The organism is Morganella sp. EGD-HP17 (assembly GCF_000512315.2).
Lineage (GTDB): Bacteria > Pseudomonadota > Gammaproteobacteria > Enterobacterales > Enterobacteriaceae > Morganella > Morganella morganii.
Window position 1 is genome coordinate 57672 of sequence record NZ_AZRH01000010.1, and the last position, 57671, is coordinate 115342.

53 protein-coding genes and 3 tRNA genes (2 of these 56 cut by a window edge) are annotated in these 57671 nt (G+C 51.9%); 18 read left to right on the top strand and 38 right to left on the bottom strand.

The window, feature by feature from the left end:
- Positions 1-1211, bottom strand: the 5' portion of a protein-coding gene (ftsH, locus tag X965_RS11830) for an ATP-dependent zinc metalloprotease FtsH (RefSeq protein ID WP_004234548.1). 739 nt of this gene lie to the left of the window's left edge; 1211 of the gene's 1950 nt are visible here — the first part of the coding sequence; the start codon lies at positions 1209-1211; its stop codon lies beyond the left edge, outside the window.
- 48 nt (positions 1212-1259) lie between these two features.
- The gene (rlmE, locus tag X965_RS11835) at positions 1260-1889 is read right to left on the bottom strand and encodes a 23S rRNA (uridine(2552)-2'-O)-methyltransferase RlmE (protein ID WP_004234546.1); all 630 of its coding nucleotides are present in this window, start codon (positions 1887-1889) and stop codon (positions 1260-1262) included.
- 159 nt (positions 1890-2048) lie between these two features.
- Between rlmE and yhbY the strand changes: the two genes are divergently transcribed.
- Positions 2049-2342, top strand: coding sequence for a ribosome assembly RNA-binding protein YhbY (gene yhbY / locus X965_RS11840; RefSeq protein WP_004234544.1), 294 nt, complete (start codon positions 2049-2051; stop codon positions 2340-2342).
- 199 nt (positions 2343-2541) lie between these two features.
- Here the strand turns inward: yhbY and greA are convergent, their stop codons facing one another.
- On the bottom strand, positions 2542-3018 hold the full coding sequence (gene greA, locus X965_RS11845; protein ID WP_015422313.1) for a transcription elongation factor GreA: 477 nt from the start codon (positions 3016-3018) through the stop codon (positions 2542-2544).
- Between the two features lie 328 nt (positions 3019-3346).
- Between greA and dacB the strand changes: the two genes are divergently transcribed.
- Positions 3347-4759, top strand: a complete 1413-nt coding sequence (gene dacB, locus X965_RS11850) for a serine-type D-Ala-D-Ala carboxypeptidase (protein ID WP_172794093.1) — start codon at positions 3347-3349, stop codon at positions 4757-4759.
- Between the two features lie 73 nt (positions 4760-4832).
- On the opposite strand, the gene cgtA is transcribed toward dacB, so the two are convergent.
- From cgtA to rplU, 3 genes are all read right to left on the bottom strand, one after another.
- Positions 4833-6002: an Obg family GTPase CgtA gene (cgtA, locus tag X965_RS11855; protein WP_004234535.1), complete on the bottom strand. Its 1170-nt coding sequence runs from the start codon at positions 6000-6002 to the stop codon at positions 4833-4835.
- Between the two features lie 128 nt (positions 6003-6130).
- The gene (gene rpmA / locus X965_RS11860) at positions 6131-6388 is read right to left on the bottom strand and encodes a 50S ribosomal protein L27 (RefSeq protein WP_036418201.1); all 258 of its coding nucleotides are present in this window, start codon (positions 6386-6388) and stop codon (positions 6131-6133) included.
- Between the two features lie 20 nt (positions 6389-6408).
- On the bottom strand, positions 6409-6717 hold the full coding sequence (gene rplU / locus X965_RS11865) for a 50S ribosomal protein L21 (protein WP_004241383.1): 309 nt from the start codon (positions 6715-6717) through the stop codon (positions 6409-6411).
- Positions 6718-6979: 262 nt separating this feature from the next.
- On the opposite strand from rplU, the gene ispB reads away from it, so the two are divergent.
- On the top strand, positions 6980-7951 hold the full coding sequence (ispB, locus tag X965_RS11870) for an octaprenyl diphosphate synthase (protein WP_004234531.1): 972 nt from the start codon (positions 6980-6982) through the stop codon (positions 7949-7951).
- A 41-nt stretch (positions 7952-7992) separates the two neighbouring features.
- On the opposite strand, the gene X965_RS11875 is transcribed toward ispB, so the two are convergent.
- Entirely contained in the window at positions 7993-8379 is a 387-nt protein-coding gene (locus tag X965_RS11875; protein WP_004241382.1) for a DNA-binding protein, read from the bottom strand.
- Positions 8380-8961: 582 nt separating this feature from the next.
- Here X965_RS11875 and X965_RS11880 point away from each other — a divergent pair.
- Positions 8962-9228 (top strand): helix-turn-helix transcriptional regulator, encoded by a 267-nt coding sequence (locus X965_RS11880; protein WP_015422314.1) that lies wholly within the window; start codon positions 8962-8964, stop codon positions 9226-9228.
- 93 nt (positions 9229-9321) lie between these two features.
- Here the strand turns inward: X965_RS11880 and mdh are convergent, their stop codons facing one another.
- Entirely contained in the window at positions 9322-10260 is a 939-nt protein-coding gene (mdh, locus tag X965_RS11885) for a malate dehydrogenase (RefSeq protein ID WP_004234526.1), read from the bottom strand.
- Between the two features lie 448 nt (positions 10261-10708).
- Between mdh and argR the strand changes: the two genes are divergently transcribed.
- Entirely contained in the window at positions 10709-11179 is a 471-nt protein-coding gene (gene argR / locus X965_RS11890; RefSeq protein WP_004234524.1) for a transcriptional regulator ArgR, read from the top strand.
- A gap of 67 nt (positions 11180-11246) precedes the next feature.
- On the opposite strand, the gene mpl is transcribed toward argR, so the two are convergent.
- Positions 11247-12599: a UDP-N-acetylmuramate:L-alanyl-gamma-D-glutamyl-meso-diaminopimelate ligase gene (mpl, locus tag X965_RS11895; RefSeq protein ID WP_004241380.1), complete on the bottom strand. Its 1353-nt coding sequence runs from the start codon at positions 12597-12599 to the stop codon at positions 11247-11249.
- A gap of 167 nt (positions 12600-12766) precedes the next feature.
- Here mpl and fbp point away from each other — a divergent pair, with 167 nt between their 5' ends.
- Positions 12767-13780 carry a class 1 fructose-bisphosphatase gene (gene fbp / locus X965_RS11900; protein WP_036418202.1) on the top strand — a complete coding sequence of 338 codons (1014 nt, stop codon included), beginning with the start codon at positions 12767-12769 and terminating at the stop codon, positions 13778-13780.
- 95 nt (positions 13781-13875) lie between these two features.
- Complete coding sequence (ppa, locus tag X965_RS11905) at positions 13876-14406, top strand: inorganic diphosphatase (protein WP_004234518.1); 531 nt, start codon at positions 13876-13878, stop codon at positions 14404-14406.
- Between the two features lie 67 nt (positions 14407-14473).
- On the opposite strand, the gene X965_RS11910 is transcribed toward ppa, so the two are convergent.
- The 3 genes from X965_RS11910 to X965_RS11920 are packed head-to-tail and all read right to left on the bottom strand — an operon-like array spanning position 14474 to position 20352.
- Positions 14474-14836, bottom strand: a complete 363-nt coding sequence (locus X965_RS11910; RefSeq protein WP_036418203.1) for a gamma-glutamylcyclotransferase — start codon at positions 14834-14836, stop codon at positions 14474-14476.
- Positions 14837-14839: 3 nt separating this feature from the next.
- Positions 14840-18610 carry a translocation/assembly module TamB domain-containing protein gene (locus tag X965_RS11915; protein ID WP_036418204.1) on the bottom strand — a complete coding sequence of 1257 codons (3771 nt, stop codon included), beginning with the start codon at positions 18608-18610 and terminating at the stop codon, positions 14840-14842.
- Complete coding sequence (locus tag X965_RS11920) at positions 18610-20352, bottom strand: autotransporter assembly complex family protein (protein WP_036418207.1); 1743 nt, start codon at positions 20350-20352, stop codon at positions 18610-18612. Before X965_RS11920 ends, X965_RS11915 begins: the two co-directional genes overlap by 1 nt.
- A gap of 192 nt (positions 20353-20544) precedes the next feature.
- On the opposite strand from X965_RS11920, the gene msrA reads away from it, so the two are divergent.
- Positions 20545-21210: a peptide-methionine (S)-S-oxide reductase MsrA gene (msrA, locus tag X965_RS11925; RefSeq protein ID WP_004241375.1), complete on the top strand. Its 666-nt coding sequence runs from the start codon at positions 20545-20547 to the stop codon at positions 21208-21210.
- A 178-nt stretch (positions 21211-21388) separates the two neighbouring features.
- A complete protein-coding gene (locus X965_RS11930) occupies positions 21389-22759 on the top strand; it encodes a hemolysin family protein (protein ID WP_004234510.1) in 1371 nt (456 codons plus the stop codon).
- A gap of 33 nt (positions 22760-22792) precedes the next feature.
- Here X965_RS11930 and X965_RS11935 read toward each other — a convergent pair whose 3' ends face one another.
- From X965_RS11935 to X965_RS11945, 3 genes are all read right to left on the bottom strand, one after another.
- The gene (locus tag X965_RS11935) at positions 22793-22999 is read right to left on the bottom strand and encodes a DUF1107 domain-containing protein (RefSeq protein ID WP_004234508.1); all 207 of its coding nucleotides are present in this window, start codon (positions 22997-22999) and stop codon (positions 22793-22795) included.
- A gap of 331 nt (positions 23000-23330) precedes the next feature.
- The gene (gene cysQ / locus X965_RS11940) at positions 23331-24071 is read right to left on the bottom strand and encodes a 3'(2'),5'-bisphosphate nucleotidase CysQ (RefSeq protein WP_036418209.1); all 741 of its coding nucleotides are present in this window, start codon (positions 24069-24071) and stop codon (positions 23331-23333) included.
- Positions 24072-24205: 134 nt separating this feature from the next.
- Entirely contained in the window at positions 24206-24826 is a 621-nt protein-coding gene (locus X965_RS11945) for a peptidylprolyl isomerase (RefSeq protein WP_036418210.1), read from the bottom strand.
- A 220-nt stretch (positions 24827-25046) separates the two neighbouring features.
- Between X965_RS11945 and X965_RS11950 the strand changes: the two genes are divergently transcribed.
- A complete protein-coding gene (locus X965_RS11950; RefSeq protein WP_253280775.1) occupies positions 25047-25634 on the top strand; it encodes a LysM-like peptidoglycan-binding domain-containing protein in 588 nt (195 codons plus the stop codon).
- Positions 25635-25709: 75 nt separating this feature from the next.
- Here the strand turns inward: X965_RS11950 and rplI are convergent, their stop codons facing one another.
- The 16 genes from rplI to tsaE form a co-directional block, all read right to left on the bottom strand.
- On the bottom strand, positions 25710-26159 hold the full coding sequence (gene rplI / locus X965_RS11955; RefSeq protein WP_004234503.1) for a 50S ribosomal protein L9: 450 nt from the start codon (positions 26157-26159) through the stop codon (positions 25710-25712).
- Between the two features lie 38 nt (positions 26160-26197).
- The gene (gene rpsR, locus X965_RS11960) at positions 26198-26425 is read right to left on the bottom strand and encodes a 30S ribosomal protein S18 (RefSeq protein WP_004234502.1); all 228 of its coding nucleotides are present in this window, start codon (positions 26423-26425) and stop codon (positions 26198-26200) included.
- 4 nt (positions 26426-26429) lie between these two features.
- Complete coding sequence (gene priB, locus X965_RS19000; RefSeq protein ID WP_045139169.1) at positions 26430-26747, bottom strand: primosomal replication protein N; 318 nt, start codon at positions 26745-26747, stop codon at positions 26430-26432.
- A 5-nt stretch (positions 26748-26752) separates the two neighbouring features.
- The gene (gene rpsF, locus X965_RS11965; protein ID WP_004241366.1) at positions 26753-27142 is read right to left on the bottom strand and encodes a 30S ribosomal protein S6; all 390 of its coding nucleotides are present in this window, start codon (positions 27140-27142) and stop codon (positions 26753-26755) included.
- Between the two features lie 151 nt (positions 27143-27293).
- The gene (gene rlmB / locus X965_RS11970; protein WP_004234494.1) at positions 27294-28028 is read right to left on the bottom strand and encodes a 23S rRNA (guanosine(2251)-2'-O)-methyltransferase RlmB; all 735 of its coding nucleotides are present in this window, start codon (positions 28026-28028) and stop codon (positions 27294-27296) included.
- A 78-nt stretch (positions 28029-28106) separates the two neighbouring features.
- Complete coding sequence (rnr, locus tag X965_RS11975; RefSeq protein ID WP_004234492.1) at positions 28107-30545, bottom strand: ribonuclease R; 2439 nt, start codon at positions 30543-30545, stop codon at positions 28107-28109.
- 27 nt (positions 30546-30572) lie between these two features.
- The gene (nsrR, locus tag X965_RS11980) at positions 30573-31001 is read right to left on the bottom strand and encodes a nitric oxide-sensing transcriptional repressor NsrR (RefSeq protein ID WP_004241364.1); all 429 of its coding nucleotides are present in this window, start codon (positions 30999-31001) and stop codon (positions 30573-30575) included.
- A 205-nt stretch (positions 31002-31206) separates the two neighbouring features.
- On the bottom strand, positions 31207-32505 hold the full coding sequence (locus X965_RS11985) for an adenylosuccinate synthase (RefSeq protein ID WP_004241362.1): 1299 nt from the start codon (positions 32503-32505) through the stop codon (positions 31207-31209).
- A 191-nt stretch (positions 32506-32696) separates the two neighbouring features.
- Complete coding sequence (gene hflC, locus X965_RS11990) at positions 32697-33710, bottom strand: protease modulator HflC (protein ID WP_004234484.1); 1014 nt, start codon at positions 33708-33710, stop codon at positions 32697-32699.
- Between the two features lie 2 nt (positions 33711-33712).
- Positions 33713-34990: an FtsH protease activity modulator HflK gene (gene hflK, locus X965_RS11995; RefSeq protein WP_004234483.1), complete on the bottom strand. Its 1278-nt coding sequence runs from the start codon at positions 34988-34990 to the stop codon at positions 33713-33715.
- A gap of 86 nt (positions 34991-35076) precedes the next feature.
- Positions 35077-36357 (bottom strand): ribosome rescue GTPase HflX, encoded by a 1281-nt coding sequence (gene hflX / locus X965_RS12000; RefSeq protein WP_004234480.1) that lies wholly within the window; start codon positions 36355-36357, stop codon positions 35077-35079.
- Positions 36358-36455: 98 nt separating this feature from the next.
- Positions 36456-36761 carry an RNA chaperone Hfq gene (hfq, locus tag X965_RS12005; protein ID WP_004241361.1) on the bottom strand — a complete coding sequence of 102 codons (306 nt, stop codon included), beginning with the start codon at positions 36759-36761 and terminating at the stop codon, positions 36456-36458.
- A 107-nt stretch (positions 36762-36868) separates the two neighbouring features.
- Complete coding sequence (gene miaA, locus X965_RS12010) at positions 36869-37807, bottom strand: tRNA (adenosine(37)-N6)-dimethylallyltransferase MiaA (protein ID WP_004234478.1); 939 nt, start codon at positions 37805-37807, stop codon at positions 36869-36871.
- The gene (mutL, locus tag X965_RS12015) at positions 37800-39698 is read right to left on the bottom strand and encodes a DNA mismatch repair endonuclease MutL (RefSeq protein ID WP_036418211.1); all 1899 of its coding nucleotides are present in this window, start codon (positions 39696-39698) and stop codon (positions 37800-37802) included. Before mutL ends, miaA begins: the two co-directional genes overlap by 8 nt.
- A 19-nt stretch (positions 39699-39717) precedes the next feature.
- Positions 39718-41025, bottom strand: a complete 1308-nt coding sequence (locus X965_RS12020) for an N-acetylmuramoyl-L-alanine amidase (protein WP_081119696.1) — start codon at positions 41023-41025, stop codon at positions 39718-39720.
- A 13-nt stretch (positions 41026-41038) separates the two neighbouring features.
- The gene (tsaE, locus tag X965_RS12025; RefSeq protein ID WP_004234473.1) at positions 41039-41503 is read right to left on the bottom strand and encodes a tRNA (adenosine(37)-N6)-threonylcarbamoyltransferase complex ATPase subunit type 1 TsaE; all 465 of its coding nucleotides are present in this window, start codon (positions 41501-41503) and stop codon (positions 41039-41041) included.
- A gap of 193 nt (positions 41504-41696) precedes the next feature.
- On the opposite strand from tsaE, the gene queG reads away from it, so the two are divergent.
- Positions 41697-42854 (top strand): tRNA epoxyqueuosine(34) reductase QueG, encoded by a 1158-nt coding sequence (gene queG / locus X965_RS12030; RefSeq protein WP_036418214.1) that lies wholly within the window; start codon positions 41697-41699, stop codon positions 42852-42854.
- A 694-nt stretch (positions 42855-43548) separates the two neighbouring features.
- Here queG and X965_RS12035 read toward each other — a convergent pair.
- The 4 genes from X965_RS12035 to orn all read right to left on the bottom strand — a co-directional run bounded on the left by X965_RS12035 (position 43549) and on the right by orn (position 44605).
- Positions 43549-43624: transfer RNA gene (locus tag X965_RS12035), tRNA-Gly, on the bottom strand.
- Positions 43625-43657: 33 nt separating this feature from the next.
- Positions 43658-43733: transfer RNA gene (locus X965_RS12040), tRNA-Gly, on the bottom strand.
- A gap of 36 nt (positions 43734-43769) precedes the next feature.
- Positions 43770-43845, bottom strand: a tRNA-Gly gene (locus tag X965_RS12045).
- Between the two features lie 214 nt (positions 43846-44059).
- On the bottom strand, positions 44060-44605 hold the full coding sequence (gene orn, locus X965_RS12050) for an oligoribonuclease (protein WP_004234467.1): 546 nt from the start codon (positions 44603-44605) through the stop codon (positions 44060-44062).
- 164 nt (positions 44606-44769) lie between these two features.
- Between orn and rsgA the strand changes: the two genes are divergently transcribed.
- From rsgA to X965_RS12080, 6 genes are all read left to right on the top strand, one after another.
- Complete coding sequence (gene rsgA / locus X965_RS12055) at positions 44770-45819, top strand: small ribosomal subunit biogenesis GTPase RsgA (protein ID WP_004234465.1); 1050 nt, start codon at positions 44770-44772, stop codon at positions 45817-45819.
- A gap of 89 nt (positions 45820-45908) precedes the next feature.
- Positions 45909-46844 (top strand): archaetidylserine decarboxylase, encoded by a 936-nt coding sequence (gene asd, locus X965_RS12060; protein ID WP_015422318.1) that lies wholly within the window; start codon positions 45909-45911, stop codon positions 46842-46844.
- Positions 46845-46856: 12 nt separating this feature from the next.
- A complete protein-coding gene (mscM, locus tag X965_RS12065; protein ID WP_036418216.1) occupies positions 46857-50219 on the top strand; it encodes a miniconductance mechanosensitive channel MscM in 3363 nt (1120 codons plus the stop codon).
- Between the two features lie 114 nt (positions 50220-50333).
- A complete protein-coding gene (locus X965_RS12070) occupies positions 50334-51206 on the top strand; it encodes an endonuclease/exonuclease/phosphatase family protein (protein WP_246829299.1) in 873 nt (290 codons plus the stop codon).
- Complete coding sequence (locus X965_RS12075; protein WP_036418217.1) at positions 51199-51636, top strand: hypothetical protein; 438 nt, start codon at positions 51199-51201, stop codon at positions 51634-51636. Before X965_RS12070 ends, X965_RS12075 begins: the two co-directional genes overlap by 8 nt.
- A 556-nt stretch (positions 51637-52192) precedes the next feature.
- Positions 52193-53503: an amino acid permease gene (locus tag X965_RS12080; protein ID WP_004234458.1), complete on the top strand. Its 1311-nt coding sequence runs from the start codon at positions 52193-52195 to the stop codon at positions 53501-53503.
- A 72-nt stretch (positions 53504-53575) separates the two neighbouring features.
- Here X965_RS12080 and yigL read toward each other — a convergent pair whose 3' ends face one another.
- The 3 genes from yigL to recQ are packed head-to-tail and all read right to left on the bottom strand — an operon-like array spanning position 53576 to position 57240.
- Positions 53576-54379, bottom strand: a complete 804-nt coding sequence (gene yigL, locus X965_RS12085) for a sugar/pyridoxal phosphate phosphatase YigL (RefSeq protein ID WP_004241342.1) — start codon at positions 54377-54379, stop codon at positions 53576-53578.
- Positions 54380-54400: 21 nt separating this feature from the next.
- The gene (gene pldB, locus X965_RS12090; RefSeq protein ID WP_004234454.1) at positions 54401-55402 is read right to left on the bottom strand and encodes a lysophospholipase L2; all 1002 of its coding nucleotides are present in this window, start codon (positions 55400-55402) and stop codon (positions 54401-54403) included.
- An 11-nt stretch (positions 55403-55413) separates the two neighbouring features.
- Complete coding sequence (gene recQ, locus X965_RS12095) at positions 55414-57240, bottom strand: ATP-dependent DNA helicase RecQ (RefSeq protein WP_015422321.1); 1827 nt, start codon at positions 57238-57240, stop codon at positions 55414-55416.
- 351 nt (positions 57241-57591) lie between these two features.
- Here recQ and rarD point away from each other — a divergent pair, with 351 nt between their 5' ends.
- On the top strand, positions 57592-57671 hold the start of the coding sequence (gene rarD, locus X965_RS12100; RefSeq protein WP_004234449.1) for an EamA family transporter RarD. It continues 817 nt past the right edge of the window; only the first 80 of its 897 coding nucleotides appear in the window; the start codon lies at positions 57592-57594; its stop codon lies off the right edge, out of view.

Genomic DNA, 57671 nt, shown 5'->3' on the forward strand with positions numbered 1-57671 from the left:
ATAGAGCGGCGTTCCGCACCCATCATGATTTTATCTTTTGCTTTTTCGAACTCGACCATGGTCACAACGCGTTTATTACCGCGTGCCGCAAACAGCGCAGCTTCGTTCACCAGGTTGGCGAGATCCGCACCGGAGAAGCCCGGTGTACCACGTGCCAGCACAGACGGTTCAACGTCCGGCGATAACGGCACACGGCGCATATGCACTTTCAGGATTTGCTCACGTCCGCGCACATCCGGCAGACCGACCACGACCTGACGGTCGAAACGGCCCGGACGCAGTAACGCAGGGTCAAGCACATCCGGACGGTTGGTTGCCGCGATAACGATAATACCTTCGTTACCTTCGAAACCATCCATCTCAACCAGCATCTGGTTCAGTGTCTGCTCACGTTCATCGTGACCACCGCCCAGACCCGCACCACGCTGACGGCCGACGGCGTCGATTTCATCGATAAAGATGATACATGGCGCTGCTTTCTTCGCCTGTTCGAACATATCACGGACACGGGACGCACCCACACCCACGAACATTTCGACGAAGTCAGAACCGGAAATGGTGAAGAACGGTACTTTCGCCTCACCGGCAATCGCTTTTGCCAGCAACGTTTTACCGGTACCCGGAGGCCCCACCATCAGAATACCTTTCGGAATTTTACCGCCGAGTTTCTGGAAGCGGCTCGGCTCACGCAGATACTCCACCAGCTCACCAACTTCTTCTTTGGCCTCATCACAACCGGCCACATCCGCAAAGGTGGTTTTGATCTGATCTTCGGTCAGCATGCGTGCCTTACTTTTACCGAAGGACATCGCACCTTTACCGCCGCCGCCCTGCATCTGGCGCATGAAGAAGATCCAGACGCCGATTAACAGCAGCATCGGGAACCAGGAAATGAAAATGGTTGTCAGGATACCCGGCTCTTCCGGTGGTTCACCGACCACAGTGACGTTTTTGTTCAGCATGGTGTTAAGCAGCTGATTGTCCTGCATCGGCAGGTACGTCGTGTATTTGGAGCCGTCTTTTTTACTGACGTTAAGATCACGATTGGAAATACGGACTTCGCGCACCTGATCCTGTGCTAACTCAGTGATGAAGGTAGAGTAGTCCACCTTACGACTGTTTGAATCGCCTGGGCCAAAACTCTGGAACAACGACATCAGCACTACCGCGATGACCAGCCAGAGAATTAGGTTTTTCGCCATGTCACTCAAGGGATTAACCTCTTATTACATCTGTGTTAACAAATAACGCACAGGGTACTACACTTTCCACCCTGTCGCTACAATGTATACTTCACGCGATCGGGCCCGCGAAGCATCGGGTTTACGGATTTTCACTTTCGTGAACAGGGAACGAACCTCCCGGAGGTACTCGTCAAAGCCATCTCCCTGAAAGACTTTAACAATAAAACTGCCCCCCGGTGCCAGAACAGAACGGCACATATCAAGTGCCAGCTCAACCAGATACATCGCGCGCGGAATATCAACAGCCGGAGTTCCGCTCATATTTGGTGCCATGTCTGACATAACAACCTGGACTTTTTTATCTCCCACGCGCCCCAGCAGAGCTTTCAGCACGTTTTCGTCACGGAAATCGCCCTGAAGGAAATCCACGCCGACGATGGGATCCATCGGTAACAGGTCACAGGCAATAACGCGCCCGGACTGACCGATGTGATTAACAGCATATTGTGACCAGCCGCCGGGTGCAGCACCCAGATCCACAATAGTCATGCCCGGTCTGAAAATATTATCGCCCTGCTGAATTTCTTCGAGCTTAAACCAGGCACGAGAGCGAAGCCCCTTTTTTTGCGCCATCTGAACATATTTATCACTAAAATGTTCCTGTAACCAGCGCCCGGAGCTTGCTGAACGTTTTTTATTGGCCATTGTGTTTTCCGACTAACCTGTTATTTCTGACTCAGTTTTTTCGCATAACCGGACGAAAAGTCCCGTTACCGCAGACAGTACTCCTCACCTAATGATGGTGATAAGCATGATATGGCGGTAGAATACACCGTTTTCAATAGTTATTAAGCAAAAAAAACGATGAACCTCACTAAAAAACAAGTCCAGCACCTGAAAGCACTCGCTCATCATCTGAACCCGGTTGTCATGATTGGCAACAACGGTCTGACTGAAGGCGTACTCGCAGAAACTGAAGTGGCTCTTACACATCATGAGCTTATCAAAGTTAAAATCGCGGGCGAAGACCGTGAAATGAAAACCTTGATTGCAGATGCGATTGTGCGTGAAACCGGTGCTTACAATGTGCAGATTATCGGTAAAATTCTGGTGCTCTACCGTCCGTCGGAAGCCCGGAAGATCATTTTACCTAAATGATAATTGCATATTTATAAAAAAATGCCACCGGCAGATGATTTCTGATGATATCGTCCGGCCGGTGGCATTCCTTTCAGATTTTCTTCATATCCGGGCCGCCTCAGTGCTCTGCCACCCGGATGTAAAGTTCAGTAAAAACGCCTTTCACTGCATTTTTCTGATGAAATATCCGTATTGTGCTGTTTTTTTACGACGCAGCTTACAGGTATTCCACATTGATTACTTCATACTCAACTTCACCGCCCGGTGTCTGGATGACAACCACGTCGTCAACCTCTTTACCGATAAGGCCGCGGGCAATCGGGGAGTTCACTGACAGCAGGTTTGATTTGATATCAGCCTCATCATCACCCACGATGCGGTAAGTCTGCTCTTCATCCGTTGCGACGTTAAAAACGGTAACGGTCGCACCGAAAATAATCCGGCCATTGTTGGTCATTTTGGTGACATCAATCACCTGCGCATTGGAGAGCTTGGCTTCGATCTCCTGAATACGGCCTTCACAGAAACCCTGCTGCTCACGGGCGGCGTGATATTCTGCGTTTTCTTTCAGATCGCCGTGCTCGCGGGCTTCCGCGATATCAGCGATAATTTTCGGACGGCGCTCATTTTTGAGAAATTCTAATTCTTCACGCAGTTGGTCTGCGCCGCGTACCGTCATAGGGATTTGTTTCATTCTCTACCTCTGAATCATTCCTAAGTAATAGTCATATCATCCTGATTAAACGATAACAGTACCTTATGCGCCATGTGTGGCACACTACTATTAAGTAAAACCGTGTAAATCTGCGCTGATACGGCCATCGCACTGCGGATACTGTCAGCGCGGTTGACGCGTTATCCGCGCGGGCTGAACTGAGATCCTGTCCCGGTATTCTATCCCGGAGCGCAATGCGGGTCATCGTTTACTTTTACCGGTCCGTGGCTTTAGTATAACGGGCTCTCACCCCCGATTGTGATGGATAGGTCGCTCAATGAATGTTTTTACCCGGCTCGCATATGCGATGGGATTGTCAGTATTACTGGCTGCAGGTGCAGCAGCCACCCCGGTCGAACAATATACCCAATATCTGCCCGCCGGTACAAACCTGGCGATGATTGCACAGCGGGTGGGCGATTCTCAGCCAATCGTGGAATATCAGGGGCAGCAGATGGCGCTGCCCGCCAGTACCCAGAAAGTGGTGACGGCACTTGCCGCCCTGTTACAGCTGGGGCCGGATTTCCGTTTTACCACCAGTCTGGAAACCAAAGGACATGTTGAGGGCACTACCCTGAAAGGGGATTTAATCACCCGTTTTACCGGTGATCCGACCCTCACCCGCCAGCAGATCCGCAATATGGTCAATGAACTGCGTAAAGCCGGGGTACAGGCCATCGACGGTGATCTGGTGATCGATATCTCTGCCTTTGCCAGTCATGACAAAGCGCCGGGCTGGGTGTGGAATGATTTAACCCAGTGCTTCAGTGCTCCGCCGGGCGCTGCGATCATCGACCGTAACTGCTTTTCAGTGACGCTGTACCCGGGGGAAAAACCCGGCGATACCGCCTATATCCGCACCTCGGAGTATTATCCGGTCAATATGTTCAGTGAGGTCAGAACCCTCGAACGCGGCTCTGCCGAAGGGCGTTTCTGTGAGCTGGATGTGGTGCCGGGTGAACTGAACCGCTATACCATCACCGGCTGTATGAATCAGCGCAGCGAACCGCTGCCGCTGGCATTCGGTGTCCAGAACGGCGCAAGCTACGCCGGGGCGATCGTCAAAAATGAACTGATCCATGCAGGGATCACCCTGAGCGGCAATGTCCGCCGTCAGACCCACCCGGAACAGCCGGGCACCGTACTGATACAAACACAATCCGCTCCGCTGCATGCTCTGCTGACCAAAATGCTGAAAAAATCCGACAATATGATTGCCGATGAAGTTTTCCGCACCATCGGCCGCAGCTATTACGGCGTGCCGGGCACCTGGCGTTCCGGCCAGCAGGCCGTCCGTCAGGTACTGAAAGAGAAAGCCGGTATTGATATGGGCAATACCGTGATGGTGGATGGCTCCGGATTATCCCGTCACAACCTGATCACCCCGGCGACCATGATGGAAGTGCTGCAATTTATAGCCAAGCATGATGATCAGCTGCAATTTATCAAAATGCTGCCGCTCTCCGGCTATGACGGCACACTGCAATACCGCGGCGGTCTGACAGAAGCGGGCGTTAACGGTAAGCTCTCCGCCAAAACCGGTTCATTACAGGGCGTGTATAACCTGGCCGGATTCCTCACCACCGCCAGCGGACAGCGCATTGCGTTCGTCCAGTTTATTTCCGCTTATGCCGTCCCGCCTGCCGAGCAGCGCAGCCGCCGTGTGCCGCTGGTCCGCTTTGAAGGGCATTTGTATAAAGATTTATACCGTAATTACTGAGTTGCTGAAAAACTAACGGCAATAAAAAACCCGGCGTATTCACCGGGTTTTTCTTTGCTCAGGATTCTGACGATTATTTCTGCCAGATGAACTCGACACCTTCTTCGTCGTCTTCATCCCAGTCGTCGTCCCAGTCATCATCGTCTTCTGCCTGCTCAAGCTGTTCTTTGTGGTAATCGTCCCACATAAAGTCCACTTTCGCGTCCGCAGCCGGTACTTCGGCCACTGCTTCGCGGGCATGGGTGTTGAGGAATTCCATCAGATCCCAGCACAGTGCTTTCACGCCTTCGTGATTAACCGCAGAGATCATATAGAATTTATCTTCCCAGCCGAGTGCATCCGCGATCGCCTGAGAACGGGCTTTCGCTTCTTCAGGATCAATCAGATCGACTTTGTTGAAGACCAGCCAGCGCGGCTTCTCTGCCAGCTTCTCACTGTATTTTTCCAGTTCGCCGACAATGATCTTCGCATTTTCCACCGGATCACTTTCATCCACCGGGCAGATGTCGATCAGGTGCAGCAGCACGCGGCAGCGTTCCAGATGTTTCAGGAAACGGATCCCCAGACCGGCACCGTCAGATGCGCCTTCGATCAGTCCCGGGATATCCGCGACTACGAAGCTCTGTGAATTATCCATCCGCACCACACCCAGGCTCGGTACCAGTGTGGTGAACGGATAGTCCGCCACTTTTGGTTTTGCCGCAGAGACAGAACGGATAAAGGTGGATTTACCGGCATTCGGCATCCCCAGCATCCCGACGTCAGCCAGCAGCATCAGTTCCATCATGAGTTCGCGGGTTTCGCCCGGGGTACCCATGGTGCGCTGACGCGGTGCACGGTTAACGGATGATTTAAAGCGTGCGTTACCCAGGCCGTGAAATCCGCCCTTGGCAACCATGTGACGCTGTCCGTGCTGCAACATGTCCGCCAGTACCTCATTGGTGGTCATATCGCGCACACGGGTGCCTACAGGCACGTTAATCGTGATATCGTTGCCCCGTTTACCGGTACAGTCACGACTCTGGCCGTTTTGACCCCGCTCAGCGCGGAATGATTTTTCAAAACGGTAATCAATCAGGGTATTGAGGTTTTCATCGGCCTGGAGGTATACATCACCGCCATCGCCGCCGTCTCCGCCGTCTGGTCCGCCTTTCGGAATATATTTTTCGCGACGGAAGCTCACGCATCCGTTGCCGCCATCTCCTGCCACAACCAGGATTTTAGCTTCATCTACAAATTTCATTACTTTTCTCCGTAACGTTGCCGTGTCCGGACTACCGGTTCAGTATGACCCGGGATGACGTTTTACGCATATAAAAAGCCCTGCAAAAGGTTTGCAGGGCTTTCGGACTCGGTTAAGACGTGAAAAACTTATTCAGCTTCGATGCTGATGAATTTACGGCTTTTCGGGCCTTTAACTTCGAATTTGACTTTTCCGTCAGCTAACGCGAACAGAGTGTGGTCGCGACCGCAACCTACGTTGCTGCCTGCGTGGAATTTAGTACCACGCTGACGAACGATGATGCTGCCTGCTAATACAGCTTCACCACCGAAACGTTTTACACCCAGACGTTTTGCTTCAGAATCGCGACCGTTTCGAGTCGAGCCGCCAGCCTTTTTGTGTGCCATTGATCTGCTCTCCTATTAACTTAAGCGATACCGGTAATTTTAACATCAGTGAACCACTGACGGTGGCCCTGCTGTTTCCGGCTGTGTTTACGACGACGGAACTTAACGATTTTAATTTTATCGCCGCGACCGTGTGTAACCACTTCAGCTTTAATTTTAACACCTTCAACGACTGGAGCGCCGATCTTGATGTCTTCACCATTTGCAACCATCAGAACCTGGTCAAACTCAACAGTTTCACCTGTTGCGATGTCCAGCTTTTCCAAGCGAACGATTTGACCTTCGCTGACCCGGTGTTGTTTACCACCACTTTGGAAAACCGCGTACATATTAACTCCGCTTTCCGCACACCCCATAAAATTTGATTCTCAGAGTGCACTATAAAATTATTCACAATAGGGCGCGGATTTTACGCAAAAACGCTGCAAATGACAAGTGCTGAAAACGATCTAATGGTAAAAAAACGTCACTTTACAGATAGCCGTTTATTTGCAGCTTTTTTACAGTACAATCATAAAATATAAAAAAACGCTGCTATCATAAACCATTACCTTTGATCGGGATGTCAAAAACAAGGTTAAAGCAAGTCATATGAACTCAGAACAAATAATCGCGCTGACTGCGGATGATATGACCGCAGTCAATCAAAAGATTCAAAAACAGCTGACCTCGGACGTATCGCTTATCAACCAGCTGGGTTACTACATTATCAGCGGCGGCGGGAAACGGATCCGCCCGATGATCGCTGTGCTGACCGGCCGGGCTCTGGGCTATGACGGCGACAAACATATTCAGGTGGCGGCTCTGATCGAATTTATTCATACCGCCACCCTGCTGCACGACGATGTGGTGGATGAATCCGACATGCGCCGCGGCAAACAGACAGCCAACGAAGTGTTCGGCAATGCCGCCAGTGTGCTGGTCGGGGATTTTATCTACACACGATCCTTTCAGATGATGACGGATCTGGATTCCATGCGTGTGCTGAAACTGATGTCAGAAGCGACAAACGTGATCGCGGAAGGAGAAGTGCTGCAGCTGATGAACTGCAACGATCCGGATATCAGCGAAGCGGATTACATGCAGGTTATCTACAGCAAAACTGCCCGCCTGTTTGAGGCTGCCTCACAATCTGCGGCAATTCTGGCCGGTGCCACACCGGAACAGGAAAAGGCCCTTCAGGATTACGGCCGCTTTCTCGGTACCGCGTTTCAGCTGATCGATGATGTTCTGGATTATGATGCGGATAACGCGACACTCGGCAAAAATACCGGGGATGATCTCGACGAAGGCAAACCGACGCTCCCGCTGCTCCACGCCATGCACAACGGTAATGCGGAAGAATCCGCGCTGATCCGTCAGGCGATTGAACAGGGTAACGGACGTCACCTGCTGGAGCAGGTTCTTGCAACCATGAAGCGCTGCGGATCTCTGGCTTACACCTATGCCCGCGCCGAAGAAGAAGCGGACAAAGCTATCGCAGCCCTGTCCGCACTGCCGGACTCACAGTACAAAGATGCACTGGCCGGCCTGGCCCATATCGCAGTCCGCCGCTCAGCCTGATCATTGCATGAGAAAACGGGATCTTCACAGATCCCGTTTTTTTATTCCGGTTTTTCGTCCGGCTCCCGGCTGCCCGGAAGCTCCTGTGCATCAAGATGCTGGATCAGTTTAGCCAGCCCTTCCCGCAGAATGAACGTGACAATTTTCTCCCGTTCCTCTCTGGTCAGCTGATAATAGGCTTCCACCCAGATCAGAAACGCATCCTGCCGTTTCGCCTGATAGCTCGCGCTGTTATCACATGCATGCAGGATCGCCTGAACTTCATCCGGCAGACTATCGATACTGTATTCGACTGCTTTTCCCTGCACGCCGCGCTTGCGCCGCTGATGCCAGCCTTCCCGTCTCGCCATCAGGTTGACACCTTGAGGAGATGATGGCAAGCCCGCCAAACCAACCAATTCCTTCGCGGAATACCATTCTTTTTTCATCTTTTCTCCTGCAACCCATTTTCAGCAAAAAATCGGCAATTTCCGTGCTTAAACTGCGTGAATTTGCCGGGCACTTTCCTAAAAATGACAAATGCTTTAGCTACACTGAATTTTTCAACAGCTTCCGGATTCATTCCGATTTTCACGAGAATATTTTACAAATGCAAGGATAAAACATCATCTTTTTGTGAATAATCGGCATATTTTATTACAATAACGGTAAACACTGACTACAATGACCACCGGGCAGAAAATGAGATCCGACTCAGTGCTGCTGCTGGCGTATCACGCCTGATAACAGGTAAAAACCGCTTTTGTTTCATCAACAAACTCCTTATGTTAAGTAAGTAAATATGCTTACTTCATTCATTCCTTTGTGTTACCTGCCCATTTTCATTCTGTTTCTTAATTCTGTAACAGAGTTCAAAAAAGATATTTTTAAGAAAAAATTTAAGAAAATATTTAGAAAAATAATGGTATTTTATTTTCTTAATAACGAATTGGGTTCATCTTTAATGTGATGGCAACCCGTTATTTATACCACTAACACAACATTAATCTAAAATAAAAAGGACTCAATATATGGATTCCGGTAAATCTGACTGGCACCCTGCTGATATAATTGCATCGCTGAAGAAACGGGGGACAACCCTAGCCGCCTTGTCGCGCAGTGCGGGACTCAGCTCCTCAACGCTTGCTAACGCGCTTTCCCGGCCGTGGCCGAAGGGTGAATGGCTCATCGCAGACTTTCTCGCCGTCCATCCGTCAGAGATTTGGCCCAGCCGTTATTTTAATTCTATCACAGGTGAATTATTAGATAGGAAAATAAGAGTGAAGGTAACTAATTAATTTCAATATATACTTATAAAAACAATAAAACCGCTAATCGTAATTAGCGGTTTTATTTACGGCTCAAAAAAATAAATACAACTATTTAATAATTCAGCTGTTAATAAATTTCTCACCAAGCGCAATATCGGCCTTCAGCACATCCAGCATGCCGTTCAGTGCTTTCTCTTCATATGCACTGAGTGAGCCGATATCCAGACGCCTCTCAACACCGTTCTTGCCTAACACGACCGGCTGGGCGAAGAAACGGGCGTATTTGCCGTCACCTTCGGTATAAGTGCATTCCACCACATTGCTTTCACCCTGCATGGCGCGAACCAGTGACAGGCCGAAACGCGCGGCTGCCTGGCCCATAGAGAGCGTTGCGGACCCGCCGCCTGCTTTGGCTTCCACCACTTCAGTACCGGCGTTCTGGATGCGTTTGGTCAGGCTGTCGATTTCCGCGTCGCTGAAGCTGACACCCGGGATCTGAGACAGCAGCGGCAGAATGGTCACACCGGAGTGGCCGCCGATAACCGGCACTTCCAGCTCCTGTGGTTTCTTGCCTTTCAGTTCCGCCACAAAGGTGTTGGAACGGATAATGTCCAGCGTGGTCACGCCGAACAGGCGATTTTTGTCATACACACCGGCTTTTTTCAGCACTTCTGCCGCGATCGCCACTGTGGTGTTCACCGGGTTGGTGATAATGCCGATTAATGCTTTCGGACAGGTTTTGGCAATTTTTTCCACCAGATTGCGGACGATCCCCGCGTTAACATTAAACAGATCAGAACGATCCATGCCGGGTTTACGGGCCACACCGGCAGAAATCAGGACAATATCCGCGCCTTCTAATGCAGGGGTAGGATCCTCTCCCGCGAATCCGGTGATCCGGACATCGGTCGGAATATGGCTGAGATCTTTTGCCACACCCGGTGTGACCGGTGCGATATCATATAAAGTAAGATCTGAACCTGAAGGAAGCTGGGTTTTAAGAAGAAGGGCGAGAGCCTGACCAATACCACCTGCTGCTCCGAGAACTGCAACTTTCATCCTGAGACTCCTTAACTTGGGACGGTTAGCACGATTGCGCATCAGGCGCCAATCCGTGCATGAGGGCTGTGAATACAATATTTTAACAGACTGATTGCATATTCACGCATTTGAATCTGTTTGTCTATTGTTATCCATTCTAAACAAATCGCTTATCTGTTAATGAGATAAGGAACACTATTTTGACAATTATTTTACTTTAAGTGCACTTATAGTCATGCACGTTAATATACCGATGCGTAACTGATAACAACCTCATTTAATTAACAATATATTTACCTCCGGTGATAACCCGGTCAGAGTCATAAGCAATGTCAATTACGTGAGCTGATCACCAGTTTTGACCATTAATGCGGTTTCCCCCGGTCAGACCACAGGGTTTAATTTGCATAAAAATGCATTTTTCCGCATAATAATAAGGTTCGTATCCAAATTTGCAGGAAAGACTATGCGCGCACCTTCTAAACAGGAAGATCTGATCAAGGCGTTTAAGGCGCTGTTGAAAGAAGAGAAATTCAGCTCTCAGGGGGAGATCGTCACCGCCCTGCAGGAAGAGGGCTTTGAGAATATTAACCAGTCCAAGATTTCCAGGATGCTGACCAAGTTCGGTGCTGTCCGCACCCGTAACGCGAAAATGGAAATGGTTTACTGTCTGCCTGCGGAACTGGGTGTTCCGACAGCCACCAGCCCGTTAAAAAACCTGGTGCTGGATATTGATTACAATGATTCGGTTGTGGTTATCCGTACCAGCCCGGGAGCAGCACAGCTGATTGCCCGTCTGCTGGACTCCATCGGCAAATCCGAGGGCATTCTCGGCAGTATCGCCGGGGATGACACTATTTTCTCGACACCGGCCAAAGATTTCACCACAGAACAGCTTTACGAAGCGATTCTCGCCCTGTTCGAGCAGGAACTGTAATCCGCCGTTAATCATAAAAAAACCGCGTGGTACTGATGCACCGCGCGGTTTTTTATTCTTGCTCAGATTACTTCAGTTTTTCCAGCAGTTTATCGTGGATACCACCGAAGCTACCGTTGCTCATCACCAGGATATGATCCCCCGGCTGTGCATGTTCGGCCACCATATTGGTCAGCGCATCCAGGTCACCGCTCCAGTATGCCGGTTGTACACAACGCTCGGTAATTTCACTGACCAGCCACGGAATATTCGCCGGCTGGAAGATAAAGACTTCATCCGCACGACCCAGCGCAGGCGCGATATCGTCTTTGCTGATCCCCATTTTCATGGTGTTTGAACGCGGCTCCAGAACCACCAGGATGCGGGCTGTACCGCCGACTTTACTGCGCAGCGCCTGTAATGTGGCCAGAATCGCCGTCGGGTGATGCGCAAAGTCATCATAGACACTGATACCGTTCACCTCACCGCGCAGCTCAAGGCGGCGGCGGGCGTTGATAAATTTCCCCAGCGCACGGCAGGCTTCCGCGACCGGCACACCGACGTGATGTGCGGCAGCCACCGCCATCAGGGCGTTCTGCATATTATGCTCGCCCACCAGTCCCCAGGTCACGCGGCCGCTGATTTCACCGTCATAACGCACATCGAACTCACCGCAGTCATTGGTGACTTTCTCCGCCTGCCAGCGGGCGTTGTCGCCGGTGTACTCTTCCTCACTCCAGCAGCCCATACTGAGCACCTGTTTCAGATTGGCATCCTGCGCCGGGGCGATAATTTTGCCGTCACCCGGCACCACACGCACCAGATGATGGAACTGTTTTTCAATCGCAGCGAGGTTTTCAAAGATATCCGCGTGATCAAACTCGAGGTTGTTGAGCAGCAGTGTGCGCGGGCTGTAGTGAACAAATTTTGAGCGCTTATCAAAGAATGCACAGTCATATTCATCCGCTTCGATAACAAAGAACGGACTGTTACCCAGCGTGGCGGAAACATCAAAGTTCCCCGGGACACCGCCGATCAAAAAGCCCGGCTGATAGCCGCAGTCTTCCAGAATCCACGCCAGCATACCTGCAGTGGTGGTTTTGCCGTGAGTCCCGGCAACCGCCAGCACCCAGCGCTCCGGCAGTACATGGTCATGCAGCCACTGCGGCCCTGAAGTGTAAGGAATTCCCTGGTTCAGCACCGCCTCGACACACGGGTTTCCGCGTTTCATGGCATTGCCGATCACCACCATATCCGGGCGCGGCATCAGCTGAGCCGGGTCATAACCCTGAATCAGTTCGATCCCCTGCTCTGTCAGTAAATCACTCATCGGCGGGTAGACATTCTGATCCGAACCGGTCACTTTGTGCCCCTGTGCACGGGCCAGGATAGCCAGGCTGCCCATGAAGGTGCCGCAGATACCGAGAATATGAATATGCATTATTTTTTATCCAATAGCATGACGTTGGTCACTATTCTAACCATCTCTCAAAAGAACTGAAACGGATTAGCCTATCAATTATGATTTTCTTTGGCTAAACTTGCACCCGCGTTTACGGGCAACCGCTTTCGTAATACTTTTATTTCACCCACTTCAGGACGTACGTCATGAAAACATTAGGCGAATTTATCGTCGAAAAACAGCAGGACTTTTCTCACGCCACCGGAGAACTGACTGCACTCCTCTCCGCGATTAAGTTAGGCGCTAAGATTATTCACCGTGATATCAACAAAGCCGGGCTGGTTGATATCCTTGGTACTAATGGTATCTCAAACGTGCAGGGCGAAGTCCAGATGAAACTGGATCTCTATGCCAACGAGAAACTGAAAGCCGCGCTGAAAGCCCGTGGTGAAGTTGCCGGTATTGCCTCCGAAGAAGAAGACGACATTGTTGTTTTTGAGGGCGGCCGTGCGGAAAACGCCAAATATGTGGTTCTGATGGATCCGCTCGACGGCTCATCCAATATTGATGTGAATGTGTCAGTCGGTACTATTTTCTCTATTTATCACCGTATCACCCCGCTGGGCCAGCCGGTCACCGAAGCTGACTTCCTCCAGCCGGGTAACCGCCAGGTTGCTGCCGGTTATGTGGTTTACGGCTCTTCCACCATGCTGGTTTATACCACCGGTAACGGTGTTCACGCCTTCACCTATGACCCGTCTCTGGGTGTGTTCTGCCTGTGCCAGGCGGATATGAAATTCCCGGAAAACGGTAAAATGTATTCCATCAACGAAGGGAACTACATCCGTTTCCCTGTCGGCGTGAAAAAATACATCAAATACTGCCAGGAAGAAGATCCGGCAACTGACCGCCCGTACACCACCCGTTATATCGGCTCTCTGGTGGCGGATTTCCACCGCAACCTGCTCAAGGGCGGAATTTACATCTACCCGAGCACCGCAAGCCACCCGAACGGTAAACTGCGTCTGCTGTATGAGTGCAACCCGATGTCATTCCTCGCGGAACAGGCTGGCGGTAAAGCGAGTGACGGTAAGAACCGTATCCTCGATATCATTCCGGAAAAACTCCACCAGCGTTCACCGTACTTTGTCGGTACCCGCTCAATGGTAGAGAAAGCCGAAAGCTTTATGGCGGAATTCTCGGACGAAAACGGGAAGTAACCAACAGTAAGCGAAGGAAAAGGCGGTATACCACCGCCTTTTTTTCGTTATAATATCCGCCACGCTATTTGTTCTGAAGATTAAGGAATCCGTTCATGAGCCTGAATAATGTTCCGGCAGGTAAAGAGCTGCCAGAAGATATCTATGTTGTTATCGAAATCCCTGCCAACGCAGATCCGATTAAATACGAAGTTGATAAAGAATCCGGTGCACTGTTTGTTGACCGTTTCATGTCAACCGCTATGTTCTACCCGTGTAACTACGGTTACATCAACCACACCTTATCTCTGGATGGTGATCCGGTAGACGTGCTGGTTCCGACTCCGTATCCGTTACAGCCGGGTTCAGTGATCCGCTGCCGTCCTGTCGGCGTGCTGAAAATGACCGACGAATCCGGTGAAGATGCCAAACTGGTTGCGGTTCCGCACACCAAACTGAGCAAAGAATACGATCACATTAAAGATGTGAACGATCTGCCTGAGCTGCTGAAAGCTCAGATCACTCACTTCTTCGAGCACTACAAAGATCTCGAAAAAGGCAAATGGGTGAAAGTTGACGGCTGGGAAGATGCTGCTGCCGCCAAAGCTGAAATCATTGCTTCTTTCGAACGCGCTGCGAAAAAATAATCCGCAGTCCGTTTCAGAGACAAAAAAAACCGCTGTTTTCACAGCGGTTTTTTTATTCACAGGGAAATCATTCGCTTTCCGGGCCATCTGCCTCGTGCCGTTTCAGCCAGTCCCCGCAATTTATCTTCACCAGTCCGTCCACCGGACGCTGATATAAGTAAATCCAGGCACTGCCGTACGGCGTTGAAACCAATTCACGCCGGTAATCCTGACCATCTTTTTTTAATTCATCCAGCTCAGTCAGGATCGACGAGGAGATCCGGTACACTTCACATTCGATCGAACCGGTTCCCGGTACCACCGCAGGATAGTGTCCCAAATCATACAGGTCATAGCCTTCAAGCGTATATTCTCCCAGCAGGGCGGCATAGGTCATCCAATGATGGTTGCCCTGTTTCTGCCGCAAACTGCCATAAACGATCACTCGCATATATTAAAACTCAAACTGATAAAGCAGATCGATCGCCTGGTTAACACCAGACACCGCTTCCAGATATAACCTGGGCATTAACCTATAGCGTAACGTTAAGGTCGCTAAGGAGTCAAATATACCGACACCATATTTTACCTGCAGGTCGTTGGTTATCTTACCGCTGACCACAACCTGCGACTTATCGCCCACACCCTGGGTATCCAGCGCCAGATCCGAAATACCGAATGTTTCACCAATTTTTCCGACTAACTGCCCGCTTTGTGCCACCCCGAGGCTGATAAGCATGGATGTCATCTGCGAACTGTCTGCGTCACCGGAATCCAGCCCCTCACCGCGCAGCAAATAAGAGAGGGCATTTTCCTGGGACATCGCCGGGTCAGAAAATATTTCCACTTTCGGTCTGTCGGCAAGCCCGGTCACCCGGACACCCGCGATCACGCCGTTGGCGGTGTTATCCGGGTTACGGATAGCTTCCAGATTAAGGAACGGCTGATCAGCCGGACCGGAGAACAGAATCTGTCCTTTGCGCACCAGCAGATCCTGCCCGTAAGCATGGAAACGCCCGCGCGGAATATCCACCTGGCCGTTGAGCCCCAGTCCCTGTTTATCCTGGGCGACTTTCAGATCCCCGGTCAGTTTTGCTTTCAGACCAAAGGCATCGAGCAGCACATCATCACCGATATGGATCCGCAGATTACTCAGGATCGGAATACTGATCTGTTTCTCACGGATTGGCTGTAAGTTGTCATCCAGCATCACTTCGTCGGATGTAGCGCTGACGGCAGACTCCGGTACTTCATGCACGGTGATCCGCGCCCACGGAATATTGACCGTACCGTCCAGCTTCAGCATCGACGGTGTCGCCTCAAAGACCAGATCCGGGCTGACATCAATCCGGATCATCGGCGGCAGGGAAACGCGCAGTTTGTCACCCTGTGCGAAGATCCGCGCACTCCAGGCATCCATTCTGCGCCAGTCCGCGTTACCGCTGAGGTTAAGATACCCTTCCGGCGTTTTGATGTTTCCGCTGAGATCAGAACGGGCGCCATCAAAGTTCACGGTCAGTCCGCCGGTTGTGATATCAAACGGCAGCAGACGGCCGCTGACGGCGAGATCTGATAATCCCAGCTGGCCAAACAGCAGCGGTGATGCAGCATTACCGCCCAGACGCAGCCCCGCATTCAGCCGCCCGGTGGCTTTATCCCCTTTGCCGAGCAATGGTTTCAGCAGATCCAGCGAGATATTATCGATCCCGACATTCCCGCTCAGCTGGCGGCGTTTCTCCAGATCAGAAATCTGGACATTACCGTTAATTTTCCCGTTACCGGCGATAGCAATCAGCCACTGAAGATTGAGTTTGCCGTTCTTCATGGCGGCGGTCATGGTCAGGGTATCAAATGCAACCGGCAGATTCGTGCCGTCGAGGTTCTGCACCACCTTCACACCGTTGCCTTTCAGGGAGGCATCCACCACCGGCAGTGAACCGTCCGCAAACCAGCGGACATTGGCATTACCGCTGAATACGCCGTCCAGCCGGGTATCCGGGCCAAGGAATGGTTTAATCATCGCCAGATCAAAACGTTCAAGGGCAACAGATGCATTACCGGAAGCCCCGGCGGTGATCGGTTTCGGCACACAGATACGGGCATCCGGATTTACCCAGCAATGGGTGCCGATGGTCACTTCCTGTTTTTCATTCAGATAGGTCAGCGCCATTGCTTTACTGAGTGACCACTCACCCACCGGTGTGTCAAAGCGGGTGTTATTCAGCGTACCTTTCCAGGTTTCGGTTTTACGGTCAAATCCGCCGTTCAGCATCAGTTGTGCCGAGACCGGCTCGCCTTTCATGGTCAGTTTCAGCTGGTGCTGTGCTTCGGTACCTTTGGCATTCAGGGTCAGGTTGCTGATCACCAGATCGGCCTGCTTCAGCTGATTCACCGTCACATCCAGCTGGCCTTTGATCTGCTCTGCGGAGGTGATATCCCCTTTGATTTTCGCATCCGCCACCGACAGATCGTTCTGCCATTTCAGGCTGTGAACAGCCAGGTCGGCGAGGATCTGTGGTTTTTCCATATTGCCACGGACATTGAGCTTCCCTTTGACCGTTCCCGCCAGCCCCGGAACCAGGCCGCCGAGCGCCGGTGCATTGATATCCGCATCCAGCTTCCAGGCATCTGCCAGCTCGCCCCGCACATCCAGTTTATTGTTACCCAGTGCCAGTTTCAGATCCGGGATTGTCCACTGACCGCCTGCGTTACCTTTCACATTACCGCGCGCTTTCAGCGGATAGGTTTTCACTTTGCCGTCAAGGGTGATATCCGGGATTTCAAGCTCCCAGTTACCACCGTACAGGCTGCCCCGGGTACTGATTTTGCCGTCCACTTTGGCCGGCCACTCCGGATAGGCTTTTGCGGTATTCAGCCCGGAGAGCGTCAGAACCGCCTGCCAGCTGATGGCTTTCTGCCAGTCCGCCACCCCGGTCACTTCCGCAAAGCCCTGTAACGCATTCAGGCGCAGCCGGGTAAGATTCAGCTGTTCAGTATTCCCTTTCGCATCCAGCGTCAGCAGCGCAGGCGGGATGTCCTTTCCTTTGATATCCGAACGCAGGGAGAGGTCGTAACCGCTCACTTTCCCGTTAAGGCGCAGTTTCACGCCATCAAGCTGATAATCCGCCTCACCGGTCAGCGGCCAGCTGACTTTCTGACTCTCCAGGGTCAGCAGCAGCGGCAGATCGGCCTGTGTCAGGTTGGTCTGTGCATCCAGCGTGGCATTGACCGGCCCTTTCAGTGCCAGCGCCAGTTTCAGCTCATCGAGCAGCCCGCCGTTCAGGGTGAGATCGAGATCCTGCCCGCTGAATTCCTCAAAATCACGGACATGGCCTTTCACCGACAACGCCACCGGCCATTTTTCACTGAGCGCCACTTCCCCGCTGACCGCGATATTGCCCTGTGGCGCATCCGCAGACAGATCACTGAGGGTCAGCACCTGCCCTTTGTTAAACAGTGCCAGGTGCAGGGAATTGAGGGTTACCGGCGCATCACCGCTCACCTGCCAGTTCTCACCGGAAATACCTTCCACTGAGATATTCAGCGGCAGAATAACCTCCGGCAGTTCCGCCAGCATCGGCTGAGCAAAAATCTCACTGATAGTTTCACCTAACGGCTTTTCCGGTGCATCCGCTGCCGGCGCCGGTTCTTCTGCCGCAGCCGGGTCACTTTTCGGCAGCACAACAGAAAGGGCATTAATTACCGTTGGTTTCAGGGTCAACTGGTCGCCCTGCCAGGTCATGGCGGTGCGGAAGGTATCCAGATTTACCGCCATATCATCCACGGTGACCTGTGTGTTGGTCACAGAGAGAGAATCCAGGAAAATGGTCAGCGGCGCATTCAGCTCTGTCAGCGGCTCTGACGGCGGAGTTTCTTCTGACGGCGGCAGTTTTGCCGTATCGACAGCAACGCGCGTGCCGTCCGTGCTGAGGTTTTCAACACAGAGTGTCATGTCTTTCAGACAGCTCAGGCGCAGCGCCAGGTTGACCTTATCCACGCTGACATCAATACCCGGCATGGTGTATTTCACCTGCTTCAGGGTCAGATTACGCAGATCACCCTCAACCTGACCGATAGCCAGGCCGGAGACCACACGCGGTGCAAGATTCAGCGCAAAATGCAGGCCGGACTGTGTCCCCAGGATCCAGCCGAGTGTGCCGCCAGTCAGCAGAATGAGAACCAGCAGAATGATTGCCGGCCATTTCAGATACTTCAGCCATTTCATCAGAGTTCTGCCCCCAAGCCGATGTAAAACTGGATATTTTTCGTTTCGTTATCACCTACCGGCGCGGCAAGGTCAAATTTGATCGGCCCGACCGGTGATGCCCAGCGTACCCCGACACCGGCACCGGTTTTGAAATTACTCCGTTTGATATCATTCACCACTTCACCGCTGTCCACAAATACCGCGCCCCACCAGTCACCGGTCACGTTGTACTGGTATTCCAGCGAGCCGACCACCAGCCGCGAGCCCCCTGTCAGTTTGCCGTCAGCATCTTCCGGTGAGATTTTGTTGTAACGGTAACCCCGGATACTGCCGTCGCCACCGGCGAAGAAACGCAGATCAGGCGGGACTTTGTCGAAGTTATTGGTTTCAATCCAGCCGAGGTTGCCGCGCATCACAAAGCGGTGACCATCCCACGGCGTTCTCACCCAGACGTTACGGGCGCGGAAAATGGAAAAATCCACATCCGAGCCCCACATTTCATTGGAAACATCCACTGAGTAGCGCTGACTGTCCCCCCAGGATGGCATCATCCCGCCCCGCGAACGGACACGGCTGACATTCACCCCCGGATAGAGCAGCATGGTGGTGTTGGTGATATCCGCCTGGGTAAAGTGGCTGAGACTCCAGCGCATATTGATACCGTACTGCCAGCCGGTGGATAAATCCCAGTTACGGGAAACACTGACTGTCGCAGTATCGGCTTTGGTATCATTCAGATCGGTACGCTTATACCCGCCGGAGACGGCGTAATACTGCTCAATCGGGTTGACCTTCAGCGGGATGCGGTAAGAGGTATCAATAATCTGTTCCGGCGCGGACAGGCTGATACTGGAGGTCAGGCTGTGGCCGCTGGAATTCACCCACGGCTTATTCCATTTCGCCTGAACACGCGGCCCCACATCGGTGGCAAAGCCGCCGCCCAGCTCGACAAAGTTTTGCGCGCGCGGAGTGAATGAGGCATCCATGGTCAGATAATCACTGTTATCCGCCCGGGCCTTTGCAATATCCGGGGTGACGATCGCGGACTGGAACCAGCCGGTTTCCGCCAGCAGACGGTTAAATTCTGCCAGTTGATCAGAGGTGTAGTAATCGCCTTCTTTAAACGGCACCAAACCTTCCAGGTATTCATCGCTGATTTGCGAGCCCTGGTAATTCACTTTCCCGAAACGGTATCGTTTGCCACTGTTGAACACAAAATCCCAGTAGGCCGCATGACGGGAAAGCGCAATGCCGAGCTGGCTTTTTTCCATTTCGGCATCAAAATAGCCGCGTTTTAAGGCAAGCCCTGATAATCCGCTTTTAAAACTTTCGTACTCGCCGTGATTGACGACAGTCCCGGTTTCAGGTGTATTTTTGGTAATGAATTTTTTGAATGCGGGATCAGTTTTTGCCGCGCCTTCGATATCCACGGTAACCCCGGCAATTTTAACCGGTTCCCCCGGGACGACACGGGCATACAACACCGGCCGTGCAGGCGGTGCATTGTCCTGATAATCAAAGGTGATCACCGGCTCATAATACCCCAGCGGACGAAGCCCTTCTTTGATGGCTTTTTCCACCCGGGCACGAAAACGGCCGTCAGCCACGACCTCATCGGTCGTGATAGTGGAAAGCTGGACTCTTGCATTTTTTTCAAGTTGCCCGCTGAGCCCTTCCACTTTTAAGCGAAGATTTGCACTATATGCCAGAGGGGATGTGAGAGACACAGCGACAACACAAACAAGAGGGTACCGGATCACATCAACTCCTGAATTTCTGCGATTTGACTGAGATATACCTTTATTCATTCAGAATACAGCCAACGAACCGGTAATGTGAATGAATAAGGGTATAAATGAAAATAATTTGAAGTTTACTATAGATACATAAGATAAATAACCTGAAATCTGCTGATAATGCACCGATTATTCTTAAAACAGGAGCCACCGCAAATGACACAAAACACCACTCAATACCCGCAGGACACTGTTGTATCTCCTGTTTCCGCCGCTGATGCACTGCCGGACAGCGCTGTGGCACTGACCATCAGCCCGCGCCATACCGTAACCGGCCATGATGTGAACCATGTGCCTGACGGCTTTGATACCGCGTATTTCGCTATGGGCTGCTTCTGGGGCGTGGAGCGCCTGTTCTGGCAGCAGCCGGGCGTGTACAGCACCACCGCCGGTTACACCGGTGGTACGACAAAGAACCCGTCCTATGAAGGCGTCTGCACCGGCAACACCGGTCATGCTGAAGCCGTCCGCATTGTGTATGACCCGTCCGTTATCAGCTATGCCGATCTGCTGCGTCTGTTCTGGGAAAACCACGACCCGGCACAGGGCATGAAACAGGGCGGCGATATCGGCTCACAGTACCGTTCTGCTATCTATACCCAGTCTGACAGCCAGCGCGTGCAGGCACTTGCTTCCCGTGAGCAGTATCAGCAGGCGATGAATGACAATAACGACAGCCGCAGTATCACCACGGCCATCCGCCCGCTCGGCCCGTTTTATGTGGCGGAGGATTACCACCAGCAATACCTGGATAAGAACCCGGAAGGCTACTGCGGGCTCGGCGGGATCGGTGTTTGTCTTCCGCCTTCGCTGAGAAACTAGCCGCTTTTCCCGTTCCGGTGCTATACTGCACATCCGCGCACAGACAAATTGGATGTTCTGTGCGCCTTTCTTTTTTAATATCCGATACTTATGCTCTATATATCTAAAATAACCGGTCGCCACGCATAATCAACAACAGCGCGCCCAGAGGCAATCGTGCCGGCCATTCGGAACTTATATGTTAAATAGTTTATTAATCGTCCTGTTACTCTGCGCGATCAGCGCATTCTTTTCGTTATCTGAAATATCACTGGCCGCCTCGCGGCGTATCAAACTCAAAGTCATGATTGACGAAGGCAATACCAATGCCGCCCATGTGCTCCGTTTGCAGGAAGCACCGGGGATGTTCTTCACCGTGGTGCAAATCGGCCTGAACGCCGTGGCGATCCTCGCCGGTATTGTCGGTGAATCGGCCTTTTCACCGGCGCTGCGCACCCTGTTCGGCAATTTTATGGCCGATGCCGCCGCACAGCAGCTCGGCTCAGTATTGTCATTTATTATCGTGACCTCCATGTTTATCCTGCTGGCGGATCTGACCCCGAAACGTCTCGGGATGATCAAACCGGAAGCGGTCGCCATCCGGATTGTCCAGCCGATGCGTTTTTGCCTGACAGTACTGCGCCCGCTGGCCTGGCTGTTTAACGGATTATCCAACCTGTTCTTTAAATTATTCAAAATCCCGCTGGCGCGAAATGAAGATATCACTTCTGATGATATTTACGCGGTGGTGGAAGCAGGTGCGGTCGCCGGTGTGCTGCGCAAGCAGGAGCACGAACTGATCGAAAACGTGTTTGAGCTGGAATCCCGTACTGTGCCGTCTGCTATGACCTCCCGTGAGAGCGTGGTCTATTTCGACAAGCAGGAAAACGAAGAGAGCATCAAAGAGAAGATCTCCACACAGCCGCACTCAAAATTCCTGGTGTGCGACGGCGGTCTGGATCATGTGCTCGGTTATGTCGATTCCAAAGATCTGCTCAACCGCGTGCTGAACGGCCAGAGCCTGAATCTGCATGAAGGTGTGCAAATCCGCCCGGCACTGATGATCCCGGATACCCTGAGCCTGTCAGACACCCTGGAGAGCTTTAAAAATGCCGGGGAAGACTTCGCAATCATTCTGAATGAATACGCCATGGTGATGGGTGTTATCACTATCAATGACGTGATGATTACCCTGATGGGAGATCTGGTCGGTCAGGGGCAGGAAGAGCAGATTGTCGCCCGTGATGAAAATTCCTGGCTGATTGAAGGCGGTACACCGATTGAGGATGTGCAGCGGGTGCTGGATATTGATGAGTTCCCGGATGACAGCAACTACGAAACCATCGCCGGGTTCCTGATGTATAAGCTGCGCCGTATTCCGAAACGGACCGATTCCGTGAAATTCTCAGGCTTTAAGTTTGAAGTGGTGGATATCGACAACTACAAGATTGACCAGCTGCTGGTTACACGGATCCCGGATGCACCGGTTGTCCCGCGTCCGTCAGCGGCGGAAAGCGGCAAAGAGGGTCAGTCTGACGTGGCACACAACGAACAGCACCAGAAACCGTAAAACTAACCCTTCTTCATCAGACAGGTATTGTGATTACGCCAGCTGCGCCTGCAGCAACGATACCTGCTGATTAATTTCACTCATTGCACTCAGGTGGCGTTTGTCTCTGATTTTCGGCGGTAAAATCTTGCCGTAATCAAATTCAAACGCGCCCATCCCCTGTATATACAGGCGGCCACGGAATAAAGTTTTCACGTAGCGGGCGATCTGAGCCGGGTTGTAACGGGCGAAAATTTTCATCGTACTTATGTCCTCCCCTTTACCTTTTCTTTCATGCCTAAGGTATGACTCAATTCTACCACCCGGGTTCATTAATCAAATGATTTAATCACTATTTTTACATAAAATGACACTTCACTACGATTTACTTCACAAATAAGAGTGAAAATCGATCACCGTCACACTATAATAATGAAATAATAACCTCATAATTACTATAAGTTTTATAAATAATGTGAGGCTGAAATATCGGGATCAATGTCAGCAGATACAGAATTTAACAGGCGGGGAAAAATCAGTGTAATTTGCATAACCATGCAAATTACACTGTTATCCGGGAATAAAATGGCAGTCAGAAACTGCTGACGCGGAACCCCGGGTTTATCAGCGATTCACGCGGTGTATAGTCGAGCGTTTTTCCGCTCCAGTCCGTAATATGCGCTCCGGCCGCGAGTGCAACGGCGTGTCCGGCCGCCGTATCCCAGATGTGGGTTGGGTTAAAGCGGGGATAGAGCTGCGCCTTACCTTCCGCCACCAGGCAGAATTTGAGGGATGAGCCGATAGCGCGGGTTTCATGCGGCCCCAGTTGCTCCAGATAATCCGCCAGTTCCGCATCCTGATGTGAACGGCTGATCACCACCATCGGCAGATCTGTATTCACCACTTTGACAGCCATCCGCTGCCCGCCCCGCTCACGCCAGGCGTGTTTGCCTTCTGCCAGATAGAGCACGTCCGGTACCGGGGCATACACCACGCCCATCACCGGTACGCCGTCAGAAATCAGGGCGATATTGACCGTAAATTCACCGTTGCGGCTGATAAATTCTTTGGTGCCGTCGAGCGGATCCACCAGCCAGTATTGTGTCCAGTGCTGCCGCTCAGACCACGGCTGCGGATCTTCCTCTGACAGCACCGGGATGTCCGGTGTCAGGGCTTTCAGTTCCTGCACGATGATGTGGTGTGCGGCTAAATCCGCAGCGGTTAAGGGGGAGTTATCCGCTTTGGCGGAGATGGTCAGTGTGTCGGGATGATGGTAGATATCCATGATTGCATCGCCCGCCCGCCGGGCCAGCAGACAAATTTGATTGAGCATCCTTCACCTCTTTCACAGAACGGTTAGTGAGTCGCGTAATCCTGTTCACGTCTCCGGAGACCTGAGTATAGAAATAAAAATGGCCGGTGAAAACCGGCCATTTCGCATATTCTGTTATTGCTGACAAAGAGAGATTACAGGATCTCCAGCAGCTCCACTTCGAATACCAGTGTGCTGTACGGCGGGATTGCCGCACCGGCACCGCGCTCGCCGTAAGCCAGGTTGCTCGGGATATACAGTTCCCATTTGGAGCCGACCGGCATCAGGGTCAGTGCTTCAATCCAGCCTGCGATCACGCCGTTTACCGAGAATTCTGCCGGCTGGCCGCGCTGTACAGAGCTGTCAAACACAGTACCGTCGATCAGACGGCCGGTGTAGTGAACACGGACACGGTCAGTGCGGGCCGGGATAGCGCCGTCACCCTGATTAATGACAGAGAACTGCAGGCCGCTTTCAGTGGTGGAAACGCCTTCTTTCTTCGCGTTTTCTTCCAGGAAACGCATGCCGTCTTTAACCAGCTCAGCCTGTTTTTCATTGCGGACAGCATCAGCACGCTCATGCATTTCACGCAGGGCACGATGCAGAACATCCACCGCCACAGCCGGCTGGTTATTTTCCAGTGCGTCGGTGATACCGGCCAGGATGGCTTCCGGTACTAATCCGCTCAGTCCGGATTCCTGTAATTGCTGGCCGATTTGTAAGCCGATTCCGTAGCTTGCCTGTGCTTCCATCGTGTCAAAAGTCGGTTGTGTCATGAGAGATACCTGAGTAATAAGTAAGACGAACAAGCATAACAGCAGGATGTACCCCGGTAAACCCGATAATCAGTGAAAGCTGATGCAACACGGTGATTTCCGGAAAACAGCGCAATCAATTTATAAAACAGGACTAATTCCGAATAATTTCAGTAAGTCTGCTGCTACACTGGAACAATACCGGATGATAATTATTCATGCTGAACAGCGGGAGATTATGATGAGACTACTGCCAAAGCGCCATCTTTACGCTATCGCCGCCATTGCGCTGATTATCATGCTGATCCTGTTTTTCTGGCCTGCCGCGCAGAAACCGCCGATGACCGTTCCGCCTCAGAATATCACGCTGACACCACCGGTAGATCCGTTAGGTGACCTGATAGCTGAACAGACCGGCACACCGCCGGAGGTACCATCCGATATCCCGGATTTACCGCTGCCGGATAATCTGCCGCCGGGTGCACTGAATACCGAACCGGCACCGCAACCGGCGACCACACCGCCGCCGGTGGCCGCAGAGCCTGCACCTGCTGCGGTGCCTGCACAGGCAGATGCACTGCGTTTCACCCTCAAAAAAGGCCAGACCATCGCCCAGGTCTTTCGCAGCAACGGGTTACCGGTGGATGACTTATTTCGCATGACAGCCGTTGAGGGGCCGCAGAAGCCGCTTAATCAGGTGGAGGCAGGGGATAAAATCAGTGTAACCAAAGGAAAGGGAAATACGGTCTCTGTGCTGAGGATTGATAAGGCTAACGGGCAGTCCGCCACCTTTAAGCGACAGAAAGACGGCAGTTACCGCCGCTCTTAACACCGGTTTTTACTGCAAAAAAAAACGCTGGCCTGAGCCAGCGTCTTTCAAAGATGTTTACCGTGTAATCAGAGATTACTCAGCAACAATCTTCACATTCAGTTCTGCAAACACGTCGCTGTGAACCTGGAAGTGAACTTCGTGATCACCCAGAGTACGCAGAACGCCGTTTGGCAGACGAACTTCGCTTTTCGCCACTTCAACGCCTGCTGCAGTTACAGCATCAGCGATGTCACGGGTACCGACAGAACCGAACAGTTTACCTTCGTCACCCGCTTTGGAAGACAGAGTCACAACGCCCAGGGCATTGATTTTTTCTGCGCGAGCGTGTGCTGCTGCCAGAACGTCAGCTAATTTAGCTTCCAGTTCTGCGCGGCGTGCTTCGAAGAATTCGATGTTTTTCTTGGTTGCAGGAACTGCTTTACCTTGCGGTACTAAGTAGTTACGTGCATAACCAGATTTAACATTTACCTGGTCGCCCAGGCTGCCCAGGTTTGCTACTTTATCAAGCAGAATAACTTGCATTACCTTATCCTCTTAAAGTCATTAATGGACTGTGCCGATTACTGATGACGATCAGTGTAAGGCAGTAAAGACAGGTAGCGTGCACGCTTGATAGCACGAGCGAGCTGACGCTGATATTTCGCACTGGTACCGGTGATACGGCTTGGTACGATTTTACCACTTTCAGTGATGTAGTTTTTCAGCGTAGCGATGTCTTTATAATCAATCTCTTGAACGCCTTCTGCGGTGAAACGGCAGAATTTACGACGACGGAAATAACGTGCCATATGGCTAGTCTCCAGAATCTATCAATTCAATATGTTCGGCATGAAGAACCAGTTTTGATAATCCATTTCGCCCCTGATGGGTGCTGATGAATCCCTGAACGGTTATCTGACTGCCGACCGTTATACTGCGAGTAATGGTTTGGATCGTCTGTCCGCTGGCAACCACGGGCATTCTGCACCATGCCTGCCGTGTGAGTCCGGCTTCCTGCTGTTGTGAGCGGTGCTCAAGCACAAACTGACAATGCGGAATTCCGGCCGGGCTGACTTTCCGGATGGGTTCCCTGCACACTGTGCCGGATAACACCAGACGGTTAGCGGACACCGTTATTACTCTTCAGTTTCCTCAGCTTCATCATTTTCTTCAATGTCGTCAGACATGTCGCGCGGGCGACGTTCGTCTTTCGCTTTAACCATTGGAGAAGGTTCAGTCACCGCGTGCTTAACGCGCATAACCATGCTGCGGATAACGGCATCATTGAAGCGGAAAATAGTTTCCAGCTCGTCAATCACTTCCTGCGGAGCTTCAACGTTCAGCAGAACGTAGTGCGCTTTGTGCAGTTTGTTGATTGGGTAAGCCAGTTGGCGACGACCCCAGTCTTCGAGACGGTGGATCTGACCTTCTGCGTTAGTAATAGCAGTTTTATAACGCTCGATCATTGCCGGTACTTGTTCGCTCTGGTCCGGATGAACCATGAAGACGATTTCGTAATGACGCATTAGTAGTGCTCCTTACGGATTATTAGCCTCCTGTCCGGGCAACCGCAACCCTGAGAGGCAAGGAACTTGTTTAAGTGCGGCTGAAAAATTTGACGCATAACTATACTCATACCCGCCCCAAAAGACAAGGTAATAAGTGTGTGATGCGGGATTATTTTGCGCGCTGACGCACGGCCTCAAACAGGCAGACACCTGTTGCCACCGAGACGTTCAGGGAAGAGACTGACCCGGCCATCGGAATGCTGATCAGTTCATCGCACAGGTCGCGGGTCAGACGGCGCATGCCTTCCCCTTCCGCGCCCATCACCAGCGCCACCGGGCCGGTCATTTTGCTCTGATACAGATCATGGGTGGCTTCACCGGCAGTGCCGACAACCCAGATATTTTCGTCTTTCAGCTGACGCAGTGTGCGGGCCAGGTTAGTGACACGGATAAGCGGTACGCTTTCCGCCGCACCACAGGCGACTTTTTTCGCCGTGGCATTCAGCTGCGCGGAGCGGTCTTTCGGGATGATCACCGCGTGTACACCGGCGGCATCGGCGGTACGCAGACAGGCCCCCAGGTTATGCGGGTCAGTCACGCCGTCGAGTACCAGCAGGAACGGAGTCTCATGCTCAGCCAGCAGATCAGGCAGATCCTGCTCCTGATACTGACGGCCGCCTCTGACTTTGGCGATAATCCCCTGATGGACGGCACCTTCGGTCTGGCTGTCCATCCACTGACGGCTGGCCATCTGCACACGGACACCTGCCGCTTCCAGAGCATGCACAACCGGGGTCAGGCGGCGGTCTTCACGCCCTTTTAAGATAAAGACTTCAAGAAAACGGCTGGGATCACGCGCCAGCAAAGCATCCACAGCGTGGATACCATAAATAATTTCACTCATAACGTTCCGTTTGTTGCGGGACAATAAAACACAATGAGGCGCAATGCCTCATTGTGGGAAAATTCAAATCAAAGGCGGTTACTTCTCAGCTTTTTTCTTCGCGCGTTTCGCCTTTATATTTGCCTCGATTTTTTTGGTCCGGGCTGATTTTTTACCTTTCGGGGCTTTCGGGCCGTCGTCTTTTTTCTTCTTACGGAATGCACTGTCCGGCTCGAAGTTTTTGTCACGGCGGGGATCCCCTTTCTTACCGTCCCGGCGCTTATCTCCTTTCTCCCCGGCTTTCGCCCGGGTTCTTGCGGTTTTGCCTTCATTACGGGCACGGCGGGTGGTGGAAATCAGCGCGAAATCAATGGTGCGCTCATCCATATGCACCGCTTCCACCCGGATTTCAACTTCATCACCCAGGCGGTACACATTGGAGGAGGATTCACCAATCAGACGCTGGCCGACATTATCGTAGCGGTAGTAATCGTTATCAAGTGTTGATACGTGTACCAGACCATCGATAAACAGGTCATTCAGACGGACAAAGAAACCAAACCCGGTCACACTGGTGATAAGCCCGGTAAAGACATTACCCACCTGGTCCTGCATAAAGTCGCACTTCAGCCAGTCTGCCACGTCACGGGTGGCTTCATCGGCACGGCGCTCCGTCATGGAAGTGTGCTCACCGAGCTGGAGCATACTCTGCATATCGTAATGCCACGCGCCGGTCTGCGATTTCCCTTCGCCGCGTTCTTTTGCCAGCAGGTACTTAATCGCACGGTGCAGACTCAGATCCGGATAACGGCGGATTGGTGAGGTAAAGTGGGCATACGCCGGTAACGCCAGACCGAAGTGACCGCGGTTGTCCGGATCATAAATCGCCTGTTTCATCGAACGCAGCAGCATAGTCTGTAACAACTCGTGGTCAGGACGCTCCGCCACTTCCAGCATGACACGGGCGTAATCTTTCGGCTCCGGTGTCAGGCCGCCCGGCAGGGTCAGACCCAGCTCATTAAAGACGGTGCGCAGATTGATGACGCTGTCCTCTTTCGGACGATCATGCACACGGTACAGCGCCGGTTCGTTGTTTTTCTCAACAAAGCGTGCCGCCGCAACGTTCGCCATGATCATGCACTCTTCGATCAGTTTGTGTGCATCGTTGCGCAGTACCGGTTCAATGCTCTCAATGCGTTTTTCCGCATTGAAAATAAATTTCGCTTCTTCGGATTCAAAGGCAATCGCACCGCGCTCGTCACGGGCTTCCGCCAGTGCTTTATAGAGTTTGTGCAGCTCTTCCAGGTGTTTTACCAGCGGTGCATAGTGTTCGCGCAGCTCTTCATCCCCTTCGAGGATTTTCCACACCTTGGTATAGGTCAGACGGGCGTGGGAGCTCATTACCGCTTCATAGAAACGGTAACCGGAAAGCTTACCTTTCGCCGAAATGGTCATTTCACACACCATACACAGGCGATCAACCTGCGGGTTCAGTGAACAGACACCATTCGACAGCACTTCCGGCAGCATCGGTACGACCTGTGACGGGAAGTAAACCGAGGTTCCCCGGCTGCGGGCTTCATCATCCAGTGCCGTCTGCGGACGCACATAATAACTGACGTCAGCAATCGCCACCCACAGACGCCAGCCGCCGCCGCGTTTGGCTTCGCAGTGTACCGCATCATCAAAGTCACGGGCATCTTCGCCGTCGATAGTGACCAGCGGCAGATCGCGCAAATCAACACGGCCTTTTTTGGCGGATTCCGGTACTTCCTCGCGGATATCCGCGACCTGACGTTCCACCTGAGCAGGCCAGGTGAACGGAATTTCATGTTTGCGCAGGGCAATATCCACCGCAATACTGGTGCCCATTTTCTCGCCCAGCACTTCGGTGATAACACCGAGCGCCTGCACCCGTTTGCCCGGACGGCGGGTCAGTTCCGCCACCACGATATTCCCCATCCGTGCGCCGTTAATTGACTCTTTCGGGATCAGAATATCGAAGCACAGACGGCTGTCATCCGGCACGACAAATCCCATGCCTTCTTCGGTAAAGTAACGGCCGACAATCTGGCCGGTTTTCGGCTCGGTCACACGCACAACGCGCGCTTCGCGGCGGCCTTTGCGATCAGCCCCCATGACCTGGGCCAGGATCACATCCCCGTGGATGCATAATTTCATCTGATCCTGCGGGATATAGAGATCGTCTTTTTGTCCTTCGACACGCAGGAACCCGAAGCCATCACGATGGCCGATCACGGTTCCTTTAATTAAATCAAGACGCTCCGGCAGGGCGTAGCACTGACGGCGGGTAAAGACCAGCTGCCCGTCACGCTCCATGGCGCGCAGACGGCGGCGCAGGGCTTCCTGAGCCTCTTCACCGGTGATCCCCAGTTCCTGTGCGATATCTTCGCGGCTCACCGGTTTGGTGTGGCGGCGGACAGTTTCAAGAATAAATTCACGGCTCGCGATCGGGGAATCATATTTTTCCGCTTCGCGCTCACGATAAGGGTCGTTTGATTGTTTTTCCACTGACATTGTATCCTCCGTGGTTTCTGAACGGCGTTATTCGTCCGTCAGTAACAATTTATAAAGATGCTGATTGTCCTGCACCATATCAGCGAGCGTGTGTTTATCCAGTTCCTGTAAGAACTCCCGGATGGCTTTATTCAGTACCGATTTCAGTCTGCATGCCGGAGTAATGTGACAGAATTCACCGCTGCAGTTCACCAGTGTTAACGGCTCGAGCGCGCGGACAACCTCACCGATACCTATAGTATTAGCAGGTTTTCCCAGGCGGATCCCGCCATTTTTGCCGCGAATCGCCTCGACATAACCCAAATGGCTCAATTGGTTAATTATCTTGACCATATGGTTACGCGATACGCCGTAAACGTCCGTCACTTCCGTGATACTGGTCATTTTACCATCAGGAAGTGACGCCATATAAATCAGCGCCCGCAAGCCATAATCTGTAAAACTGGTTAACTGCACATTTTACCCCGGAAATTCTGTCATCCCGCGCGGGGGATCACATGATAAGTAATGGATAATCATTATGTGTGTCTTTTGCTTATTAAGCAAAATTTGTCGTTAAAAACGCCGGATTTCCTGTCATGACATAGTCAGAAACCCCGGCGTCAGAAAACAAAAGGCCGGACAAACATGCCCGGCCCTGACTGGTATCACCTGAACGATCTTATGCGTCGAACGGGTCGCGCAGGATCATCGTTTCAGAACGATCCGGACCGGTTGAAATAATATCAACAGGAACGCCTGTCAGTTCTTCAATGCGGCGGATGTAATCCAGTGCTGCCTGAGGCAGTTCTTCGCGGCTCTTCGCCCCGAAGGTGGTTTCAGTCCAGCCCGGCATCACTTCATAGATAGGCTCGATGCCTTCCCAGTTATCCGCAGCCAGTGGTGTGGTTTCGATGATTTCACCATTCGGTAAACGGTAACCGACACACACTTTCACTTCTTTCAGACCATCCAGCACATCCAGCTTGGTCATGCAGAACCCTGACAGGGAGTTGATCTGCACAGCGCGGCGGATAGCAATGATGTCCAGCCAGCCGCAACGACGGCTGCGTCCGGTGGTCGCACCGAACTCCTGGCCTTTGGTACGCAGGTATTCACCAGTTTCATCAAACAGTTCGGTCGGGAACGGACCGGCACCCACGCGGGTGGAGTAAGCTTTGATGATACCCAGAACATAATCCACATAACGCGGACCTAAACCGGAACCGGTGGCAACACCGCCGGCAGTGGTGTTTGAGGAAGTCACATACGGATAGGTACCGTGGTCGATATCCAGCAGTGTACCCTGCGCGCCTTCAAACATCACCAGCTCACCGTTAACGGTGGCTTTGTACAGCAGATCAGAGACATCCACAACCATACCGGTCAGGATATCCGCAACTGCCATGATTTCGTCCAGGGTTTTCTGATAGTCAACCGCAGGCTCTTTGTAGTAGTTCACTAACTGGAAGTTGTGATACTCAAGGATTTCTTTCAGTTTCTGAGCGAAGGTCTCTTTATCGAAGAGATCACCCACGCGCAGACCGCGACGGGCAACTTTATCTTCGTATGCAGGCCCGATACCGCGTCCTGTTGTGCCGATAGCTTTCGCACCGCGTGCTTTCTCACGGGCATTATCCAGCGCAACATGATAAGGGAGGATCAGCGGACATGCTTCAGAAATCAGCAGACGTTCGCGCACCGGAACACCACGCTCTTCCAGTGCAGTCATTTCTTTCAGCAGTGCATCGGGTGCGAGTACAACACCGTTAGCAATGATGCTGACGACGTTTTCGCGGAGAATACCTGACGGAATTAAATGCAGGACGGTTTTCTCACCGTTGATAACCAGAGTGTGACCCGCGTTGTGGCCACCTTGATAACGAACAACATACTTAGCCCGTTCAGTCAGCAAGTCGACGATTTTGCCCTTGCCCTCGTCACCCCATTGGGTGCCCAATACGACAACGTTCTTACCCATTTCGTTTTTACCTGGTTGCTTAAAAAAGGATTCTAGCATCTCATGACCGCCCTTTCAGCACTTTTTATCCACTTTATGAAAGTCACCTGATCAATGTCCATAATAAAGCCCGCCTAAGCGGGCTTTCTTCATCAGAGTGCGACCATCAGCATGCTGACGATTTTTCAGTACCGGTTATGCGGTTACCGGACTTACTGGCCTGAAGCCGGACGCAATGATGTCGGTGCCTTCATGTAACGGAAGAAATCCGTATCCGGGCTTAACACCATAATGTCGTTGCCATCGGGTTTGAAGCTTTGCTCATAAGCACGCAGGCTTCGGATAAACGCATAGAAATCCGGATCCTGACTGAATGCATCCGCAAACAGTTTAGCGGCTTCCGCATCACCCGCACCACGCAGGGAGAGTGACTGGCGCTCCGCTTCGGCCAGGATTTCAGTACGGGTTTTATCTGCCACCGCACGAATCTTCATGGCTTCTTCCAGACCCTGTGAGCGGTGACGACGCGCCACGGCTTCACGTTCTGCACGCATACGCTGGAAGATAGCTTCGGAGACTTCCGCAGGCAGGTTAATCTGCTTGATACGGACGTCCACCACTTCGATACCTAACGCCGCCATACTGTTCGGATTCACCTGCGGCTGTGCGCCTTTGGTTTCTTCCTGAACACGCGCTGCCGCATCGGCAATAGCGTTATCAGCATCGGTTGCCTGCGGATCGTTACCGGAGCTCCCTTCGTTCAGTGCATTTTTGACTTCCGTCGTTAATGTACCGCGGGAATCCGTCACAATCTCTTTCACGCTCAGACGACCGAACTCAGAACGCAGACGGTCACTGAATTTACGTTTCAGCAGGTTTTCAGCCTGATTAATATTACCGCTGTTTGTCGCGAGATAATACAGGCTGAAATCACTAATCCGCCATTTAAGGTAAGAATCGACGATCAGGTCTTTGTTTTCGTTTGTCAGGAAACGGTCAGCCTGGATATCCAGTGTCTGGATACGGGCAGGCAACATTTTCACTGTTTCAATAAACGGCACTTTCAGATGCAGACCCGGCTCATACACAATCGGTTTGTTATCCGCATCACGCAGAACTTTGCCAAAGCGCAGCACAATACCACGCTCGGTCTGCTGAACGGTAAAGACAGACGCATACAGAACGCCTAAAACCAGAATAACAATAACGGCTAAATACTTACGCATGATTATTGTCTCCCTGTGCGTTCAGTGTTACCACGGATACCCGAACTGCTGAGATCATACGTGTTGTTGTATTCAGCGGGTACATTCGGATTCTGGCTGCTGTTTTGTGCCTGACGGCCTGCAGGTGCCTGTGTTGCCGGTGCGGATGATGGTGTGGCAGCAGCTTTCGCCGGTGCAGCCTGAGAGGCGGCTCTCTGCTCACGCATAATCTGATCCAGCGGCAGCACCATCATGCTGTTGCTTTTATCATTGGCAATCACTTTACGGGTATTGCTCAGCACACGTTCCATTGTCTCAATGTACAGACGTTCACGGGTGATATCCGGTGCCGCACGGTATTCCGGCAGCATTTTCGAGAAGCTGGCCACTTCACCGCGCGCTTTCAGCACGATACTGGCTTTATACGCCTGTGCGCTTTCGATCATACTTTGCGCATTACCTTTTGCCAGCGGCAGAACTTCGTTCGAGTAAGCTTCCGCTTCACGGATGGACTGCTGTTCGTTTTCACGCGCGGCAATCACGTCATCGAATGAAGCCTGAACTTCAGCCGGCGGACGCGCTTCCTGGAAGTTGACATCGACAATCGCTATCCCCATTTTATAAGGCTTGATTGTCTCTTCGAGGACTTTCTGGGTTTCGTTACGGACCACGGTACGGTTCGCCGTCAGGATTTTCTCCATGGTGAACTTACCGATAACCCCGCGCACCGCGCTGTCCATCGCCTGACGCAGACTGTTGTTCGGGTTAGTGACGCTGAAGAGGTAATCTTCCGGGTTCACTACCTGGAACTGCACGTTCATGTTAACGCGGACCACGTTCTCGTCAGCGGTCAGCATCATACCGTTGGTGGCCAGATCCTGGACGGTCGCCACATCGACCGCAGTAACGCGATCAATAAAGGTCGGTCTCCAGTTCAGACCCGGCTGAACCACATGACTGAATTTACCGAAACGCGTAACCACGCCGCGCTCCGTTTCTTTAATCGTATAGAAGCCGGTTGCGGCCCAGACAACAACAACGGCGGCAATAGCGAGACTGATAATACGTCCGCCCGCGAACTGTACCGGAGGACGATTGTTCCCACCGGACTGCCCGTTATTGTTTCCGCCTTTACCGCCACCCAGACCACCGAGTTTTCTGCTCATTTTCCGGAACAGATCGTCGAGATCAGATGCCCCACGGTTCCGGCCGCCTTTGTTACCGTCGGAGTTGCCGCCTTTATTGCTGCTCCCCCACGGGTCGCGGTCCTGTCCGTTATTACCGGGCTGATTCCACGCCATGCCTTCGCTCCACTCTTTTATGATCGGTTTTTCAGGGCTAAGAGCACAAAAACGCGCTCTCAATTAATATATTACGCCGCTGATAATCAGATAACGTAATCGGCTAACTGTTGTTCCTGCTTGCAGAGGCGGCGCCAGTCAACAATGGGCAGCCTGATTTCAAGGCAAATCCGGCCGTCATCATCAAGCCACTCGCGTTCAATCGCCTGAAGCTGATAAAAACGGCTGCGCAGACGACCCTCCGACGGAGGCAGACACAATTCCAGGTGTGCGATCTCACCGGAAAGGCGTTCCGTCAGTGCCCGGAACAACAACGGGATCCCTGCTCCGGTCTGTGCTGAAAGCCAGACCCTGACCGGCAGGTTATCCTCATTTCTGTCGATACGCGGTTCGAAATCGTCCAGCATATCGATTTTATTCATCACTATCAGAACCGGAATTTCATGTGCATCAATCTCTTCCAGAACTGCATTAACCGCATGAATATTTTCATCCACACGGTTATCCGCCGCATCGACCACATGAAGCAGCAGTGTCGCTTCGCGGGTTTCCTGCAGCGTGGCTTTAAATGCCGCCACCAGATCATGCGGCAGATGACGGATAAACCCGACCGTATCCGCCAGCACCACCGTGCCGACATCATCGACATCAATCCGCCGCAGGGTCGGATCGAGTGTCGCAAATAACTGATCCGCAGCATAGACTTTCGCATCAGTTATGTGATTAAACAGACTGGATTTCCCGGCGTTGGTGTAACCGACCAGAGACACCGTCGGAATATCCGCTTTACTGCGCGCCTGACGGCCTTGTCCGCGCTGGCGTTCCACTTTTTCGAGACGCCCTGAAATCTGTTTGATTTTATCCCGCAGCATCCGGCGGTCGGACTCAAGCTGAGTCTCACCCGGCCCCCGCAGACCAATCCCGCCTTTCTGACGTTCAAGGTGCGTCCAGCCGCGGACCAGACGCGTGGAAAGATGGCGTAACTGCGCCAGTTCCACCTGTAATTTACCTTCATGTGTCCGTGCCCGCTGGGCGAAGATATCGAGGATAACCCCGGTTCTGTCAACCACCCTGCACTGGCATAAACGCTCGAGGTTGCGTTCCTGCGCCGGACTTAAGGCATGGTTAAAGAGCACCACATCGGCTTCACTTTCGGTGACAGCATCGGCAATCTCTTCCGCTTTACCTTCACCCGCAAAATATTTCGGGTGCGGGGCGCTGCGGCTGCCGGTGACTATCTGAACAGGTGTCACTCCCGCGGATGTCACAAGGGATTCAAATTCACTGAGATCATCAGTGTTCTTATCCTGTGAGAAAAATATGTGGACCAGTACGGCCCGTTCACCGCCTTCATACCTGTCAAACAACGGCAGAACCTCTCAGGCTGAGTGAAAAACACGCAGGAAAAAACACAGGTAAAGTCTCCCTACCTATGTTTTTCCGCGATTGATAACTGCACACTGACTTATTCAGCGCCATCAGTATCCTGTTGCGCACCACCGTTACCGGCTGACTGGTGGTAATTGCTGCCGCCGGTCCCCGGGTTTGCGCCACCGCTGTGGTGAGAAACCGGACGGGAAGGTACGACGGTAGAGATCGCGTGTTTGTAAACCATTTGGCTGACCGTGTTTTTCAGCAGAATAACAAACTGGTCGAATGATTCGATCTGACCCTGTAATTTAATACCGTTGACCAGATAAATAGAAACCGGAACCCTTTCGCGACGTAATGCGTTCAGGAACGGATCTTGCAAAGATTGCCCCTTAGCCATTCTGTATTTTCCTTATTTTGTTGTTTTTTAAATGAAACCCAAGCTGGGTTCGAAAAATAACTACTCAAAAACTTTCGTAACCCGTTAATTGTACACAATCAACGGCGCTATGCACGAAGAACCTGCATAACGGCTTTAAGAGATTGTTCAGGCTGTTCACTGTCGAGCCACTGAACACCTTCCCAACCCCGCAACCACGTCATCTGCCGCTTGGCAAGCTGACGGGTGGCGCAAATGCCCCGATACACCATGTCATCATAACTGATTTCTCCGGCCAGATATGACCACATCTGGCGGTAGCCGACACAACGGATCGACGGCAAATCCGGATGAAGATCCCCGCGCTGATACAGCGCACGGACTTCGTCCTCAAAACCGGCTTTCAGCATCATCTGAAAACGCATTTCAATTCGCTGATGCAATATTTTACGATCTGCCGGTGCAATGGCAAACTGATAAGCATTAAAGGGCAAATTCTCCCCTGCAGTTTCCGTCAGTTCTGTCATTGTTTTGCCGGAGATATAGTATACCTCCAGTGCCCGGCTGAGCCGCTGCGGATCATTCGGGTGGATCCGCGCCCCGGCGACCGGGTCAATCCGGCTCAGTTCATCATGAAGAACCTGCCAGCCTTCCTGTGCCGCCCGCGTCTCAATCTGTGCCCGGATTTCCGGGTCAGCGGACGGCAGCGGCGATAATCCTTCCAGCAATGCTTTGAAATACATCATGGTTCCGCCGACCAGCAGCGGAATTTTTCCCTGCGCGGTTATCTCATGCATTGCCGCCAGCGCATCACGGCGGAAATCGGCGGCGGAATAGGCCACTGACGGGTCGAGAATATCAATCAGCCGGTGCGGGGCAAGTGCCAGTTCGGCAGCATCGGGTTTTGCGGTCCCGATATCCATCCCCTTATAAATCAGTGCGGAATCCACACTGATGATTTCCACCGGCAGGTGCTGACGAAGTTCAATCGCCAGCGCGGTTTTTCCTGAAGCCGTCGGCCCCATCAGAAACAGGGCTGCGGGTTTATGATGATTCTGTTCACTCATGACGTAATGCTGCAACGACCTCAGTTAAATCAATTAATTGCAATAAATCTGCCGGCGGTCTGCGCACCAGTTGCGGGCACAGCCGCTCCACATCGGCCAGCAGTTGCACTGCCTGGGCTTTGCTCTGAGCCGCCGGTTCACTGACCAGCATCTCTGCCAGCCGCGACGCAATGGCTTTCTCATCCCCCTCCGGGTTATCAGCCAGGAAACGCAGTAATTCAGGGATAAGATGCGGTAAATTTTGCTGACGAAGCGGTAACGATACCGTACGAATCGTCGCTTTTCCACGGGAAACTGAGCCTTCTATACCGAAAGTACGCAATACCCCGGCAAACTGCGTAAATGTCTCACACTCCTGTGCGTTTAATGCCATCTGAAGCGGGATCATCAGCGGCTGGGATTTCAGTCCCTGCTCTCCCGGGATCAGTTGCTGACAACGCAGATAATGTGATGCTTTGCTGAGGGAAAACAGCGCAATACCTGCATCTGTCTCAATTAACGCATAACACGGCGGATAAAGCGTAAGGATTTTACCAAAACTTACACGCTCACTTTTTTCCGTCACCGGCTCACTTGCGGCGCTGATCCGGTTTTCTGACAGAAAAGTGCTTTTTTCCGGAAACAGCTGCGGCCGGGTTTCTGCCGGTGTCTGCATCAGTGACTGATATATTCCGGCTTCTTTCGGGCTGTAAACGGGTTTATCCGCAGAATATGCCGGTTTTCCGCTGCTGTGGCCGCTGTGAGACGCGCCGCCCCCGGTGGTTTCCCGGTGCGGCGGCGGTGTGAGTGCTTCCTCACGCTCAAAGATATTTTTACCGGCTGCCGCACGGTTTTCCGGCACATGCTGTGTCTGCGGTGCAGACGGATCCGGTTCAAACAGAGAGACCGGCTGCTCATGCTGTTTCAGCACACTGAGCACCGCCTGATAAATAAAGTCATGCACCAGCCGCGCCTGATGAAAACGCACTTCGTGCTTGGCCGGATGAACATTCACATCCACCTGACGCGGGTCAATAGTCAGGTAAAGGACATAGGCAGGCTGCTGATCGCCGCTCAGCCGGTCTTCATAAGCCTGGCGGATAGCGTGGTTGATCAGGCGGTCGCGCATCATCCGCCCATTAACATAGCAATACTGTAAATCCGCCGGGCCGTTGTATTCTGCCGGTGAAGCCACCCAGCCGCGGATCTCCAGCTCTTCGTGAGACCAGGTTACCGCCAGCGCCTGCTGCATAAACGCAGTACCGCAGATAGCCCCGAGCCGGCGCTCCTGCTGATCTTCCGCTTTAACCGGGCGGTACTGGCGCATCAGTTTGCCGTTGTGAGTGAGATTAATGGCCACATCGAAACGGGACAGCGCGATACGCCGTACCACTTCATCAATGTGGCCGAACTCAGTTTTTTCAGTGCGCAGGAATTTGCGCCGCGCGGGTGTATTGAAAAAGAGATCCAGAACTTCCACGGTACTGCCCGCCGGATGTGCCGCCGGTTTCAGCGTCACCGCCATTTCGCGCCCTTCGGCATATGCCTGCCAGGCTTCGTTCTGGTCGCGGGTGCGGGAGGTAAAGGTCAGGCGTGATACGGAGCTGATACTGGCGAGCGCTTCACCCCGGAACCCCATGCTCATGATGGCTTCGAGATCATCGAGTGTGGCGATTTTACTGGTGGCGTGACGGGCCAGCGCCAGCGCCAGCTCGTCTTTGGCAATACCGCAGCCGTTGTCACGGATGCGGATAAGCTTTTCGCCGCCGCGCTCAATATCAATATCGATACGGGTGGCACCGGCGTCCAGGCTGTTTTCCACCAGTTCTTTCACCACCGATGCCGGGCGCTCAACCACTTCGCCTGCGGCTATCTGGTTTGCCAGCTGCGGCGGTAAAATCCGGATCGCCATAATTGCCCCCGTTCTCCTGTTATTTGGACGGCGCTGCCTGTAACGGGTTCGCGGTAAAGTATGCGCGTAACCCGCCGTGGATCGCGGCAGCGACCTGCTCCTGGTAAGTGTCAGATCCTAACAGCTGTTCTTCAGTGCTGTTACTGATAAAGCCGGTTTCCACCAGAATGGACGGAATATCCGGTGAACGCAGCACCCCGAGGCTCGCGTGCTCCGGCGTGCCTTTGTGGACTTTGCCTATCTGGCGCAGCTGACGGATCACGTCCTGCGCCACGGCATAACCGACACGCTGGGAGTTACCGAACTGCAAATCCAGTACCGCCTGGCTGAGATACGGATCCGCACCGTTTGCCAGTGCATCACCGGCACCGCCGAGCAATTCGGATTGTTTCTCGCTCTGTTCCAGCCAGTTACCTAATTCGTTGTTTGCCCGCCGGTTGGAGAGCACCCAGACTGACGAACCGGTCGCGGTACGGTTTGGTGCGGAATCTGCGTGGATGGACACCAGCATGTTGGAGCCGAATTTACGCGCCACTTCGGAGCGCCCGGCCACCGAGATAAAATAATCGCCGTCACGGGTCAGTACCGGTTTGAACATCGGGTCATCTTTCAGACGCTTTTCCAGCTTGCGGGCGATACTGATAGTGACGTTTTTCTCTTTCAGGCCGTTCTGGCCGATAGCGCCCGGATCTTTCCCGCCGTGTCCGGCATCAATTGCCACCACAACCTGACGGCTGTTTTTCGGCAGTTTACCTGTCGGTACCACCGGGATTTTTGCCTGTGCCGGTGCAGCGGCCGGAGTGACAGCTGCCGGAGCCGATGATGCCGGAGCAGCACTGCCGCTGTTCATGCGCAGCGGTTTGCCGCTTGTGGTGGTGACCGGTTGTGCGGCAGCCACCGGAGCTGCGCTATAACTGTTTTTGCCGGTCAGCGTGATGGTCAGGCCGTTGTTATCCGCAGCATCGCGGAAACTGTTTTTGTCCGCCAGTTCCAGCACGATACGCTGATGCTGAGCATCCGGCGCCCGGCTCTCTCTGACCACTTTAATCAGCCCGTTATTCAGATTGATCGGCAGACCGGTAATTTTCTGCGGCTGACGGATGTCGATCACCAGACGCTCCGGGTCATGCAGCGGAAACAGTTTATATTGCGGTTTGCCATCAAAACTGAGCTGTAATGTGCCCTGCGAACCGTTGTTGTTCACATTGATGCCCGTCAGGGACGCGGCGTGCCCGGCTGCACTTAACAGCAGGCTCACGCAGAAAAACAGCGCCGTCAGCCATGAAACGGCAGCCACATCAGATTTCCGTGTCAGATATGCATTCATTATCGGTAATTCCTCACATCTCCGCTAACTTATCCAGGAGTTCTTCACCATAAGGGGAACGGGCGGTAAAACGGGCTTCCCGTCCTTCACCATCATACCGTAAGTGCAATTCCAAATCTGCATCCGGCAGGAAACCGGCCCCTTTTTGCGGCCATTCGACCAGACACACGGTGTTTTCCCCGAAGTAATCGCGGATCCCCATAAATTCCAGTTCTTCCGGATCCGCCAGGCGGTACAGGTCAAAGTGATAGACCGGGCGTGGTGAGAGCTCATAGGGCTCGACCAGGGTGTAAGTCGGGCTTTTCACATGGCCGGGATGCCCCAGCGCCTGAAGAAAGCCGCGGCTGAAGGTGGTTTTTCCGGCCCCCAGATCGCCGAAAAGATGCAGGACAAATCCGCGCTGACTCTGCTGTGCCAGTGCACGGCCGAGCGCGACAGTGGCAGCTTCATCTGCCAGCGTAAACAGACGTTCTTTCATTCTCGTTGTCGTCACAGGTTATTTTATTGAAATAATTGAGCGTGTAATCCGTTAAACATACCACATTCCGGTGACATACCTGCATAACGGCGTGCGAAAAAACGACAATAATGCGCAGTTTTTGTGCCGGACGGTCTGTGATAAACTCCGCACCATTCACCATCACACCTGCAATGTAAGTAAACACTCACTAATGAGCACTCACCCTGATTTACACCAGCTTGCCACCCGGATCAAACAATGGGGACGCGAACTCGGCTTTCAGCAGGTCGGTATCTGCGATACGGATCTCAGCGCGGAAGAGCCGAAGTTACAGGCGTGGCTGGATGCAGGCTATCAGGGAGAGATGGACTGGATGGCGCGCCACGGCATGATGCGCGCGCGCCCGCATGAACTGCTGCCGGGCACGCTGCGGGTGATCAGTGTGCGGATGAACTATCTTCCCGCCAAAGCGTCCTTTGCTGCCGTACTGCAAAACTCGGAGCAGGGTTATATCAGCCGTTATGCGCTGGGGCGTGATTATCACAAGCTTCTGCGCCAGCGCCTGAAGCAGCTGGGAGAACGGATTCAGGCTGAGTGTGATGAGCTGGCTCTGGAAAACACCCTCAGCTACCGCCCGTTTGTTGACTCAGCACCGGTACTGGAACGCCCGCTGGCAGCCAAAGCGGGTCTTGGCTGGGTTGGTAAGCACTCACTTATTTTAAACCGTGAAGCCGGTTCCTGGTTTTTCCTCGGCGAGCTGCTGATCAACCTGCCGCTGCCGGTTGATATCCCGGTTGAAGAACAGTGCGGCCGCTGTGTCGCCTGCATGACCACCTGCCCGACTCAGGCGATTGTCGCGCCTTATACTGTCGATGCACGCCGCTGTATCTCCTACCTCACTATTGAGCTGGAGGGCGCTATCCCCGAAGAATTCCGCCCTCTGATGGGAAACCGCATTTACGGCTGTGATGACTGCCAGCTTATCTGCCCGTGGAACCGTTTTTCACAACTGACAGACGAGGCGGATTTCTCGCCGCGCAAGCGCCTGCACACGCCGGAACTGCTGGATTTATTCGCCTGGGATGAAGCCACCTTCCTGCGGGTGACAGAGGGCTCGGCTATCCGGCGCATCGGATATCTGCGCTGGCTGAGAAATATCAGTGTCGCTCTCGGCAATGCACCGTATGAAGATAAAATTATTATTGCACTGACAGAAAAAACCGGACTGGCAGACTGGCTTGATGAGCATATCCGCTGGGCAGCTGCCCGTCAGTATGCCAAAAGAGATGAATCACGTATCGAAATACAGACTTCACAGCAAAAACGTCTTATCCGCGCCATTTCCAAAGGTTTGCCGCGCGACGCCTGATCCCGCCTCATAATCCCGTTAAGTTATCCACAATATTCAGTGTTGTGAATAATATAAAAAGACCTTGCCTATCAATGTGAAGAAAAAATACAAGAGAGCCGTCACACAATTCACATAAATTAAACTAACATATAAATATCAATATATTAAATATACTGTCGTTCAGTATTTTGCGGAATTCTGTGATTCAGCCGACAAAACCGGCCTGTGGATAACTCTGTGCAGAAAAGTGTGTCAGAACCCCCGGGATGTGAATAACATGCCCCGCAGCGCTGTGGATAAAAAATGACATCCGGACAAAAAAATTGCCCCTGTTTGACTTAATCACCCCATGAAAGGTGATGAAAAGCAGAAACTGACATAAAGATAGTGCAGAAAGTGCCGGTGGTAATCTTTCACTGTCTGAATAATCACCGCTGGTGATCGTTCATCTGCCCTTCGTCAGAGAGGGCGCAAATTCTATTTCACCACGCCGGGATTAGCAAGACTTTTCCCCGTATTTACGAAAAAAAAGCATCTAACAGATTAAATTATCAGCAAAAGTTCAGTGTGGACGGTTTTGTGCTGCGGATAACTGTGACTGATGATTATTTGCACCGCACAGCAGTTTTCCCGGCAGAACCGGTAACAGAAATCACGCAAAGGATTTTATTCAGAAAATAATGTTCGGGGGGACTGAAGAGAAGAAAAAGATTGGAGCGGGAAACGAGACTCGAACTCGCGACCCCGACCTTGGCAAGGTCGTGCTCTACCAACTGAGCTATTCCCGCATCACAACGGTATATACCTGACTATCTGAAAATTGGAGCGGGAAACGAGACTCGAACTCGCGACCCCGACCTTGGCAAGGTCGTGCTCTACCAACTGAGCTATTCCCGCGTCACAACCGGTATATTACCTGACAATCTGCAAAATTGGAGCGGGAAACGAGACTCGAACTCGCGACCCCGACCTTGGCAAGGTCGTGCTCTACCAACTGAGCTATTCCCGCATATTTTGCAATTTGCCCGCACCGCTTTCGATTGAAAATCTATCTCGGTACGGGGAGCGCATTATACGAAAAATTCATTTTCTGGCAAGCCCTCCGGCACGAAAAAATGAATTTTTTTGTTCAGATGCCGATAAAACCGGCAAATATGCTATAAAACACGCAACCTGAACTAATATTAACCGACCGGCGGCTGAAAATCAGCCACCGTTTTTTATCACAGGCGGATAAAGGTTTCGCGGTAGTAAGCCAGTTCCGCGATTGACTCGCGGATATCATCCAGCGCCTGGTGGGTGTTTTTCTTGGTGAAGCCGTCCAGCACTTCCGGTTTCCAGCGGCGGGCCAGCTCTTTCAGGGTGCTGACATCCAGGTAACGGTAGTGAAAATATTGCTCAAGCGCCGGCATATAACGGAACAGAAAACGGCGATCCTGGCCGACACTGTTACCGCAGATAGGAGAAGCGCCCTGCGGCACCCACTGCTCCAGGAACGCGATAGTGGCCTGCTCTGCCTGTGCGTCGGAATACGTGCTGGCGCGGACACGTTCAGTTAACCCGCTGGCGCCGTGTGTGCGGACATTCCAGTCATCCATCAGACCTAATTGTTCATCAGACTGGTGTACCGCCAGAACCGGGCCTTCCGCCAGAATATTCAGGTTTGCATCTGTCACAATGGTGGCGATTTCGATAATCCGGTCACGTTCCGGGTCAAGTCCGGTCATTTCCAGATCGATCCAGATAAGGTTCTGTTCACTTTTTGCCATGTTGTATCCTATAGTTACCTGAGTATCCGCCTGTTTTTTGTTCACACGGATTGAATGATGACGGGTAAAATGAATGGTGTATCATAGCGCGTAATCCGCCCTGCCGCGAGTCACCCCGGCGGGCACTTTCTTCTTTACGTGGTGTCAAAACAGACGAGGTTTCGTTGGCTAAACAAAAACTTTCCAAAGGTCAGGTACGGCGTGTTCAGGCAAACCAGCAGCGCAAACTGCGCAAAGAGAACCGCCCAGAGCCTGAGGACAGCCTGTTCGGTGAGGCTCAAGAAGGACAGGTAATCAGCCGTTTCGGGCAGCATGCGGATATTGAAGCCGCAGACGGCTCGGTACAGCGCTGCAACCTGCGCCGCACTATCAAATCACTGGTCACCGGTGACCGCGTGGTCTGGCGTGCTGCGTTGCAGAATAACGAAGAAGGCCGTGTTAACGGGATTGTTGAGGCAGTGCATGAACGTGAATCGGTACTGACCCGTCCTGATTTTTATGACGGTATTAAACCGATCGCCGCCAATATCAACCAGATCGTGATTGTTTCCGCGATTTTACCGGAATTATCACTCAATATTATTGACCGCTATCTGGTCGCCTGCGAAACACTCGGTGTGGAACCGCTGATTGTGCTCAACAAAATTGACCTGCTGAATGACGAAAGCCGCGACCAGGTCAATGATTTAATGAATATCTATCGTAATATCGGATACCGTGTGCTGGAAGTATCCGGCTACACCAACGAGGGGATTGATGCACTGACGGCAGCACTTGCCGGACGGATTTCCATCTTCGCCGGACAATCCGGTGTCGGGAAATCCAGCCTGCTCAATACATTGCTGCCGGAAAACGCGGATATCCTGGTCAATAACGTTTCTGATGTTTCCGGGCTGGGTCAGCACACCACCACCGCCTCACGGCTGTATCATTTCCCGCACGGCGGGGATGTGATCGACTCACCGGGAGTGCGTGAATTCGGGTTGTGGCACCTGACACCGGAACAGGTCACTCAGGGATATACGGAATTCCGCGATTATCTCGGCGGCTGTAAATTCCGTGACTGCAAACACGGGGATGACCCGGGCTGTGCGCTGCGCGAAGCTGTGGAGAACGGCGAAATCAGTGCGGAACGCTTTGAAAATTATCACCGTATTCTGGAAAGTATGGCACAGGTGAAACCACGCCGTAATTTTACGGCCGGTGAAGACTGACAAGCGCAATAAGCACAGGTACAATAGCCCCCTTTTGTTCAGAATTCGCCGGAAAAACCGGCAGATAACAAACAATACCAGAGGTCGATGTGCTGGATACTCTTAAAATAAAATTACAATATTTGCTGCCTAAACAGTGTCTTACTCAGCTGGCGGGCCGCTTTGCCAACAAAAAACTTGGCTGGCTGACACAGTTGGTGATCAAAGCATTCGCCAAAGCCTACAAAGTGGATATGCAGGAAGCGAAAGAGAGCGAGTTTATCGCTTACAGTACCTTCAATGAGTTTTTTATCCGCGCACTGAAAGAGGAAGTCCGCCCGATCGTACAGGGCAGCGAAACCCTGGCACTGCCGGCAGACGGCACCATCAGTCAGCTGGGGCTTATCCGTGACGATCAGATTTTACAGGCCAAAGGGCATAACTACACCCTGGAAGCCCTGCTCGCCGGAAACTGGCAGCTGGCGGATCTGTTCCGCAACGGGCAGTTTGTAACCACTTACTTATCTCCGCGTGATTACCACCGCGTGCATATGCCGTGTGACGGCCATCTGCGTGAAATGATCTATGTCCCGGGCGACCTGTTCTCCGTTAACCCGCTGACCGCCGCCAATGTCCCGAACCTGTTCGCCCGTAACGAGCGTCTGATCTGCGTGTTTGACACGGATTTCGGCCCGATGGTGCAGATTCTGGTGGGCGCCACGATTGTCGGCAGTATGGAAACCGTCTGGTGCGGTATGGTCACCCCGCCGCGTGAAGGGATTGTGCGCCGCTGGACTTACCCTGCACACGACAGTGTCTGTGCGGTAAACCTGAAAAAAGGCGAAGAGATGGGCCGCTTTAAGCTCGGCTCCACCGTGATCAACCTGTTCCCGGCGGATACAGTGGCACTGAACAGTGCACTGGCAAACGGCGTTTCCACCCGTATGGGTGAACTGCTGGCCACCCGCATTACGGCGGATGATGCCGCCTGCGCGGAAGAAAGCCCTGCATGCCCGTCACAACCGGACGCCGCTGCCACTAACTGAGGACTCTCCCCTGTGCGCCTGATTATCTCATTTTTACTGGCGGTTTTTCTTTTCTCCCCGCTGACAGCGGTATATGCGGCATCGGATATTAACGAGCCGCAGATCCGCCAGGAACTGAAGCGGATTGAGAGCAGTAAAGATCCGAAAGATATTGAGATGGCTCAGGCGTTACAGGCGACCCTGAACTGGCTGACAGACAGCAAAGCTGCGGATGAACGCGCACAAAGCTATCAGGACACCATCGATAACTTCCCGAAGCTGGTCAGGGCATTACGTCAGCAGCTGCTGGAAGAGAGTGATTCCCCGGCCAAAATTCTCACCACCCGCCCTATCAGCGACCTTGAGCAACAAGCTATCCAGCTCAGCGGACAGTTACTGGAGCAGGGACGGCTGTTACAGCAGGAGCAGGATAAAAACCGCGAAATCAGCGATTCCCTGACCCTCCTGCCCCAGCAGCAGTCCGAAGCCCGCCGTCTCCTGAATGAAGCCACCTCCCGCCAGCAGGGACTCGCAACTCCGCTGACCCCGCTTGCCGAGGCGCAGGCCACGCTGGCCGCCGCAGAAGTGCAGGCACGCAAGGCAACGGTCAATGAGCTGGAACTGGCTCAGCTTTCTGCCAATAACCGCCAGGAACTGACCCGCATCCGCCTTGAACTGCTGCGTAAACGCTATCAGCGGCTGGATCTCGAACTTCAGCAGTTGCGCAGTGTGCTCAACGGCAAACGTCAGCAGAAAGCGGAACTGGCGCTGGAACGCACCGAACTGCTGGCCGAACAGGCCGGTGATTTACCGCCGTACCTGAAAGAACAGATTGATATTAACCGCGAACTGTCGCAGGTGCTGAATGATCAGGCCGCGCACATGAGTGATATCGGAGAGATGCAGCGCCAGGCGGCAACCGATATCCAGAAAGCGCGTCAGGTACTCGGCACCATTCAGGAGCAGGCACAGTGGCTGAACGGCTCAACCGCACTGGGGGAAGCCCTGCGGGCACAGCTCAGCCGCCTGCCGGACATGCCGAAACCGCAGCAGCTGGATAAAGAGATTACCGACCTGCGTGTTGAGCGTCTGAAATATGAAAATATGCTCGATGCCCTGTCCGGTAATAATAATGAACCGGATACGTCACAGACAGCCGCCCTCCCGCCGGATCAGGCTTCGCTTTATCAGCAGTTGATTCAGAACCGCAAGGAACTGCTCGGCTCCCTGCTCTCCGGTTACGATACTGAAATTCTGGAGCTGACCAAGCTCAAAGTGACCACCAGTCAGCTTAGTGATGTGCTGATTGAAGTCCGCGACGACACCCACCGCTATCTGTTCTGGGTGGCGGATGCCACACCGGTTTACCTCAATTACCCGATTGAGGTACTGACCAGCCTGACCAAACTGCTGTCACTGGATACCCTGGCGCAGCTCGGCGGCGCATTTAAAACCATGTTCTCGTGGCAGAACAAAGAGATTTCGCTCTATATCATCGGCACCCTGCTGCTGGCGATTTTCGGCCTGAACTACCGCCGTCACTATCAGGCATTTCTGGACAGAACCAGTCAGCGTATCGGTAAAGTAACACTGGATCGCTTTTCCATCACACTGCGCACGCTGTTCTGGTCTGTGCTTGTCTCTCTGCCGCTGCCGGTACTGTGGTCCGCTATCGGCTACGGGTTACAGAATGCCTGGCAGTACCCGATGGCAAAAGCGATCGGTGACGGTGTCAGCGCCACCACACCGGTGCTGTGGCTGTTTATGTTCTGCGCAACCTTTGCCCGGCCTAACGGGCTGTTTATCGCACAGTTCCGCTGGCCGGAAGCCCGCGTTAAACGGGCAATGCGTTTCTATCAGCTTTCCATTTTTGTCATTGTGCCGCTGATGATGGCAATGACCACCTTTGAATACTTCAATGACCGGGAGTTTGCCCCGACACTCGGCCGTCTCTGCTTCCTGCTGCTGTGTGCCGCGCTATTTATCATTACCAGCAGCCTGCGCCGTGCGGGAGTTCCGCTCTATCTTGACCGCCACGGCAGCGGCGACAATGCCGTCAGCAAAGGAATGTGGTGGCTGCTCCTGCTGGCACCGGTAGTGGCGGCGATTGCCGCTCTGCTCGGCTATCTCGCGACTTCACAGGCACTGCTCGGCCGCCTGGAAACCTCGGTCGCCATCTGGTTTATGCTGCTGGTGGTCTACAACATTATCACCCGCTGGATGCTGATCCAGCGCCGCCGTATCGCCTTTGAACGTGCCAAACAGCGCCGTGCTGAAATCCTGGCACAACGGGCAAAAAGTGATGATGACAGCAGCGTCAACAGTAATGCCAACAGCGCGGAAGGTGTGATTGATATTGAAGAGCAGGTCATTGACCTCGATACCATCAGTGCGCAGTCAGTCGGGCTGGTCCGTTCGATTCTGACCATGATTGCCCTGGTATCCTGTATTCTGCTCTGGTCTGAACTGCACACCGCCTTCTCCTTCCTGGAAAATATCCGGCTCTGGGATGTCAGCAGCAGTATCAACGGTGTGGATACCCTCCAGCCGATTACGCTCGGCTCTGTCTTTGTCGCCATTCTGGTGATTATCATCACCACGCAGCTGGTGCGGAACCTTCCCGCATTGCTGGAACTGGCGCTGTTACAGCATCTCGATCTGACTCCGGGTACCGGTTACGCGATTACCACGCTGACCAAATACAGTATTACCCTGGTCGGCGGGATTGTCGGCTTCTCGCTGATCGGCATTGAATGGTCGAAAATGCAGTGGTTTGTCACTGCAATGGGTGTCGGGCTGGGCTTTGGTTTACAGGAGATTTTCGCCAACATTGTTTCCGGCCTGATGATCCTGTTCGAAAAACCGATCCGTATCGGCGATACCGTCACCATCCGTGACCTGACCGGCAGCATCACGCGCATCAACACCCGCGCCACCACGCTGACAGACTGGGACCGCAAAGAGATTATCGTCCCGAACAAAGCCTTTATTACCGAGCAGTTTATCAACTGGTCACTCTCAGATACCGTCACCCGTATCGTCCTGACCATCCCGGTCCCGGCGGAAGCCAATCCGGAGCAGGTCACTATTCTGCTGCTGATGGCGGCACAGGACTCGGCAATGATTCTGGACACGCCAAATCCGGAAGCTTATCTGGTTGATTTACAACAGGGTATTCAGATTTTCGAACTGCGCGCCTACGCCGCTGAAATGGGACACCGCCTGCCGGCGCGTCATGAGATCCATCAGAATATCCTGCGCAGCTTCGCGGAAAACAATATCATCCTGCCGTTCCCGCCATTTGAGGCGCGTGTGGATATGGTGGGAAATATTCTGCGCAGCGGCACAAAAAATCTGTCGGGCCGTAACCCGATGCGGAAATCCGGCGGGTTGTGATAACCGGTAAAGCCAGATAATAAAATTTAAGATATACTGCTGACAGTGAATCGTCATCTTAAATTTTATTATCTGGCAACCATTTTAAATAGAATGAATACAAGCAAGTTAAATTTGGGATGGTGGAATATTGGTATATCCCCGCCAATACGCTCCAATAAGGCGAAAAAAACTGATGCTATTACTTTAGCCGGTAATTATATAACGCAGTTCATTCAGCAGCGGGATCTTGATTTTTTCGCACTTTGTGAAGTATCTGAAGATGAATCCTGTTTTCTTAATGATTTAGCTAAAAAAGAAAATCTTACATTTATAGATTTAACCAGCTCTGTTGGTCGCATTCTTATCGACATCTCTGTTATTTATAATCCTGAAAAATTATCCTATGTAGAACATACTCATCTGACAGAAGTCCAGCCCGATGGGAAGTCATTACGGGCAGGTGTAAAAGTTATATTTAAAGAACTGAAAAACAATGACGAGATCGTTTTTTACTTATCACACTGGCCATCAAAACTCAGAAATAATGAATCTGTCCGCGAAAGCATTGCTACTTATATAAGAAATGATATTAATAATATTCTGGATAAAAATATAGATACTAAAATAATTTGTATGGGTGATTATAATGCCCAACCTTACTCCTATGCATTACGTAAAAAACTCTTTGCAACCCGGGATTTTCATCTGATAGAAAAAAGAAAAAAACTACTCTTTAACCCGTTCTGGAAAATTCTGTCTGATGGTTTGTACAATAATATCGGTACCTATTACTACAGCGCTCCTTCCGCTAACCGGTGGTATGTGTTTGATCAAATGATTTTTTCATCCTCTTTCGTAACACGAAACAAGGATAATCTTAAGCTTATTCTCAATAGTACAGATTGCCATAAAGTGATCAATGACATTGACAATGCAGTCTCAGACGTGGTGTATTTAGATAACTTTGACCATTTACCTATTTTTTGCGGATTACATTATGAGTGATAACGACGACATCCTGAATTCAATTAGAAGCTCATTCCAGAGCGCATTAGATATTGTAGAGATAAAAAAAGATATTGAGTCTAAAACATTCGATTTGCTTAATTTAGTTAAAGAATCAACAAACAATATCGTGTATCCGGAAATTAAAAATATTGATAATAATAAACTAATCAGTATGCTCTCAGCACAAACAATATATGACAAAGCCATATATCTGAAAAGTGAAACCAACCCAGAAATAAAACATCTTTTATGTGAATATTCGTTAAATAAATCAACCGGATTTCCGGTAACTGTTCGATATAAAAAAGAAGAGTTTTCATGTAATACAATGGATATTTTAAAGTCAACATTAACAGATATTTTAACCACGCCCGAAACAGCAATGGCTATGGCCAACTTATTTTATGGTAAAGAAGCTGATTATTAAGTATAAAAAATAGCCGGTATCAGAAGTAACTGGCTATTTTTATTAATACTTCCTATTCTGGCCACACAGAACAGGCTCTTTTTCTGTTATATCTGAAAAAACTGTACATTCATCCACCAACCAGATGATATCAATACCGGAGAGCCAAACCTGTTCCGGACAACCGGATATGCTTTTTTGTATAACAGAACAGCCCCCCGGATACTACAGGAACAGCTCACGCTTTGTTCATTTCCGGGGTCAGTATCACGTATGCCACAGAGCTCTCATTTTTTATAAAATCACTTCTTCACGTAAATTTATACCTGATAAGCAATATTAATGATTGCGCCGTTTGCTTCATACCACGTTTAATCATGATTATTGCTGTCCGGGAGAAAATTTTTCTCCTGATATCACTTTACCTCTCTCTAAAAAGCATTATTTTTTCTGATTTACATCCTTTATGATAAAGATATTAAAAAATAAGCCTGCTGATAACAAAACGTTATTACATAATACGTTGTTTAAATCGCACCCGTTAAGAACAACATTGTTTAAGATTTAAACATTAAGGATGTTATTTATGGCGATAAATACGACACGTTCCGCAGCGGAAAATTCCGGAATGAGTGAAGAGCAGTGGCGTGCAGCGACCAAATTTGATGGTACCGACGCCGGCTGGGTTATTATGAGCATCGGGATGGCTATCGGCGCCGGTATTGTTTTCTTACCGGTTCAGGTCGGTCTGATGGGGTTATGGGTTTTCCTGCTATCCTCCGTTATCGGCTATCCGGCCATGTATCTGTTCCAGCGGTTATTTATTAACACGCTCGCGGAATCCCCGGAATGTAAAGACTATCCGAGTGTGATTACCGGTTATCTCGGTAAAAACTGGGGGATATTACTCGGAGCGCTGTATTTTATTATGCTGGTGATCTGGATGTTTGTTTATTCCACTGCCATCACAAATGACAGTGCGTCTTATTTCCAGACTTTCGGTGTGACAGAAGGATTATTATCCGACAGTCCGTGGTACGGATTAATTCTGATTTGCCTGCTGGTCGCTATCTCTTCACGCGGCGAAAAGCTGTTATTTAAATTATCCAGTTTTATGGTGCTGACCAAGCTGTTTATTGTCGCCGCACTCGGTATATCGATGGTGGGCATGTGGCACCTGTATAATATCGGCTCACTGCCGCCGGTTGGCCGTTTAATTAAAGAAGCGGTTATTACACTGCCGTTTACCCTGACATCCATTCTGTTTATTCAGACTCTCAGCCCGATGGTCATTTCATTCCGCAATCAGAATGTGAACCGGGAAGTGGCCCGCTTTAAAGCCCTGCGGGCAATGAATATCGCCTTTATTATCCTGTTCTGTACCGTCTTTTTCTATGCCGTTTCCTTTACCCTGGCAATGGGTCATGACGAGGCGGTTAAAGCTTATCAGCAGAATATTTCCGCACTGGCAATCGCCGCTAAATTCTTCCCCGGCGGCTGGGTAACTGTGGTCAGCGTAATGCTGAATATTTTTGCGGTTATGACGGCGTTCTTCGGGGTATATCTCGGGTTCCGCGAAGCCACGCAAGGGATTGTGATGAATATTCTGCAGCGCATGATGCCTGCGGAGCGGATTAATGAAACCCTGGTGAAATACGGCATTATGGTATTTGCGGTGCTGCTGGCCTGGGGCGCCATTATTCTCAACGCACCGGTACTGAGCTTTACCTCAATATGCAGTCCGATTTTCGGGATGGTCGGTTGTCTGATTCCGGCTTATCTGGTTTATAAAGTCCCAATGCTGCATAAATATAAAGGCATCTCCCTGTATCTGATTATTTTTACCGGGATGCTGCTCTGTGTGTCGCCGTTCCTGGCATTTTCCTGATAATACTCCCAGAAACAAAAAAGCCGCCGGATTTATTTTCCGGCGGCTTTTTTGTTGATCTGAATATAAAAATTACTGCTGATATAACCGGCGCAGATAATGAGCAACTGCATCATCCGCATTAGAGCCAATCACTTCCATTTCCGGCAGAATATCTTTCAGGCGCTGATGTGCTCCCGCCATAATGCAGCCTTTTCCGGCCATTTCCAGCATTTCGCGGTCATTCATACCGTCACCGAAAGCAATGCAGTCATTCAGGCGGTAGCCCAGTGATTCCGCGACCTGCTGCAGCGCCTCACCTTTAGAGACACCTCCGGCCATCACTTCCAGACAGCTGCGCAGAGAGAAACTGACATTCACTTTATTGCCGAAACGCACGCGGATTTTGGCTTCCAGCGCGACAAGTTTCTCGTGATCGTCACAGGTAAAGTAGACTTTGCAGACCTGATCAACCGGAAAATCATTACGGTCAAACAGCTCATACATAAAAACAGATTCCTGGAAAAACTCTTTCTGTTCCGGGCTTTCCCGGTTGATCATCCAGCCGTCACCCCGGTAATAGTTGGTGAGGATATCCGGGTTATCAAACTCCATCAGGCACAGCTCGCGGACCACATCCGGATCCACATCATGACTGAATACCAGCTCACCTTTGGTGTTGTGTACCCGCGCGCCGTTGGAGGTGATCATAAACGCGTCAATTCCCAGTGCATCACGGATCTGCGCCACATCCACATGATGGCGGCCGGTGGCAAAAACAAAATGCACGCCTTTATTGATGGTCAGCAGGCGGAGGGTTTCCTTGGTGTAGGGGGTCAAACTGTGGGCAGGTGATAATAACGTTCCGTCTAAATCTGAAGCAACCACATGATACATATGCAAATTCCTGAAAATTGATTAGTGGAGTCCGAAAAAATGACAAATCGCATTGAGCGCGACAGCGCGCAACGCGTCTTCTTCGAACAGGATCTCGTGATAAGCTCCCTCAAACGTCAGAGGCATATGTTCTTCTTCTTGTCCTGTCCGGGCTTTACGGCGCTTTTCGCAGAAAGCCAGCAACTCCCGATTGTCCACCACCTTATCCTCTGATGCCATCAGCACCATCAGCGGGGTGTTTATCTCTCCCGCCTGCGCAATTATCTTTTGTCCGATATCAATGCTTTCGCGTAACCAGTGATACGTGGGTCCGCCGAGACGTAAAGCAGGATAGTCAGCATAACAGCGCAGGTAACGCCGGTACCGCGGGTAACTGTGGGTCAGCATGTTGATTAAAAACGGCAACGGCTGCCACTTCCCGGTTGATACCGCATACTCATTGCGTTCCGACGGCCGTTTATCAGCCCGGTTCACAATCATATTCGCCAGCCACATCGGCATCGGTAAATTGATACCGAACATCGGGGCACATAATACCGCGGCACGGAAGGTGTCCGGCTCGCGCAACAGATAACCGCCCAGTATCGCACCGCCCATCGAGTGCGCCAGTGCATAGCGGTAAGCGTAATTTTTCTCCGCCAGCGCGATGTTGGTGAACTGAGAAAAATCATCAATATAGTCGTCAAAACGCTCGACATGGCCTTTTTGCGGATCATCCAGCATCCGCCCGGAAAGCCCCTGCCCCCGGTGATCCATAATAAAGACATCAAAACCGAGGTGGAAAAAATCGTACAGAACTTCCGGATATTTGACGTAGCTTTCGCTGCGTCCGGAGCTGATCACCAGCACTTTGTCATGCGCAGGATCGGTAAACTGCACATAGCGGATAGTGACATCATCCGTGCCCTGAAATGTCCGCTCATCCCGGTTGCTCCAGAAATCAAGTAACGGGCCGTTCACAAAGGCGGAATACTCCGCTTCGCGTTCCAGCCAGCTTGCTTTCAGGGTATCCGGTGGCAGCATAGGGTGCTCCTTTAGTCATCAAATCCGGTGAGATGCTCGCGGATAAGGGCCATAAATGCATCGCCGAATCGTTCCAGTTTCCGCTCTCCGACGCCATTTATCAAGAGTAAATCATTTGCCCTGACCGGGCATTGTTCCGCCATTTCAATGAGTGTGGCATCGTTAAACACCACAAACGGCGGGATATTTTCCTCATCCGCAATGGATTTGCGCAGCTTGCGCAATTTCGCGAACAGTTTTTTGTCGTAATTACCGCCGTAGCTGCGGGCAGTCTGACGCGGTTTGATATTCTGGATCCTCGGCACCGCGAGTTGCAGCGGTACTTCGCCGCGCAGAACCGGACGGGCGGATTCGGTTAATTGTAACGCAGAATAATTGGCGATGTTTTGCGTTATCAGCCCTAAGTGGATCAACTGGCGCAGCACACTGACCCAGTGTTCCTGGCTTTTATCTTTGCCTATACCGTAAACCGCGAGTTTGTCGTGTCCGTATTCACGGATCCGCTGATTATTCGAGCCGCGCAGCACATCCACAATATACCCCAGACCAAAACGCTGCCCGGCGCGGTAGATGCAGGACAGCGCCTGCTGTGCCTCAACCAGCCCGTCATACTGTTTCGGCGGATCCAGGCAGATATCGCAGTTACCGCACGGTGTCTGGCGGTTCTCACCGAAGTAATTGAGCAATACCAGACGGCGGCAGGTCTGTGCCTGGGCAAACGCGCCCATGGCATTCAGCTTGTGCTGTTCGATATCTTTCTGCGGCCCGGCCGGTTTTTCATCCAGACAACGGCGCAGCCACGCCATATCCGCCGGGTCATAAAACAGAACCGCTTCCGCACTGACCCCGTCACGTCCTGCACGGCCGGTTTCCTGATAATAGGACTCAATATTGCGCGGGATATCAAAGTGCGCGACAAAACGGACGTTGGATTTGTTAATCCCCATCCCGAATGCCACCGTGGCGACCACGACCTGTAAGTTGTCCTTGAGGAAAGCATCCTGGACCCATTCACGCTGTGAATTATCCAGGCCGGCATGATACGCCGCGACACTCAGTCCGCGCTTTTGCAGACGGGCGGCGACATCTTCCACTTTATTACGGCTGTTACAGTAAATAATACCGCACTGGCCTTTCTGACCACGGACAAACATCCACAGCTGATCAAACGCTTTATATTTTTCCACCAGCGTGTAGCGGATATTCGGGCGGTCAAAGCTGCTGATGTGGATCAGCGGGTCACTGAGGCGCAGCCGCGAGCAGATATCAGAACGGGTGGTATTATCGGCGGTGGCCGTCAGGGCAATCACCGGCACACCCGGCAGATGCTGGCGAAGCTCGCCTATCGCGCAGTATTCCGGCCGGAAATCGTGTCCCCACTGAGAGATACAGTGCGCTTCATCCACCGCCAGCAGCGACGGCTGCCACTGCTGTAACTGGCGGATAAAACTGCTCATCAGCAGGCGTTCCGGTGCCACATACAGCAGTTTGATGCGGTTATTGTGACACCCTTCCAGTACCTTCTGCTGTTCCTGCGCGGTCTGTGCCGAATTCAGATAACCGGCTTCCACCCCGAGCAGGCGCAGCTGATCGACCTGATCTTTCATCAGGGAAATCAGCGGTGACACCACCACTGTCAGCCCCGGCAGCATCAGTGCCGGAATCTGATAACACAGTGATTTCCCGCCGCCCGTCGGCATGACCACCAGACAATCGCGTCCGCCGGTCACGGTATCGATAATATCGGACTGTCCGGCACGGAATTGCTGATAACCAAAGACCTGGCGCAGGATAGCGTCAGCGTCGGGCAGGGTATTGATGACTTCAGCGGTAGACACGCAGCTCCTCAGGTGAAACAGAAATCCGGGCAGTGCATTCTGCCGGTGAAAAGATGCTTCTATGCTAGCTCAGTTTGCCATCAGATAACAGACTATCCGCACGGACGGTGATAATATTCGATCGGTGCTGAGTTTTTTTGCGCACACCTTCTGGTGTAATTTTGTGATGCGCGTTACACTTTCACATCTTTTTAACGTCTTTGCTGCCATCCGGCGTATCGCAGGCGATCACATTTTACGAATAATTAATTAATGACGTGATTATTCACGTTGTAACTATGTAGTATCAATGCGAGAGTGACCGCGCCGGCAGGCATCTTCTTTTCTTCTTTCTTTCAGACTTGGACTATCATGAGCCAGCAACAGACCGTAAAAGGCGTCCTTTGTGCTCTCGGCGCTTACTTTATCTGGGGTATTGCCCCTGTGTATTT

Coding starts and splice junctions, on each gene's coding strand:
- X965_RS11950 (WP_253280775.1), top strand. CDS start 25,047: ATGAGACTACTGCCAAAGCGCCATCTTTACGCTATCGCCGCCATTGCG.
- rlmE (WP_004234546.1), bottom strand. CDS start 1,889: ATGGCCAATAAAAAACGTTCAGCAAGCTCCGGGCGCTGGTTACAGGAA.
- argR (WP_004234524.1), top strand. CDS start 10,709: ATGCGCGCACCTTCTAAACAGGAAGATCTGATCAAGGCGTTTAAGGCG.
- X965_RS11945 (WP_036418210.1), bottom strand. CDS start 24,826: ATGACACAACCGACTTTTGACACGATGGAAGCACAGGCAAGCTACGGA.
- fbp (WP_036418202.1), top strand. CDS start 12,767: ATGAAAACATTAGGCGAATTTATCGTCGAAAAACAGCAGGACTTTTCT.
- rpmA (WP_036418201.1), bottom strand. CDS start 6,388: ATGGCACACAAAAAGGCTGGCGGCTCGACTCGAAACGGTCGCGATTCT.
- rplI (WP_004234503.1), bottom strand. CDS start 26,159: ATGCAAGTTATTCTGCTTGATAAAGTAGCAAACCTGGGCAGCCTGGGC.
- X965_RS11985 (WP_004241362.1), bottom strand. CDS start 32,505: ATGGGTAAGAACGTTGTCGTATTGGGCACCCAATGGGGTGACGAGGGC.
- hflC (WP_004234484.1), bottom strand. CDS start 33,710: ATGCGTAAGTATTTAGCCGTTATTGTTATTCTGGTTTTAGGCGTTCTG.
- X965_RS11930 (WP_004234510.1), top strand. CDS start 21,389: ATGTTAAATAGTTTATTAATCGTCCTGTTACTCTGCGCGATCAGCGCA.
- miaA (WP_004234478.1), bottom strand. CDS start 37,807: ATGAGTGAACAGAATCATCATAAACCCGCAGCCCTGTTTCTGATGGGG.
- mutL (WP_036418211.1), bottom strand. CDS start 39,698: ATGGCGATCCGGATTTTACCGCCGCAGCTGGCAAACCAGATAGCCGCA.
- pldB (WP_004234454.1), bottom strand. CDS start 55,402: ATGCTGCCACCGGATACCCTGAAAGCAAGCTGGCTGGAACGCGAAGCG.
- X965_RS11875 (WP_004241382.1), bottom strand. CDS start 8,379: ATGAAAAAAGAATGGTATTCCGCGAAGGAATTGGTTGGTTTGGCGGGC.
- queG (WP_036418214.1), top strand. CDS start 41,697: ATGAGCACTCACCCTGATTTACACCAGCTTGCCACCCGGATCAAACAA.
- cysQ (WP_036418209.1), bottom strand. CDS start 24,071: ATGCTCAATCAAATTTGTCTGCTGGCCCGGCGGGCGGGCGATGCAATC.
- X965_RS12020 (WP_081119696.1), bottom strand. CDS start 41,025: ATGAATGCATATCTGACACGGAAATCTGATGTGGCTGCCGTTTCATGG.
- orn (WP_004234467.1), bottom strand. CDS start 44,605: ATGGCAAAAAGTGAACAGAACCTTATCTGGATCGATCTGGAAATGACC.
- cgtA (WP_004234535.1), bottom strand. CDS start 6,002: ATGAAATTTGTAGATGAAGCTAAAATCCTGGTTGTGGCAGGAGATGGC.
- ppa (WP_004234518.1), top strand. CDS start 13,876: ATGAGCCTGAATAATGTTCCGGCAGGTAAAGAGCTGCCAGAAGATATC.
- msrA (WP_004241375.1), top strand. CDS start 20,545: ATGACACAAAACACCACTCAATACCCGCAGGACACTGTTGTATCTCCT.
- hfq (WP_004241361.1), bottom strand. CDS start 36,761: ATGGCTAAGGGGCAATCTTTGCAAGATCCGTTCCTGAACGCATTACGT.
- rpsR (WP_004234502.1), bottom strand. CDS start 26,425: ATGGCACGTTATTTCCGTCGTCGTAAATTCTGCCGTTTCACCGCAGAA.
- yigL (WP_004241342.1), bottom strand. CDS start 54,379: ATGTATCATGTGGTTGCTTCAGATTTAGACGGAACGTTATTATCACCT.
- rpsF (WP_004241366.1), bottom strand. CDS start 27,142: ATGCGTCATTACGAAATCGTCTTCATGGTTCATCCGGACCAGAGCGAA.
- hflK (WP_004234483.1), bottom strand. CDS start 34,990: ATGGCGTGGAATCAGCCCGGTAATAACGGACAGGACCGCGACCCGTGG.
- ispB (WP_004234531.1), top strand. CDS start 6,980: ATGAACTCAGAACAAATAATCGCGCTGACTGCGGATGATATGACCGCA.
- tsaE (WP_004234473.1), bottom strand. CDS start 41,503: ATGAAAGAACGTCTGTTTACGCTGGCAGATGAAGCTGCCACTGTCGCG.
- mpl (WP_004241380.1), bottom strand. CDS start 12,599: ATGCATATTCATATTCTCGGTATCTGCGGCACCTTCATGGGCAGCCTG.
- X965_RS11880 (WP_015422314.1), top strand. CDS start 8,962: ATGGATTCCGGTAAATCTGACTGGCACCCTGCTGATATAATTGCATCG.
- X965_RS11915 (WP_036418204.1), bottom strand. CDS start 18,610: ATGAAATGGCTGAAGTATCTGAAATGGCCGGCAATCATTCTGCTGGTT.
- X965_RS11935 (WP_004234508.1), bottom strand. CDS start 22,999: ATGAAAATTTTCGCCCGTTACAACCCGGCTCAGATCGCCCGCTACGTG.
- X965_RS12080 (WP_004234458.1), top strand. CDS start 52,193: ATGTTATTTATGGCGATAAATACGACACGTTCCGCAGCGGAAAATTCC.
- rlmB (WP_004234494.1), bottom strand. CDS start 28,028: ATGAGTGAAATTATTTATGGTATCCACGCTGTGGATGCTTTGCTGGCG.
- rplU (WP_004241383.1), bottom strand. CDS start 6,717: ATGTACGCGGTTTTCCAAAGTGGTGGTAAACAACACCGGGTCAGCGAA.
- greA (WP_015422313.1), bottom strand. CDS start 3,018: ATGAAACAAATCCCTATGACGGTACGCGGCGCAGACCAACTGCGTGAA.
- X965_RS12075 (WP_036418217.1), top strand. CDS start 51,199: ATGAGTGATAACGACGACATCCTGAATTCAATTAGAAGCTCATTCCAG.
- yhbY (WP_004234544.1), top strand. CDS start 2,049: ATGAACCTCACTAAAAAACAAGTCCAGCACCTGAAAGCACTCGCTCAT.
- X965_RS11910 (WP_036418203.1), bottom strand. CDS start 14,836: ATGCGAGTGATCGTTTATGGCAGTTTGCGGCAGAAACAGGGCAACCAT.
- rnr (WP_004234492.1), bottom strand. CDS start 30,545: ATGTCAGTGGAAAAACAATCAAACGACCCTTATCGTGAGCGCGAAGCG.
- mdh (WP_004234526.1), bottom strand. CDS start 10,260: ATGAAAGTTGCAGTTCTCGGAGCAGCAGGTGGTATTGGTCAGGCTCTC.
- dacB (WP_172794093.1), top strand. CDS start 3,347: ATGGGATTGTCAGTATTACTGGCTGCAGGTGCAGCAGCCACCCCGGTC.